Source organism: Meinhardsimonia xiamenensis (assembly GCF_900102905.1).
In the GTDB taxonomy this organism is placed as follows: Bacteria; Pseudomonadota; Alphaproteobacteria; order Rhodobacterales; family Rhodobacteraceae; genus Meinhardsimonia; species Meinhardsimonia xiamenensis.
Genome location: NZ_FNFV01000001.1, coordinates 390,778 through 445,923, shown reverse-complemented (window position 1 = coordinate 445,923; position 55,146 = coordinate 390,778). Strand labels below are relative to the sequence as shown.

51 protein-coding genes (1 of these 51 only partly in view) are annotated in these 55,146 nt (G+C 67.8%); 30 read left to right on the top strand and 21 right to left on the bottom strand.

All coding sequences use genetic code 11. The features are described 5' to 3' along the window. Positions 1–34: 34 nt before the first annotated feature. Positions 35–1,480, top strand: a complete 1,446-nt coding sequence (locus BLQ14_RS02150; protein ID WP_092497701.1) for an aldehyde dehydrogenase family protein — start codon at positions 35–37, stop codon at positions 1,478–1,480. A gap of 70 nt (positions 1,481–1,550) precedes the next feature. Here BLQ14_RS02150 and BLQ14_RS02145 read toward each other — a convergent pair whose 3' ends face one another. Next, the gene (locus BLQ14_RS02145) at positions 1,551–2,264 is read right to left on the bottom strand and encodes an arylesterase (protein ID WP_092498318.1); all 714 of its coding nucleotides are present in this window, start codon (positions 2,262–2,264) and stop codon (positions 1,551–1,553) included. On the opposite strand from BLQ14_RS02145, the gene BLQ14_RS02140 reads away from it, so the two are divergent. Together BLQ14_RS02140 and BLQ14_RS02135 are read left to right on the top strand one after the other, a co-directional pair. Next, positions 2,263–2,967 carry an ABC transporter ATP-binding protein gene (locus tag BLQ14_RS02140; RefSeq protein ID WP_092497699.1) on the top strand — a complete coding sequence of 235 codons (705 nt, stop codon included), beginning with the start codon at positions 2,263–2,265 and terminating at the stop codon, positions 2,965–2,967. The genes BLQ14_RS02145 and BLQ14_RS02140 overlap by 2 nt on opposite strands. Beyond that, positions 2,964–5,477 carry an ABC transporter permease gene (locus BLQ14_RS02135; RefSeq protein WP_092497697.1) on the top strand — a complete coding sequence of 838 codons (2,514 nt, stop codon included), beginning with the start codon at positions 2,964–2,966 and terminating at the stop codon, positions 5,475–5,477. The genes BLQ14_RS02140 and BLQ14_RS02135 overlap by 4 nt, the downstream gene beginning before the upstream one ends. Before the next feature lie 4 nt (positions 5,478–5,481). Here BLQ14_RS02135 and BLQ14_RS02130 read toward each other — a convergent pair whose 3' ends face one another. From BLQ14_RS02130 to BLQ14_RS02120, 3 genes are all read right to left on the bottom strand, one after another. Further along, positions 5,482–6,876: an aspartate aminotransferase family protein gene (locus tag BLQ14_RS02130; RefSeq protein WP_092497695.1), complete on the bottom strand. Its 1,395-nt coding sequence runs from the start codon at positions 6,874–6,876 to the stop codon at positions 5,482–5,484. A 13-nt stretch (positions 6,877–6,889) separates the two neighbouring features. After that, the gene (locus tag BLQ14_RS02125) at positions 6,890–8,281 is read right to left on the bottom strand and encodes a glutamine synthetase family protein (protein ID WP_092497693.1); all 1,392 of its coding nucleotides are present in this window, start codon (positions 8,279–8,281) and stop codon (positions 6,890–6,892) included. Between the two features lie 147 nt (positions 8,282–8,428). Next, the gene (locus BLQ14_RS02120) at positions 8,429–9,109 is read right to left on the bottom strand and encodes a GntR family transcriptional regulator (protein ID WP_245656851.1); all 681 of its coding nucleotides are present in this window, start codon (positions 9,107–9,109) and stop codon (positions 8,429–8,431) included. Between the two features lie 155 nt (positions 9,110–9,264). Between BLQ14_RS02120 and BLQ14_RS02115 the strand changes: the two genes are divergently transcribed. The 6 genes from BLQ14_RS02115 (at position 9,265) to BLQ14_RS02090 (ending at position 15,878) form a co-directional block, all read left to right on the top strand. Then, positions 9,265–10,365 carry a polyamine ABC transporter substrate-binding protein gene (locus tag BLQ14_RS02115; RefSeq protein ID WP_092497691.1) on the top strand — a complete coding sequence of 367 codons (1,101 nt, stop codon included), beginning with the start codon at positions 9,265–9,267 and terminating at the stop codon, positions 10,363–10,365. A gap of 56 nt (positions 10,366–10,421) precedes the next feature. After that, positions 10,422–11,570, top strand: a complete 1,149-nt coding sequence (locus BLQ14_RS02110; RefSeq protein ID WP_092498314.1) for an ABC transporter ATP-binding protein — start codon at positions 10,422–10,424, stop codon at positions 11,568–11,570. Between the two features lie 203 nt (positions 11,571–11,773). After that, positions 11,774–12,676, top strand: a complete 903-nt coding sequence (locus BLQ14_RS02105; RefSeq protein WP_425412078.1) for an ABC transporter permease subunit — start codon at positions 11,774–11,776, stop codon at positions 12,674–12,676. Next, positions 12,673–13,491 (top strand): ABC transporter permease, encoded by an 819-nt coding sequence (locus BLQ14_RS02100; protein WP_092497689.1) that lies wholly within the window; start codon positions 12,673–12,675, stop codon positions 13,489–13,491. Before BLQ14_RS02105 ends, BLQ14_RS02100 begins: the two co-directional genes overlap by 4 nt. A gap of 72 nt (positions 13,492–13,563) precedes the next feature. Then, on the top strand, positions 13,564–14,889 hold the full coding sequence (locus BLQ14_RS02095; RefSeq protein ID WP_092497687.1) for a UDP-glucose dehydrogenase family protein: 1,326 nt from the start codon (positions 13,564–13,566) through the stop codon (positions 14,887–14,889). A 5-nt stretch (positions 14,890–14,894) separates the two neighbouring features. Further along, positions 14,895–15,878 carry a quinone oxidoreductase family protein gene (locus BLQ14_RS02090; RefSeq protein ID WP_092497685.1) on the top strand — a complete coding sequence of 328 codons (984 nt, stop codon included), beginning with the start codon at positions 14,895–14,897 and terminating at the stop codon, positions 15,876–15,878. Between the two features lie 23 nt (positions 15,879–15,901). Here the strand turns inward: BLQ14_RS02090 and BLQ14_RS02085 are convergent, their stop codons facing one another. Together BLQ14_RS02085 and BLQ14_RS02080 are read right to left on the bottom strand one after the other, a co-directional pair. Then, entirely contained in the window at positions 15,902–16,774 is an 873-nt protein-coding gene (locus BLQ14_RS02085; protein ID WP_092497683.1) for a DUF2189 domain-containing protein, read from the bottom strand. A gap of 148 nt (positions 16,775–16,922) precedes the next feature. Then, positions 16,923–17,561: a ribonuclease T2 family protein gene (locus BLQ14_RS02080; protein ID WP_092497681.1), complete on the bottom strand. Its 639-nt coding sequence runs from the start codon at positions 17,559–17,561 to the stop codon at positions 16,923–16,925. Positions 17,562–17,682: 121 nt separating this feature from the next. On the opposite strand from BLQ14_RS02080, the gene BLQ14_RS02075 reads away from it, so the two are divergent. The 4 genes from BLQ14_RS02075 to BLQ14_RS02060 are packed head-to-tail and all read left to right on the top strand — an operon-like array spanning position 17,683 to position 19,877. After that, positions 17,683–18,441, top strand: a complete 759-nt coding sequence (locus BLQ14_RS02075; protein WP_092497679.1) for a DUF1013 domain-containing protein — start codon at positions 17,683–17,685, stop codon at positions 18,439–18,441. A 53-nt stretch (positions 18,442–18,494) separates the two neighbouring features. Continuing rightward, entirely contained in the window at positions 18,495–19,166 is a 672-nt protein-coding gene (gene pgsA, locus BLQ14_RS02070) for a CDP-diacylglycerol--glycerol-3-phosphate 3-phosphatidyltransferase (protein ID WP_092497677.1), read from the top strand. Beyond that, positions 19,163–19,411 carry a molybdopterin converting factor subunit 1 gene (moaD, locus tag BLQ14_RS02065; RefSeq protein WP_092497675.1) on the top strand — a complete coding sequence of 83 codons (249 nt, stop codon included), beginning with the start codon at positions 19,163–19,165 and terminating at the stop codon, positions 19,409–19,411. The genes pgsA and moaD overlap by 4 nt, the downstream gene beginning before the upstream one ends. Positions 19,412–19,424: 13 nt before the next feature. After that, positions 19,425–19,877, top strand: coding sequence for a molybdenum cofactor biosynthesis protein MoaE (locus BLQ14_RS02060; RefSeq protein WP_092497673.1), 453 nt, complete (start codon positions 19,425–19,427; stop codon positions 19,875–19,877). Here the strand turns inward: BLQ14_RS02060 and BLQ14_RS02055 are convergent. Then, the gene (locus tag BLQ14_RS02055; protein WP_245656849.1) at positions 19,858–22,800 is read right to left on the bottom strand and encodes an error-prone DNA polymerase; all 2,943 of its coding nucleotides are present in this window, start codon (positions 22,798–22,800) and stop codon (positions 19,858–19,860) included. The two genes, BLQ14_RS02060 and BLQ14_RS02055, sit on opposite strands and share 20 nt — an antisense overlap. Here BLQ14_RS02055 and BLQ14_RS02050 point away from each other — a divergent pair. Beyond that, positions 22,787–23,983, top strand: a complete 1,197-nt coding sequence (locus BLQ14_RS02050; protein ID WP_143004452.1) for an SPOR domain-containing protein — start codon at positions 22,787–22,789, stop codon at positions 23,981–23,983. The genes BLQ14_RS02055 and BLQ14_RS02050 overlap by 14 nt on opposite strands. Before the next feature lie 3 nt (positions 23,984–23,986). Here the strand turns inward: BLQ14_RS02050 and BLQ14_RS02045 are convergent, their stop codons facing one another. Both BLQ14_RS02045 and BLQ14_RS02040 read right to left on the bottom strand, forming a co-directional pair. Continuing rightward, on the bottom strand, positions 23,987–25,006 hold the full coding sequence (locus BLQ14_RS02045) for a hypothetical protein (RefSeq protein ID WP_092497669.1): 1,020 nt from the start codon (positions 25,004–25,006) through the stop codon (positions 23,987–23,989). Between the two features lie 166 nt (positions 25,007–25,172). After that, entirely contained in the window at positions 25,173–26,804 is a 1,632-nt protein-coding gene (locus BLQ14_RS02040; RefSeq protein WP_092497667.1) for an AMP-binding protein, read from the bottom strand. Positions 26,805–26,896: 92 nt separating this feature from the next. Here BLQ14_RS02040 and BLQ14_RS02035 point away from each other — a divergent pair, with 92 nt between their 5' ends. Next, the gene (locus tag BLQ14_RS02035) at positions 26,897–27,871 is read left to right on the top strand and encodes a DMT family transporter (RefSeq protein ID WP_143004451.1); all 975 of its coding nucleotides are present in this window, start codon (positions 26,897–26,899) and stop codon (positions 27,869–27,871) included. Next, the gene (locus BLQ14_RS02030) at positions 27,868–28,515 is read left to right on the top strand and encodes a sulfotransferase family 2 domain-containing protein (RefSeq protein WP_092497663.1); all 648 of its coding nucleotides are present in this window, start codon (positions 27,868–27,870) and stop codon (positions 28,513–28,515) included. Before BLQ14_RS02035 ends, BLQ14_RS02030 begins: the two co-directional genes overlap by 4 nt. 7 nt (positions 28,516–28,522) lie before the next feature. Here the strand turns inward: BLQ14_RS02030 and BLQ14_RS02025 are convergent, their stop codons facing one another. Further along, complete coding sequence (locus BLQ14_RS02025; protein WP_092497661.1) at positions 28,523–29,929, bottom strand: FAD-binding oxidoreductase; 1,407 nt, start codon at positions 29,927–29,929, stop codon at positions 28,523–28,525. Positions 29,930–30,010: 81 nt separating this feature from the next. Continuing rightward, positions 30,011–31,366: an oxygen-independent coproporphyrinogen III oxidase gene (hemN, locus tag BLQ14_RS02020; protein ID WP_092497659.1), complete on the bottom strand. Its 1,356-nt coding sequence runs from the start codon at positions 31,364–31,366 to the stop codon at positions 30,011–30,013. A 64-nt stretch (positions 31,367–31,430) separates the two neighbouring features. On the opposite strand from hemN, the gene fnrL reads away from it, so the two are divergent. Continuing rightward, entirely contained in the window at positions 31,431–32,177 is a 747-nt protein-coding gene (gene fnrL / locus BLQ14_RS02015) for a transcriptional regulator FnrL (protein WP_092497658.1), read from the top strand. Between the two features lie 160 nt (positions 32,178–32,337). Here the strand turns inward: fnrL and BLQ14_RS02010 are convergent, their stop codons facing one another. Beyond that, complete coding sequence (locus tag BLQ14_RS02010) at positions 32,338–33,177, bottom strand: universal stress protein (RefSeq protein ID WP_092497656.1); 840 nt, start codon at positions 33,175–33,177, stop codon at positions 32,338–32,340. A gap of 259 nt (positions 33,178–33,436) precedes the next feature. Here BLQ14_RS02010 and ccoN point away from each other — a divergent pair, with 259 nt between their 5' ends. Genes ccoN through ccoP form a run of 4 tightly spaced genes read left to right on the top strand, consistent with a single transcriptional unit; the run spans position 33,437 to position 36,892 of the window. Further along, positions 33,437–35,035, top strand: coding sequence for a cytochrome-c oxidase, cbb3-type subunit I (gene ccoN / locus BLQ14_RS02005; protein ID WP_092497654.1), 1,599 nt, complete (start codon positions 33,437–33,439; stop codon positions 35,033–35,035). Between the two features lie 14 nt (positions 35,036–35,049). After that, positions 35,050–35,781: a cytochrome-c oxidase, cbb3-type subunit II gene (gene ccoO / locus BLQ14_RS02000; RefSeq protein ID WP_092497652.1), complete on the top strand. Its 732-nt coding sequence runs from the start codon at positions 35,050–35,052 to the stop codon at positions 35,779–35,781. A 14-nt stretch (positions 35,782–35,795) separates the two neighbouring features. After that, positions 35,796–35,999: a cbb3-type cytochrome c oxidase subunit 3 gene (locus BLQ14_RS01995; protein WP_092497650.1), complete on the top strand. Its 204-nt coding sequence runs from the start codon at positions 35,796–35,798 to the stop codon at positions 35,997–35,999. Next, on the top strand, positions 35,999–36,892 hold the full coding sequence (ccoP, locus tag BLQ14_RS01990; protein ID WP_092497648.1) for a cytochrome-c oxidase, cbb3-type subunit III: 894 nt from the start codon (positions 35,999–36,001) through the stop codon (positions 36,890–36,892). Before BLQ14_RS01995 ends, ccoP begins: the two co-directional genes overlap by 1 nt. A 153-nt stretch (positions 36,893–37,045) precedes the next feature. Here the strand turns inward: ccoP and BLQ14_RS01985 are convergent, their stop codons facing one another. After that, positions 37,046–37,696 (bottom strand): hypothetical protein, encoded by a 651-nt coding sequence (locus BLQ14_RS01985; RefSeq protein ID WP_092497646.1) that lies wholly within the window; start codon positions 37,694–37,696, stop codon positions 37,046–37,048. Between the two features lie 336 nt (positions 37,697–38,032). Here BLQ14_RS01985 and ccoG point away from each other — a divergent pair, with 336 nt between their 5' ends. Genes ccoG through ccoS form a run of 4 tightly spaced genes read left to right on the top strand, consistent with a single transcriptional unit; the run spans position 38,033 to position 42,269 of the window. Further along, a complete protein-coding gene (gene ccoG / locus BLQ14_RS01980; RefSeq protein ID WP_092497644.1) occupies positions 38,033–39,448 on the top strand; it encodes a cytochrome c oxidase accessory protein CcoG in 1,416 nt (471 codons plus the stop codon). After that, positions 39,445–39,903 (top strand): FixH family protein, encoded by a 459-nt coding sequence (locus BLQ14_RS01975; RefSeq protein ID WP_092497642.1) that lies wholly within the window; start codon positions 39,445–39,447, stop codon positions 39,901–39,903. The genes ccoG and BLQ14_RS01975 overlap by 4 nt, the downstream gene beginning before the upstream one ends. 1 nt (position 39,904) lies before the next feature. Continuing rightward, entirely contained in the window at positions 39,905–42,103 is a 2,199-nt protein-coding gene (locus tag BLQ14_RS01970) for a heavy metal translocating P-type ATPase (protein ID WP_092497640.1), read from the top strand. Between the two features lie 4 nt (positions 42,104–42,107). Continuing rightward, on the top strand, positions 42,108–42,269 hold the full coding sequence (ccoS, locus tag BLQ14_RS01965; protein WP_092497639.1) for a cbb3-type cytochrome oxidase assembly protein CcoS: 162 nt from the start codon (positions 42,108–42,110) through the stop codon (positions 42,267–42,269). Between the two features lie 77 nt (positions 42,270–42,346). Here the strand turns inward: ccoS and BLQ14_RS01960 are convergent, their stop codons facing one another. The 6 genes from BLQ14_RS01960 to BLQ14_RS01935 form a co-directional block, all read right to left on the bottom strand. After that, complete coding sequence (locus tag BLQ14_RS01960) at positions 42,347–43,702, bottom strand: TRAP transporter large permease (RefSeq protein WP_092497638.1); 1,356 nt, start codon at positions 43,700–43,702, stop codon at positions 42,347–42,349. Positions 43,703–43,705: 3 nt separating this feature from the next. Beyond that, complete coding sequence (locus tag BLQ14_RS01955) at positions 43,706–45,028, bottom strand: TRAP transporter small permease subunit (protein WP_092497636.1); 1,323 nt, start codon at positions 45,026–45,028, stop codon at positions 43,706–43,708. A gap of 85 nt (positions 45,029–45,113) precedes the next feature. After that, a complete protein-coding gene (gene dctP / locus BLQ14_RS01950; protein ID WP_092497634.1) occupies positions 45,114–46,214 on the bottom strand; it encodes a TRAP transporter substrate-binding protein DctP in 1,101 nt (366 codons plus the stop codon). A gap of 191 nt (positions 46,215–46,405) precedes the next feature. After that, positions 46,406–47,077 (bottom strand): RluA family pseudouridine synthase, encoded by a 672-nt coding sequence (locus tag BLQ14_RS01945; RefSeq protein ID WP_092497632.1) that lies wholly within the window; start codon positions 47,075–47,077, stop codon positions 46,406–46,408. Then, positions 47,064–47,525, bottom strand: coding sequence for a GAF domain-containing protein (locus BLQ14_RS01940; protein WP_092497630.1), 462 nt, complete (start codon positions 47,523–47,525; stop codon positions 47,064–47,066). The genes BLQ14_RS01945 and BLQ14_RS01940 overlap by 14 nt, the downstream gene beginning before the upstream one ends. Positions 47,526–47,532: 7 nt before the next feature. Beyond that, complete coding sequence (locus BLQ14_RS01935) at positions 47,533–48,741, bottom strand: acetyl-CoA C-acyltransferase (RefSeq protein WP_092497628.1); 1,209 nt, start codon at positions 48,739–48,741, stop codon at positions 47,533–47,535. 85 nt (positions 48,742–48,826) lie between these two features. Between BLQ14_RS01935 and BLQ14_RS01930 the strand changes: the two genes are divergently transcribed. Both BLQ14_RS01930 and BLQ14_RS01925 read left to right on the top strand, forming a co-directional pair. Then, positions 48,827–49,168: an STAS domain-containing protein gene (locus BLQ14_RS01930; protein ID WP_092497626.1), complete on the top strand. Its 342-nt coding sequence runs from the start codon at positions 48,827–48,829 to the stop codon at positions 49,166–49,168. Further along, positions 49,131–49,730: an ATP-binding protein gene (locus tag BLQ14_RS01925; protein ID WP_092497624.1), complete on the top strand. Its 600-nt coding sequence runs from the start codon at positions 49,131–49,133 to the stop codon at positions 49,728–49,730. Before BLQ14_RS01930 ends, BLQ14_RS01925 begins: the two co-directional genes overlap by 38 nt. A gap of 158 nt (positions 49,731–49,888) precedes the next feature. Here the strand turns inward: BLQ14_RS01925 and BLQ14_RS01920 are convergent, their stop codons facing one another. Both BLQ14_RS01920 and BLQ14_RS01915 read right to left on the bottom strand, forming a co-directional pair. Beyond that, positions 49,889–50,800 carry a cation diffusion facilitator family transporter gene (locus BLQ14_RS01920; RefSeq protein ID WP_092497622.1) on the bottom strand — a complete coding sequence of 304 codons (912 nt, stop codon included), beginning with the start codon at positions 50,798–50,800 and terminating at the stop codon, positions 49,889–49,891. A 112-nt stretch (positions 50,801–50,912) separates the two neighbouring features. After that, positions 50,913–51,452: an SH3 domain-containing protein gene (locus BLQ14_RS01915; RefSeq protein ID WP_092497619.1), complete on the bottom strand. Its 540-nt coding sequence runs from the start codon at positions 51,450–51,452 to the stop codon at positions 50,913–50,915. Between the two features lie 125 nt (positions 51,453–51,577). Between BLQ14_RS01915 and BLQ14_RS01910 the strand changes: the two genes are divergently transcribed. From BLQ14_RS01910 to BLQ14_RS01900, 3 genes are all read left to right on the top strand, one after another. Beyond that, positions 51,578–52,564, top strand: a complete 987-nt coding sequence (locus BLQ14_RS01910) for a 2-hydroxyacid dehydrogenase (protein WP_092497617.1) — start codon at positions 51,578–51,580, stop codon at positions 52,562–52,564. A 2-nt stretch (positions 52,565–52,566) separates the two neighbouring features. Next, entirely contained in the window at positions 52,567–53,214 is a 648-nt protein-coding gene (locus BLQ14_RS01905) for a hypothetical protein (protein ID WP_092497615.1), read from the top strand. A 130-nt stretch (positions 53,215–53,344) separates the two neighbouring features. Next, on the top strand, positions 53,345–55,146 hold the 5' portion of the coding sequence (locus tag BLQ14_RS01900) for a GcvT family protein (protein ID WP_092497613.1). Its footprint extends 700 nt past the window's final position; the window shows 1,802 of its 2,502 coding nt (coding positions 1–1,802); its start codon is at positions 53,345–53,347; its stop codon lies beyond the right edge, outside the window.

Genomic DNA, 55,146 nt, shown 5'->3' with positions numbered 1-55,146 from the left:
GCGGACGACCATGCAACAGAGGGAAGGTGCGGTCATGCTCGACAGGCGCAAGTTCTACATCAACGGCGAGTGGGTCGACCCCAGCGCGCCCAATGAGTTCGAGGTCATCGACCCCTCCACCGAAGAGCCTTGCGCGGTGATTGCACTCGGCGGCCAGGCCGACACCGACGCCGCCGTCGCCGCCGCCCGCGCCGCCTTCGAGGGCTGGATGTTCACCCCGCGCGAAGAGCGCGTGGCGCTGGTCAGGAAGCTTCTCGACATCTACGAGGCGCGCGCCGAGGAGATGGCGCAGGCGATCTCGATGGAGATGGGCGCGCCCATCGACTTCTCGCGCAGCCAGCAGGTCACCGCCGGGAGCTGGCATATCCGCAATTTCCTCAAGGCCTACGAGGGCTTCGAACATGAGCGCCCCCTGGGACCGCACGCCCCCGAGGACCGCATCCTCTACGAGCCCATCGGCGTCGTCGGCATGATCACGCCCTGGAACTGGCCGATGAACCAGGTCACGCTGAAGGTGATCCCGGCCATGCTGGTGGGCGCGACCTGCGTGCTCAAGCCCTCCGAGATCGCGCCACTCTCGGCCCACCTCTTTGCCGAGATGATGGATGAGGCCGGATTCCCGAAAGGCGTGTTCAACATGGTCCATGGCGATGGCCCGGGCGTCGGCACGCAGCTCTCGGTGCATCCCGATGTCGAGATGATCTCCTTCACCGGCTCCACCCGCGCCGGGGCGCTGATCTCCAAGAACGCCGCCGACACCTTCAAGCGCGTGAGCCTCGAGCTTGGCGGCAAGGGCGCCAACATCATCTTCGCGGATGCCGACGAAAAGGCCGTGAAGCGCGGCACGCTGCACTGCTTCAGCAACTCCGGCCAGAGCTGCAACGCCCCCACCCGCATGCTGGTGGAACGCTCGCGCTACGACGAGGCGGTGGAGATCGCCCGCGAGACGGCCGAGAAGATGGCCGTGGGTTCGGCCCATGAGCCCGGCCGTCACATCGGCCCGGTCGTCAGCCAGGCGCAGTTCGACAAGATCCAGCGCCTGATCGAGAAGGGCATCGAGGAAGGCGCCCGCCTCGTCGCCGGCGGCCCCGGCCGGCCCGAACACCTCAATCGCGGCTATTTCGTGCGCCCCACGGTCTTTGCCGATGTCGACAACTCCATGACCATCGCGCAGGAGGAAATCTTCGGCCCGGTCCTGTCGATCATCCCCTTCGAGACCGAGGAAGAAGCGATCCGCATCGCCAACGACACCATCTACGGGCTCACCAACTACGTGCAGAGCCAGGACGGTGCCCGCCGCAACCGCGTTGCCCGCCGCCTGCGCTCGGGCATGGTGGAGATGAACGGCAAGCCGCGCGGCGCCGGCAGCCCCTTCGGCGGCTACAAGGCCTCGGGCAACGGGCGCGAGGGCGGCATCTGGGGCATCGAGGAGTTCTGCGAGGTCAAGGCCGTCTCCGGCTGGGATCCGAACGCGCCCTGAGCGCGCCCCTCCTGCCCATCATCCTGGGTCAAATACCCCGGGGAGCGCGAGGGGCAGCGCCCCTCGCTCCTCACTCCACGCGGGCGAGAAGCTCCAGCACCCTGGGGCCCACCGCTTCCACCATCAGCCGCACCCCTTCGGCCGAGGGGTGAATGCCGTCAGGCTGCATCAGCCGCGCCCTGTCGGCCCCTGCCGCGATCGCCGCGCGCAGGGGCGCGAGGAAGTCGGGGACGAGCAGCGCTCCATGCCGCGCGGCAAGCTCCGGCCAGATGGCATCGAAGGCGTCCTTGTAGTCGGGGCCGTAATTGACCGGCGCGGCAATGCCGATCAGCAACACCGGCACAGCCGCGCGCTCGGCTGCTGCAAGGATCTTCTCCAGATTTTCCCGAGCGTTCTCGGGGTCGAGCCCGCGCAGCATGTCGTTGCCGCCCAGCGCCACGATCAGCGCATCCGCTCCGCCGGCAAGCGTCCACTCCACTCGCGCCGCGCCGCCCGCGGTGGTGTCTCCCGACACGCCGGCATTGATCACCTCCGCCTCCGCGCCGCGCGCCGCAAGCCAGGCCTGGAGCTGCGGCACGAAGCCGTCTTCGGGCGCGAGCCCGTACCCTTGGGTGAGACTGTCGCCGAGCGCGACGATCCGCACGGGCTCCGCCGCCGCGTGACCAGCGAGGGCAAGGAAGAGCGCGATGAGAGCCGCGGCGGCCTTGCCCGCCCGCACTCCGGCGCCATATGGCAGGGAGCGCGCCAGCGCCCGGCGCAGCCGCGAGAGGAGCCACAGAACCATGCCCCAGACCCACGAGCCCGCCATTGAGCTTGAGGACGTTCGCTTCACTCTCGAGGGCAACGCCGGGCGCGTCGAGATCCTGCGCGGCATCACGCTCGCCGTCGCGCGCGGGGAGACGGTGGGGCTCATCGGGCCGTCGGGTTCGGGCAAGTCGTCGCTCCTCATGCTGCTCGGCGGGCTCGACCGCGCCACCGGCGGCAGGTTGCGGGTTCTGGGCCACGACCTGACGGCGATGGACGAGGACGCGCTCGCGCGCTTTCGCCGGGGCAATATGGGGGTGGTGTTCCAGTCCTTCCACCTCATACCGACGATGACCGCGCTCGAAAACGTCGCCACGCCGCTCGAGCTTGCGGGGGTGGCGGACGCCTTCGACCGCGCCGCCGAGGAGCTTGCCGCCGTGGGCCTTGCCGCGCGCGCCGATCACTATCCGGCCGAGCTTTCGGGCGGCGAGCAGCAGCGCGTGGCGCTCGCCCGCGCCGCCGCGCCGCGCCCCAAACTCCTGCTGGCCGACGAGCCGACCGGCAATCTCGACGAGGCGAACGGCCGCGCGATCATGGATCTTCTCTTCGGCCTGCGCGAGCGGCACGGGGCGACGCTGGTGCTCGTCACCCATGCCCGCGAGCTGGCCGAGCGCTGCGACCGGGTGGTGCGCCTGCGGGACGGGCGCATCGAGGGCGCCGCGCCGGCGAGGGCGGCCGAATGAGGCTGCCCATTGCCGCACGCATCGCGCTGCGCGAGCTGCGCGGCGGGATCAGGGGCTTTCGCGTCTTTCTTGCCTGCCTCGCACTCGGGGTGGCCGCCATCGCCGCCGTGGGCACGGTGCGCGAGAGCATCGAGGCGGGGCTGAGGCGCGAGGGCGCGGCGCTTCTGGGTGGCGATGCCGCGATCGAGCTGACCTACCGCTTCGCCACGCCCGAGGAGCGCGCGTTTCTGGAGTCGCGGGCCGAGGCCGTCTCGGAAATCGTCGATTTCCGCTCCATGGCCGTGGCGGGCGAAGGGGCTCGGGCGCGGCGGGCGCTTACGCAGGTGAAGGCGGTCGATGACGCCTACCCGCTCATCGGCACTGTCCGGCTCGACCCGCCGATGCCGCTTGCCGAAGCGCTCAGCGGCGATGGTGCGGTGATGGACACGGTGCTGATCGCCCGGCTCGGCCTTGCGCCCGGCGACAGCTTCCGCCTCGGGGCCAAGGCCTTCACCCTGCGCGCCGCGCTCCTGCGCGAGCCCGACGCGGCAGCGGGCGGCTTTGGCCTCGGCCCGCGCACGATCGTGCGCACGGCCGCGCTCGAGGGCGCGGGGCTCCTCGCCCCCGGCAGCCTCTTCGAGACCGAATACCGCCTGCGCCTTGCGCCCGGCACCGACCTTGCCGCACTGAGGGCCGAGGCCGAACAGCTGTTCGAGGGCGGCATGCGCTGGCGCGATGCGCGCAATGGCGCGCCCGGCATCGCCCGCTTCGTCGACCGTCTGGGCGCCTTCCTCGTGCTTGTCGGTCTGGCCGGCCTCGCTGTCGGCGGCGTCGGCGTCTCCTCGGCGGTGCGCGCCTATCTCGAGGCCAAGACCCCGGTGATCGCCACGCTCAAGGCGCTCGGCGCCACCTCGCGCGTCATCTTCACCGCCTATGCGCTGCAGATCGGCACGCTCACGGCGCTCGGCATTGCCATTGGCCTCGCGCTCGGCCTCGGTGCGCCGCTGGCGCTGGCCCCCATCATCGAAGCGCGCCTGCCGGTGCCCGCGGCCTTCGCGCCTTATCCCCGCCCCGCGCTCGAGGCCGCGCTCTACGGCGCGCTCGCCGCCGCCCTCTTCACCCTGTGGCCGCTGGCCCAGAGCGAGCGCGTGCGCCCCGCCGCACTCTGGCGCGAGGCGGCGGGCCATCGGCCCGGCCCGCCTGCCCCGCGCCATGTGCTGGCCACCCTCGCTCTCCTCGCCGCCCTCATCGGCGCGGCGGCAGCATTCTCGGGTCTCGTGCGCCTCACTCTCTGGTCGGCGCTGGGACTGGCGGGCGCCTTCGCGCTGCTCGTTGGCGTCGGCTGGGGGCTGAAGCGCCTCGCCCGGCGCCTGGCACGCGGGGTGCGGCGCCTCACCGTCGCGCGGCTTGCGCTCGGCTCGGTCGGGGGGCCCGGCAGCGAGGCCGGCGCGGTGGTGCTGTCGCTGGGGCTCGGCCTGAGCGTGCTGGCCGCCATCGGCCAGATCGACGCCAACCTGCGCGGCGCCATCGCCCGCGACCTGCCCAAGGTGGCGCCGGCCTTCTTCGCCGTGGATATCCAGAAGGACCAGCTCGAGCCGTTCCGTTCCATGGCGCTCGCCGATCCCGCCGTGAGCCGGGTGGAGACGGCGCCGATGCTGCGCGGCATCATCACCAGGATCAACGGCCGCCCCGCGCGCGAGGTCGCCGGCGATCACTGGGTGCTGCGCGGCGACCGGGGCGTGACCTACTCCGCCCGCCCGCGCGAGGGCACGGTGCTGACCGAAGGCGCGTGGTGGCCCGAGGACTACGCCGGCCCGCCGCTTCTCTCCTTCGCCGCCGAGGAAGCCGCCGAGCTGGGGCTCAGGCTCGGCGACAGGCTGACCGTCAACATCCTCGGCCGCGAGATCGAGGCCGAGATCGTCAACTTCCGCGAGGTGGATTTCTCGAACGCCGGGATCGGCTTCGTGATGGCGATGAACCCCGGCGCGCTTGCCGCTGCGCCCCATACCTCGATCGCCACCATCTATGCCGCGCCGGAAGCCGAGGCGCGGCTGATGGCGGCGCTGGGTGATGCGTTTCCGAACGTCACGCTGATCCGCGTGCGCGACGCCATCGAGCGGGTGACATCGGTGCTCGCGGGCATCGCGGCGGCGGTGACATGGGGCGCGCTGGCGACGCTGGTGACCGGGCTTGTGGTGCTGATTGGCGCCGCGGCGGCGGGCGAGCGGGCGCGGGCCTACGAGGCGGCGGTGCTCAAGACGCTGGGGGCGACGCGCGCCACGGTGCTTGCCAATTTCGCCCTGCGCTCGGCGATCTTCGGGCTGGCCGCGGGGGTTGTCGCGATTGTCGCCGGGGGGCTCGCCGGCTGGGCGGTGATGCACTTCGTGATGGAAGTGCGGTTCCGCTTCGAGCCTGTCTCGGCGATCGCCATCGTCGCCGGGGGCGCTGCGCTGACCACGCTGGCCGGGCTCGCCTTTGCATGGCGCCCCCTCTCGGTGCGGCCGGCGCGGGTGCTGCGCAGCGCCGAGTAGGGGCCTACGCCGCGCGCATCAGCCCCTCGGCGGTGATCTTCGCAAGCGTGAGGTCAAACACGCGCCACGCCCGCTCCACCAGCGTGTCGATCTCGTCGGGCGTGATGACGAGCGGCGGTGCGATGATCATGCGGTCACCGACGTGGCGCATCACGAGCCCCTCGGCAAAGGAGATCTCCCGGCAGATGTAGCCCACCGTGCCCTTCTCGGCAGCAAAGGGCGCGCGGCTGGCCTTGTCCGGGGTGAGCGCGACCGAGGCCATCAGCCCCACCGACTTCGCCTCACCCACCAGCGGATGCTCGGCAAGCTCCGCCCAGCGCCGGGCGAGATGCGGGCCGGCCACCTCGCGCACATGCTCGACGATGCCCTCCTCCTCCATGATGCGCAGGTTCTCGAGCGCCACCGCGGCGGCCACCGGATGGCCCGAGTAGGTGTAGCCATGCACGAACTCCGCCTGCCCGATCACCTCGGCCACCTCGTCGGAGACGATGGAGCCGCCGATCGGCGCGTAGCCCGACGACAGCCCCTTGGCCACGGTCATGATGTCGGGGCGGATGCCGAACGTCTGGCTGCCGAACCAGTTGCCGGTGCGGCCGAAGCCGGTGATGACCTCGTCGGCGATCAGCAGGATGTCATGCGCGTCGCAGATGCGCTGGATCTCGGGCCAGTAGCTTTCGGGCGGAATGATCACCCCGCCCGCCCCCTGCACCGGCTCGGCGATGAAGGCGGCGACGCGATCCTCACCGAGCTCGGCGATCTTCTCCTCAAGCTCGCGGGCACGGGCGCGGCCGAATTCATCGGGCGTCATGTCGCCACCCTCCGACCACCAGTCAGGCTGGCCGATGTGCACGACGCCGGGAATGGGCAGGCCGCCCTGCGCATGCATCGGCGCCATCCCGCCCAGCGAGGCCGCCCCCACCGTCGAGCCGTGGTAGGCGTTGCGCCGGCTGATGATCACCGTCTTTTCCGGCTTGCCCTTGAGCGCCCAGTAAAGACGGACAAGGCGGATGTTGGTGTCATTGGCCTCGGACCCGCCCGAGGCGAAGAAGACATGGTTGAGATCGCCCGGCGCCAGTTCGGCAAGCCGCGCGGCGAGGGCTGCCGCCGGCACATGGGTCGTCTGGAAGAAGGTGTTGTAGTAGGGCAGCTCCCGCATCTGCCGCGCGGCAACCTCCGCGAGCTCCTCGCGGCCATAGCCGATGTTGACGCACCAAAGCCCCGCCATGCCGTCGAGAATCCGGTTGCCGTCGCTGTCGGTCAGCCACACGCCACGCGCGCGGGTGATCACGCGCGCGCCCTTGGCCGCGAGCTCGGCATTGGCGGTGAAGGGGTGCATGTGATGGGCGGCGTCGAGCGCCTGGATGTCGGCCGTGGGGGGCTGGTTGAGAAGAATGTTCATGCGTCTTGCTCTTTCAGGCGTTCAGAAGCAGGTGCTCGCGCTCCCAGGGCGTGATCTCGCGCTGGTACTCCTCGTTCTCGGCGCGCTTGATGTTCTGGTAGAGGGTGCAGAACTCCTCGCCCAGAACCTCGCGCAGCGCTCCGCCCTCGGCGAAAAGATCAAGCGCGTCCGAAAGCGAGGTCGGCAGCGCGAATTCGCTTTCATCAACGAATTTCTGGGCAGCGGGCGAGGGTTCGATCTTCTCCACCATGCCGAGATAGCCACAGGCGAGGCTGGCGGCGATGGCGAGATAGGGGTTGCAGTCCGACCCGATGACGCGGTTCTCGAGCCGGCGCGACTCCGGCGGGCCGTTGGGAACGCGCAGGCCCGTCGAGCGGTTGTCGGCCGCCCATTCGAGGTTGGACGGAGCCGCCATGCCCACGGCGGTGATGCGGCGGTAGGAGTTGACGTAAGGCAGCAGCAGCGGCGCGGCGTGCAGAAGATAGCGCTGCGAGCCGCCGATGAAGTGCCTGAAGGCATCGGTCGGCTGGTCGCCCGGGCCGTTGAAGAGATTGCGGCCCGTGACGGCATCCACGACCGACTGGTGGATGTGCATCGCCGAGCCGGGTTCGTCGCGCATCGGCTTGGCCATGAAGGTGGCGAACACGCCTTTCTTCAGCGCCGCCTCGCGGATGGTTCGCTTGAAATAGAACACCTCGTCGGCGAGCTTCAGCGGATCGCCGTGCATCAGGTTGATCTCGATCTGCCCTGCGCCGCCTTCCTGAATGACCGTGTCGATCTGGAAGCCCTGCGCCTCGGCGAAGTCGTAGATGGTGTCGATCACCTCGCCGTATTCGTCCACAGCGACCATCGAGAAGGCCTGGCGCGCCGCGCCCTTGCGCCCGGTGCGGCCCGCCGGCGGCTCGATCGGCAGGTCGGGGTCGATGTTCGGCTCGGTGAGGTAGAATTCGAGCTCGGGCGCCACCACCGGCCGCCAGCCCCGCTCGGCATAGAGCCCCAGAACGCGCTTGAGCACGTTGCGCGGTGCGAAGGGAAGCACCTCGCCTTCGCGGGTCTCGGCATCGCAGATGACCTGCATCGTCGGCTCGTCGGCCCAAGGCACCGCGGTGGCGGTGTCCATGTCGGGGCGCAGGACGATGTCGCTCTCGAGCCACTGGTTCTCGATCTCGGGCATGTTCACCCATTCGCCCGAGATCGTCTGGTAGAAGATCGAGACCGGCAGGTAGATCGTGCCTTCCGGGCGGAACTTCTGGCTTGGCATCGCCTTGCCCCGCGACATGCCCGCGAGGTCGGGGATGATGCACTCCACCTCTTCCAGGCGGCGGTGGCCAAGATATCGGCCAAATGTCTCGGACAAGCTGGTGATCCAGTGATCGCCGCTCACAAACCCGGGCGCGCTCGACATGGGAGCCTCGTTGCTGCTGTTCAATTCCGGCACCGGCGGGCACCGGCCAAAGCCACCCCGCACCCCGCAAGGCATCACCGTAGGTTGGCGCGCGGAAGTCCCGCGGAGGGGTGATCGCGCGCAGACTAGGCAATCGCGCGGAGACGGTCAATTATTTTGATCAAATCTTGAGCCGAGCAGGGCGGCCACCCCGTCCATCCCCTGAGCGATGTCGCCCGCAACGGCCCCGGCCACTGCCTCCGCATCACCCGTGCGAACTCCCGCGATCACCTGTTCGTGCAGGTCGGGCAGATTGCCGGTGCCGTAACGGCCGCACATGATCCGCAGACTCGGCGCCACCTGAAGCCAGAGAGAGAGGGCGATGCGCTCCAGCACCTCGGCCTGGGCCACGGTGTAGAGATGGAAGTGGAACTTGAAATTGAACCGCAAATAGCCCCTGATGTCCCCCGACTCTATGGCGAGGTCGAGTTGACTGTCGATTCCCTTCAGCTCATCCGCCAGCTCGGCCTCGCGGCCTTCGGAACGCGCGAGGATGACTGCGCGGCGGGCCAGTTCCGGCTCGATCGCGGCGCGGGCAACGCGAATCTGCTCGAGCCGCGCGGAGGTCATTGGCGGCACGCGCACGCGCCGGTTGCCGGTGCGCTCGAGCGCGCCTTCCGAATCGAGCCGCCGTACCGCCTCGCGCACCGGCATGGTACCCGCGCCCGCCCGCGCGGCGAGCCCGGCAACCGTCACCGCCTCGCCCGGAGCGAGATCACCAAACAGGATCATCTCGCGCAGCGCGGCGTGGATGGCCTCATGCTCGGTCGTGGATGCGCCTCCGGTCACCTCACCTCTCTCAACCCTGGACGGACGCCACCGCACGACGCTCCCAAGCGCAGAAAGGGTTTTGACGGGAGCCTCGAATCGGATATTTGATCAAAAGTGTACATGGAAGATGGCGGTCGCGAAACAGCGGTCGCATCGATGGTGGGAGATGGAAGATGAAGCAGAGGAAGCTGATGCACACCGCCGCGGCGGCCGCGCTTGCGGTGGCCGGCACCGCGGTTGCCGCGGGGGCCGAGGAGGTTCGCGTCTACAACTGGTCGGACTACATCGACGAAAGCCTTCTGGAGAAATTCGAGGCCGAAACCGGCTATGACCTGATTTACGATGTCTTCGACTCCAACGAGGTGCTGGAGACGAAGCTTCTCGCCGGCGGCTCGGGCTATGACGTGGTCGTGCCCTCGGGCACCTTCCTGCAACGCCAGATCAAGGCCGGCGCCTTCCAGAAGCTCGACAAGTCGAAGCTGCCCAATCTCGTCCACATGTGGGACGTGATCATGGAGCGCACCGCCAAGTATGACCCGGGCAACGAATACTCGGTCAACTACATGTGGGGCACCACCGGCATCGGCGTGAACGTGGGCAAGGTGCGCGAGGTGCTGGGCGAGGACGCGCCGATCGACAGCCTCTCGCTCGTCTTCGATCCGGCCAACATGGAGAAGCTCGCCAGCTGCGGCGTGCATTTCCTCGACGCGCCCTCGGAGATGATCCCCATGGCGCTGAAATACCTCGGCGAGAATCCCGACAGCCATGACCCGGACGTGATCGCCAAGGTCGAGCCGGTCTATGCAGCGATCCGCCCCTACATCCAGAAGTTCCACAATTCCGAATACATCAACGCACTGGCCAATGGCGAAATCTGCGTGGCCGTGGGCTGGTCGGGCGACGTGCTGCAGGCCCGCGACCGCGCCGACGAGGCCGACAACGGCGTGGAGATCGCCTATCACGCGCCGAAGGAAGGGGCGCAGATGTGGTTTGACCAGATGGCGATCCCGGTCGATGCGCCGAACCCAGAAGGCGCGCATGCCTTCATCAACTTCATGATGGAACCCGAGAACATCGCCGCGGCGACGAACTATGTCTACTACGCCAACGGCAACAAGGGCAGCTGGCCCTACATCCTGCCCGAGATTCTCGAGGATCCGGCCATCTACCCCGACGAGGAGACGATGAAGAACCTCTTCACCACCACGCCCTACGAGCCGCGGGTGCAGAGGTTCGTCACCCGCCTGTGGACCAAGATCAAGTCAGGCACCTGAAGCCGAAGGCGCCCGCGGGCCCCGGCTCGCGGGCGCCGATGCGCCGCTTTCCCGCGATGCCACAAACCGTTTCCTCCGCTCCGGCCGTGTTCGCGCCCTGGGCCGACCCCCAGGCCAGGCCGCTCATCGAGTTTCGCGGCGTGACCAAGAGGTTCGGCTCCTTCACCGCCGTCGACGGGCTCGACCTGAAGATCTATGAACGGGAGTTCTTCGCCCTTCTCGGCCCCTCGGGCTGCGGCAAGACCACCTTGATGCGCATGCTCGCCGGTTTCGAGGAGGTGACCGAGGGGCAGATCCTGCTTGAGGGGCGCGATCTGGCCGGCGTGCCGCCCAACCGCCGGCCGGTGAACATGATGTTCCAGTCCTACGCCCTGTTTCCGCATCTGAGCGTGTGGGACAACATCGCCTTCGGCCTCAGGCGCGACAGGCTGCCGCGCGATGTGATCGCCGAGCGTGTGGAGGAGATGCTCAAGCTCGTGCAGCTCACGCGTTTCGCGCGGCGCAAGCCGCATCAGATCTCGGGCGGGCAGAAGCAGCGCGTGGCTCTGGCGCGGGCGCTCGCGAAGGCCCCGAAGCTGCTGTTGCTCGACGAGCCACTCGGCGCGCTCGACAAGAAGCTCAGGCAGGAAACCCAGTTCGAGCTGATGGGGATTCAGGAAAAGACCGGCACCACATTCGTCATCGTCACCCACGACCAGGAGGAAGCGATGACCGTGGCAAGCCGCGTGGCAGTGATGCGCGACGGCCGGCTTGAGCAGGTGGACACGCCCGACCGGATCTACGAGTTTCCGGCCAACGCCTACGTGGCCGATTTCATTGGTGAAATCAACCTCATCGAGGGCCGGCTGGCAGCGGTGGAGGGTGAAACCGCGCGTCTTCACTGGGCCGAGGGGCAGACGCCCCTTGGCGGGCTCGCCCCGAAGCCCGCACCGGCGGCGGGCGAGAAGGTCACGCTTGCCATCCGCCCGGAAAAGGTGCGGATTTCGAGTGAACGGCCGGCGGGCGCGGCCAACGCGGTGCGCGGGCGCATCGAGGACATCGCCTATCTGGGCAATATCTCCACCTACCACGTCGTGCTTTCCACCGGGCACGTGCTGCGCGCCCAGACCGTGAACACGGACCGCTTCCACGCCCGCGAACACACCTGGGGCGAGGACGTGTGGCTTTCGTGGTCAGACAGCGCGGGATTGGTCCTGAAAGGTTAGGCGATGCGACGCGCGGCAATCAGAAATCCATCGCCACCGCACGCTCCGACGGTTTGCCAGGTTGCGGCGCACAAGCCGGGTGACAGCGCCCGGCCCGACGGGGCGGGTCGGGCGCTGCCCGGCGCGTCGCGCCGGGCAAGAACCAGCCGGAGATCGCGCGGTATCAACGCCGTTGGCGAAAGGCTCTTGCGGGAGCATCACGCATGACCGGCAAGTTGCGGCGCTGGCTGGTGATCGGGGTGCCCTATCTGTGGCTTCTGGCGCTGTTTCTGGTGCCCTTTCTCATCGTTCTGAAAATCTCGCTTTCCGACCCCGCGCTTTCGATTCCTCCCTACACGCCCACGCTTGACCTCTCCCGCGGCTGGGAGGGCGTGCGCGAATTCGTCGCCGGGCTCGACTTTGAAAACTACGTCTTCCTCACGACGGACGACCTCTATTGGAAGGCATATCTCTCGAGTCTCTGGATCGCCGCCTTCGCCACCTTTCTCACCCTTCTCGTGGGCTTTCCCATCGCCTACGGCATGGCCTGCGCTCCAGTGCACTGGCGCCCGACCCTGCTGATGGGGGTCATCCTCCCCTTCTGGACCTCTTTCCTCATCCGCGTCTATTCGTGGATGGGCATTCTCGCCCAGGAAGGCGTGCTGAACCGTGCGCTCATGTGGCTTGGGCTGATCGACGAGCCGCTGATGATCCTCAACACGCCCACGGCCGTCTACATCGGCATCGTGTACACCTATCTGCCGTTCATGGTGCTGCCGATCTACGCCACCCTCGACAAGCTCGACGTCTCGCTCATTGAGGCGGCCGAGGATCTCGGCTGCAGCCGGACGCAGAGCTTCTGGCTCGTCACCGTGCCGCTTGCCCGCCCCGGGATCATCGCCGGCTGCTTTCTGGTCTTCATCCCCGCCCTTGGCGAGTTCGTCATCCCTTCGCTTCTGGGCGGCTCGCGCACGCTCATGGTGGGCAAGGTGCTGTGGGAGGAGTTCTTCTCCAACCGCGACTGGCCGGTGGCCTCGGCGGTGGCGGTGGTGCTGCTTCTCATCCTGATCGTGCCGATCATCCTCTTCCAGCGCAACGAGCAGAAGGCACGGGAGGCGGAACAGTGAGGCGGTTTTCCTGGTTCAACCTCACCTCGCTGACGCTGGGCTTTGCCTTTCTCTACCTGCCGATGCTCATCCTCATCGTCTACAGCTTCAACGCCTCGAAGCTGGTAACGGTCTGGGCCGGCTTCTCGACCCGCTGGTATGGCGAGCTCATCCGCAACGAGGCGTTCCTCGATGCCGCCTGGGTGACACTGCGCGTGGCCGTCGTCTCCTCGACTCTGGCCACCGTGCTGGGGACGATGGCCGCCCATGCGCTGGTGCGCGGGGGACGTTTTCTGGGGCGCACGCTGTTCTCGGGCATGATCTATGCGCCGCTCGTGATGCCCGAGGTGATCACGGGCCTGTCGCTCCTGCTCCTGTTTATCGCCATCGACCTTGACCGCGGCATCACCACGATCGTGCTCGCGCACACCACCTTCTCGATGTGCTACGTCTCGGTCGTGGTCTCCTCCCGCCTCGTCAGCTTCGACCGCTCGATCGAGGAAGCGGCGCTGGATCTCGGCTGCACGCCCTTCGAGGCCTTTCGTCTCGTCACGCTGCCGATCATTGCGCCGGCGGTAATCGCGGGCTGGCTTCTGGCCTTCACCCTGTCGCTTGATGATCTGGTCATCGCCTCCTTCACCGCCGGCCCCTCGGCGACGACGCTGCCCATCAAGATCTTCTCCTCGGTGCGCCTCGGCGTCAGTCCCGAGATCAACGCGCTTTCGACCATCCTGATCGCCATTGTCGCCGTCGGGGTCATCACTGCTTCGCTCATCTCCAAGCGCTCGATCGCCCGGCAGATGCAGGATACGCGCGCCGCAATCGCCGGCGCCTGACACGGTCACGCGGTTGACCGCCGCGCGCTTTGGGTTACCAAGGCGCATGTACTGCCGAACGGAGCATTTCTCATGCGCATTGCAATGGTCGGGACAGGTTATGTGGGCCTCGTCTCGGGAACGTGTTTTTCGGACTTCGGCCATGAGGTCGTCTGCGTTGACCGCGACCCGGCCAAGATCGACATGCTGCGGGCGGGCAAGGTGCCGATCTACGAGCCCGGCCTTGACGAACTGCTTGCACGCAACAGCCGCGAGGGGCGCCTTTCCTTCACCACCGATCTTGCGTCGGCGGTGGACGGGGCCGATGCCGTCTTCATCGCGGTCGGTACGCCCACGCGGCGCGGCGACGGGCACGCGGACCTGAGCTATGTGATGGCTGCGGCCGAGGAGATTGCCCGCGCGCTCACCGGCTATACCGTGGTGGTCACCAAGTCCACCGTGCCGGTCGGCACCAACCGCAAGGTGGCCGAGGCGATTGCCCGCGCCAACCCCGAGGCCGAGTTCGACGTGGCATCGAACCCCGAATTCCTGCGCGAGGGCGCGGCGATCGACGACTTCATGCGCCCCGACCGGGTGGTGGTCGGCGTCGAATCCGACCGCGCCGCGAAGGTGATGGCCGAGATCTACCGGCCGCTCTATCTGCGCGACTTCCCCATCGTCACCACCGATCTCGAATCGGCGGAGATGATCAAGTACGCCGCCAACGCCTTTCTGGCCACCAAGATCACCTTCATCAACGAGATCGCCGCGCTGTGCGAGCGGGTCGGCGCGGATGCGAAGGAGGTCGCCCGCGGCATCGGACTCGACAACCGGATCGGCCCCAAGTTCCTGCACGCAGGTCCGGGCTTCGGCGGCTCGTGCTTTCCGAAGGACACGCGCGCGCTCGCCCGCATCGGGCAGGAGCATGCTGTGCCCATGCAGATCGTCGAGACGGTCATCAAGGTCAATGACGAGGTCAAGCGGCGCATGATCGACAAGATCGTCGATCTCTGCGACGGCTCGGTGAACGGGCGCCGCGTGGCCGTGCTCGGCGTCACCTTCAAGCCCAACACCGACGACATGCGCGAGGCGCCATCTCTCACCATCGTGCCCGCGCTGGTGGGCGGCGGGGCCAAGGTGCGCGTGGTCGACCCCCAGGGTCGGCGCGAGGGGGAGGCGCTCCTGCCCGGCGTGGAGTGGCTCGACGACCCCTACACCGCGGCCGAGGGCGCCGATGCGCTGGTGATCCTGACCGAGTGGAACGCCTTCCGCGCGCTTGACCTCAGGCGGCTCGCCCAGGCGATGGCGCATCCGCGCATGGCCGATCTGCGCAACATCTACGACCCCGAAGACGCGCGCGCGGCAGGCTTTGAGGCCTATGTCGCCGTGGGCCGGGGGACAGCACCGAAGCAGGAGTGACAGGGATGGCCGAGACAGCGAAGACCGTCATCATCGAGGAATTCGGCGGGCCGGAGGTGCTCAGGATCGTCGAGCGCGAGGTGGGCGAGCCCGGCCCCGGCGAGGTGCGCATCCGCCACAAGGCCATCGGGCTCAACTTCATCGACATCTACCAGCGCACCGGCCTTTACCCCCTGAAGCTCCCTGCCGCACTCGGCATGGAGGGCGCGGGCGTGATCGAGGCGGTGGGCGAGGGCGTGACGCACCTCAGACCGGGCGATCGCGCCGCCTATGCCTCGGCCGTGCCGGGCGCCTATGCGGAGGCGCGCGTGCTGCCCGCCGCGCAAGTCTGCCCGCTTCCCGAGGGCATCAGCTTCGAGGAAGGGGCGGCGATGATGCTCAAGGGGCTGACGGTGCAGTATCTCTTCGAGCGCACCCACCCCATTTCGAAGGGCGACTTCGTGCTCTTCCATGCTGCCGCCGGGGGCGTGGGGCTCATCGCCTGCCAGTGGGCGAAGTCCGAGGGCATCCGGCTGATCGGCACCGCCGGCTCGGCCGAGAAGTGCCGCCTCGCGCTCGAGCATGGCGCCGAGCACTGCATCAACTACCGCGAAGAAGATTTCGTCGCCCGCACCCGCGAGATCACCGGCGGCCGCGGCGTGCCCGTGGTGATGGATTCGGTCGGCAAGGACACCTTCGACGGCTCGCTGGACTGCCTCGAGCCGCTTGGCATGATGATCAGCTTCGGGAATGCCTCGGGGCCCGTGCCGCCCTTCAACATCGGAATGCTTGCTCAGAAGGGCTCGCTGAAGCTGACGCGGCCGACGCTCTTTACCCATATCGGTGACTTCGAGACCTGCCAGGCGATGGCGCGGCGGCTCTTTGACAAGGTGCTGAAGGGCGAGGTGAAGATCGACATCGCCCAGCGGTTCCCGCTCGAGAAGGTGGCCGATGCCCACCGCGCCCTGGAAGCGCGGCAGACGGTCGGCCAGACGATCATCACCGTGTGAGGTGTCCCGCGTGAGCGGCGGGCTCAGGTCGGCCGTACCGCCCGGCGGTAGAGGTGCCAGGTGGCATGCCCGAGGATCGGCAGCACGACAATCAGGCCGATCAGTGCCGGCAGCGCGCCGAGCGCGAGGGCAAGCGAAACGATGAGGCCCCAGGTGGCAATCACGCGCGGGTTCTCGCGCGTCACGCGCAGCGAAACGGCCACCGCCGCCGGAACGCCGACAGGGCGATCGACCAGCAGCGGGAAGGAAACCACGCCGACGGCCAGCGCGATGGCGGCGAAGACGAAGCCAACCGCGAATCCGATGACGATCATCGCCCAGCCGGCCGGCGTGGTGAAGACCTCGCGCACGAAGCTCTCGAGCGATGCCGGGGGCTCGGGACCGAGCGTGAGCGCGTAGATCGCCGCCGCGGCGAGCATCCATGCCAGGAACAAGGCGAAAAGACCCAGTCCCAGAACGAGCACTGCAATAAAGCCGGGGCGCGTCACGACAGCGAGGGCGGTTGCCCAATTGACGGGCTCGCCGGCCTCGGCGCGCCGGCTCATCTCATAAACTCCCACAGCCGCCGCAGGGCCGAGCAGGGCGAAACCGGCCAGCATAGGAAAGATCAGCGGCATCAGCTCCAGGCGCAGGCCGAAGCCCACCAGAAGAAGCCCGATGACCGGGTAGAGTGCGACGACAAACATCACGTCGCTGCGGAACCTAGCGAAATCGCGCGCGCCTGCCCGCAGAGCGGCGCGCAGATCGGCCATGGTCAGCCTGCATGTGCGGATGGAATCCGCGGCGCCCGCGGGGCTACCGATGCTGGCGATCGCCTCGCTCACCCATTTCGCGCCGCGCTCCAGCGCCTGCGCGGCCACCGAGCCGGGGTTTCCGATCGCGTGACGTTTGGACATGGCATCTCCTCCTCACGGCCGGACTTCCGGACGGCCCGGGAGCAGACGCCGGCCCGTGTCCCGGGCCTGTGGCGCTAGAATACCACGGCCGGGCAGAGCGCGTGATCAAATCGCAGCGAGCCCGGACGGCAGGAGACGGCTCGCCGCTTCACTCGATCGGCTCGAGAAGGGCATCCTGAAGCGGGCAGTCGCGCGCCACATCGGCACTGCAGGCGCGCGGCTCGAGCTCGCGCGTGAGGCAGATGCGCACCTCATGGATGCGCCCCGCCTTGCAGGTGACGGTGACCATGTCAGGCGAGAGCGCGGGATTGGCCTTCAGGAAGGCCTCCTCCACCACCGCCGCCGGCAGCTTGACCGGCCGGTCGAGGCGGCGAAAGACCTCGGGCTTCCCGATCCTCTCCCACGCATGCCGCGCAAGGGCGAAATAGTCGGCCGGGTCCAGCCCCGTGCAACGGCCGTGCTTCTTCCACTGGTGCCAGGCGGAGCCCGGGCTGCCCATGATGTCGGCCATGCCGGCGGTCTCGCCGCGGGAGGGGTTGCGCGCGCTCGTGCGACACCACGCGGGCCAGCCCTCCTCGTATTGCGGCCAGAGCCCGTGCAGAACCCAGCCGAAATCGGCGTTCTCCTTGCACTGGGGCGAGCCGCGCGCGTCGCCCTCGAGCGCACACCATGTGGGCGACCAGCTCAGCGCCAGCACGTAGTAGTCGAAATCCCCTGCCCGCTCGCCATCGGCGCGGGCCGGCAGCGCGGCGGCGAGGATGATCCAGAGTGCCAGGATCCAGCGCATTTGCCCTTTTCTCCCTCCCGTCGCGCGACTATATAGGCGGCAATCCCCGAAAGCGAGGATGAGGCCCGAAGCGGCCGGCCGTTTCCACGGCACAGGAGAATTGCATTTCAGGAGCCCTGACATGGCGAAACCGATCATGGCAAAGGCGACGGCCGTCTGGCTGATCGACAACACCACGCTGACCTTCAAGCAGATTGCCGATTTCTGCGGCCTGCACGAGCTTGAGGTGCAGGGCATCGCCGACGGCGACGTGGCCCAGGGCGTCAAGGGTTTCGACCCGATCGCCAACAACCAGCTCGATGCCGAGGAAATCCGCAAGGGCGAGGCCGACCCCACCTATCGGCTGAAGCTCAAGTACAACCCCGCCGCCGTTGGCGAGGAAAAACGCCGCGGCCCGCGCTACACGCCGCTTTCCAAGCGGCAGGACCGCCCGGCGGCGATCCTGTGGCTGGTGAAGTTCCACCCCGAGCTTTCGGACGCGCAGATTGCCAAGCTCATTGGCACGACCAAACCCACGATCCAGTCGATCCGCGACCGCACCCACTGGAACATTGCCAACATCCAGCCCATCGACCCGGTGGCGCTGGGTCTGTGCAAGCAGTCCGAGCTTGACGCGGCGGTGCAGAAGGCGGCGGCGAAGAAGGCCAGGGAAGGCGGCGTTCTCTCGGACGAGGAGCGGCGCAAGCTCGTCTCCACCGAGCAGTCGCTCAGCATGGAGCCGGAACCGCGCATTCCCTCGGCAATCTCCGGGCTCGAGACATTCTCGCTCTCCGACCCGCGCGACGAGTCCGAAGCGGACGATGGCGAGGCACTGCCCGACGCCGACAGCCTGTTCAACCTCCCGGACTCGGCCCCGGACGAAGACGACGAGCAGCGCTGAGTTCCGCCGCGCGCCCCCTTTCCGCCGGCGGCGACGCGGGTTAGGAAGGCGCCATGCGCTGGACCCTGCCCAATACCCTCACCGTGCTGAGGCTGGCCTCGGCTCCCGTCATCGGGCTGTCGTTCCTGTTTCTCGCCCGCCCCTGGGCCGACTGGCTGGCGGTGATCCTTTTTGTCGCTGCCGCCGTGACCGACTACATCGACGGCCGGCTTGCGCGGCTGTGGGGGCAGGTCTCGGCCTTCGGCGCCATGCTCGACCCGATCGCCGACAAGGCGATCGTGGCGATCTCGCTGATGATTCTCGCCGGTCTCACCGGCCTCAACCCGTGGATCGTGGTTCCGGCCGTGGTGATCCTGTTCCGCGAGGTCTTCGTCTCGGGGCTGCGCGAGTATCTCGGCGACCGCGCCCATCATGTGAAGGTCACCAACCTCGCCAAGTGGAAGACCACCGTGCAGATGGTGGCGATCACCGTGCTTTTCGCACAGGGGCTCTTCGTCCACTATTTCGGAATGCACAGCTTCGGCATGGATGCGGAGATGGTCGAGCGCATCCTTGCCGGAGAAGAGCGTGACGTGATGGGGCTGCGCTGGAAACATGAAGGCGCGATGGTGAGCTACTACGGCGGCACCGCGCTTCTGTGGCTGGCGGCGGGTCTGACGGCGATCACCGGGTGGGATTACTGGCGCAAGTCGGTGCCGCTTCTGAGAGAGGCAGACGCGGAATGATCGAGGTTCTCTATTTCGCCTGGGTGCGCGAGCGCATCGGCATCCCCCGCGAAAAGGTGGAGACGGAGGCCGAGACGGTGGCCGAGCTCGTGGGTGAGCTCGCCGCGCGCGAGGCGCGCTATGCAGCGGCATTTGCCGACCTCTCCGCGCTTCGGGTGGCGGTGGATCAGGAGCTTGCCGACTTCGACGCGCCGCTCAAGGGCGCGCGCGAGGTCGCCTTCTTCCCGCCCATGACGGGCGGCTGACCGGGGGCGGAGCATGGCCGAGATCCGCATCCAGACCGAGCCGTTCGCGCAGGGTGCCGAGCTTGAGCGCTTCACCGAAGCTGTGACAGGCGCGGGGGCGGTGGTGAGCTTCACCGGCATCGTGCGTGACGAGGGCGGGACGCTTGCCGCCATGGAGATCGAGCACTACCCCGGCATGACCGAGCGCGCCATCGGCAGGATCGCGGCCGAGGCCGAGGAGCGCTGGCACCTTTCGGGCTGTCTCGTCATCCATCGCCACGGGCCCATGCGGCCGGGCGAAGCGATCATGATGGTCGCCACTGCCGCGCCGCACCGGGCCGATGCCTTCGCCGCGGCCGAGTTCCTGATGGATTACCTCAAGTCGCGCGCGCCGTTCTGGAAGCGCGAGATCACCGCCGAGGGCGAAGCCGCCTGGGTGGCCGCGAAGGAAGAGGACGAGGACGCGCTCAGCCGCTGGCAGCCGTGAGGCGCCCGCGCGCGGGTTCGGCGCCAACGGGCGGGCTTCCATCGGGCGGGGTGAGCAGATGGCGCAACAGCGCCATCGGATGCGCCCTCAGCGTCAGCCGCAGGGCAACGTAATCCTCCACCACCTCCTCGGCGAGGCTCATCGCGGGCAGATGCGCGGCGGGCTCCATGATCCCCTCGCCATCGAGGTCGCCGGCAAAGAGCGGCAGCTCGCCCCCCTTCGCCAGCGCCTTTGCCGCCCAGAGCGCCTCGCGCCGGCTCACCCCCAGAGAGGCGAAGGCGTCGGCCTCGGCCAGCACGCGCAGCGTGGCCGGCCCCACCCCCGCGCGGCGCCAGACATCCTCCACGGCCGTGTAGCCGTTGCCGCGCGCGGCCACGATCCAGCGCGCGTCCTCCTCCCGCAGGGCGCGGATCTGGCGAAAGCCGAGGCGCAGCGCGAGCCCTCCGCGCCCGTCGGGCTCCATCACATTGTCCCAGTAGCTGGCGTTGATGCAGACGGGGCGCACCTCCACCCCGTGCTCGCGCGCATCGCGCACGATCTGGGCAGGCGCGTAAAACCCCATCGGCTGGGAGTTGAGAAGCGCGCAGGCGAAGATGCCGGGGTGATGGCACTTGAGCCAGGCGCTGGCATAGACGAGCAGCGCGAAGCTCGCCGCATGGCTTTCGGGAAAGCCGTAGGAGCCGAAGCCCTCGATCTGCGAAAAGCAGCGCTCGGCGAATTCGGCATCATAGCCGTTCGCCGCCATGCCGCGCATGAAGCGGCCCCGGAACTCGCTGACCGAGCCATGCTTCTTGAAGGTGGCGAGCGAGCGGCGCAGCCGGTCGGCCTCTTCCGGCGTGAAGCCCGCGCCGATGATGGCGATCTGCATCGCCTGTTCCTGAAACAAGGGCACGCCCAGCGTCTTGCCCAGCACCTCGCCCAGCGCGTCGGACGGAAAGCGCACCTCCTCCTCGCCGTTCCTGCGCCGCAGATAGGGGTGCACCATGTCGCCCTGAATGGGGCCGGGGCGGATGATCGCCACCTCGATGACGAGATCATAGAAGCAGCGTGGCCGCATCCGCGGCAGGAAGTTCATCTGCGCCCGGCTCTCCACCTGAAAGACGCCAAGCGAATCGGCCCGGCAGAGCATGTCGTAGACGGCCGGATCCTCGGGCGGCAGCGTCGCGAGCGTGTAGTCGATGCGGTGATGCTGGCGGATCAGCTCGAAGGCCTTGCGGATGCAGGTGAGCATGCCGAGCGCGAGGATGTCCACCTTGAGGATGCCGAGCGCGTCGATGTCGTCCTTGTCCCATGAGATGACGGTGCGGTCCTCCATCGCCGCATTCTCCACCGGGCAGAGCTCGTCAAGCCGGCCCTCGGTGATGACGAAGCCGCCCACATGCTGCGACAGGTGGCGCGGAAAGCCGATGATCTCGCGCACGAGCGCCAGCGTCTGTGAAAGCCGCCGGTCGGCGGGGTCGAGCCCGATCTCGCGCAGCCGCGCCGCCTCGAGGCCTTCCGAGGAGGAAAACCCCCAGAGCTGAGAGGAAAGCGCGGCGATGGTGTCCTCCGAAAGCCCCATCGCGCGGCCGACCTCGCGCACCGCGCGCTTGCCCCGGTAGTGAATGACGGTCGCGCACAGCCCCGCCCGGTGCCGGCCGTAGCGCTCATAGATGTGCTGGATCACCTCCTCGCGGCGCTCATGCTCGAAATCCACGTCGATGTCGGGCGGCTCGTCGCGCGCCTCGGAGACGAAGCGCTCGAACACCATCGAGCCGATCTCGGGGCTGACGGCGGTGATGCCAAGGCAGTAGCAGACCACCGAATTGGCCGCCGAGCCCCGCCCCTGGCAGAGGATGCCGCGCGAGCGGGCGAAGGCGACGATGTCGCGCACGGTGAGGAAATAGGGCTCGTAGCCGAGCTTGCCGATCAGCGCGAGCTCGTGCTCGAGCATCGCCCGCACCCGCTCGGGCGCGCCCTCGGGGTAGCGCCAGGCAAGCCCCTCGCGGGCGAGCCGGGCCAGCCGCGCCGCCGGGCTCTCGCTCCCGGCGATCTCGGAAGGATACTCGTAGCGCAGATCGTCGAGCGCGAAGCCGCAGCGCGCGGCGATCTCGGCCGAGCGCTCCACCGCCGCCTCGTGACCGGCGAAGATGCGCCGCATCTCCGCCTCCGAGCGCAGCCGCTCCTCGGCATTGGCGCGCGCGGCGCGGCCGAGCTCATCCACCCGGCAGCCAAGCCGGATCGCGGTGAGCACATCGACAAGCCGCCGCCGGCTGGCGCGGTGCATGATCGGCGCGGCACTGGCCACGGTGGGCACGCCAAGCTCGGCCGCAAGCGCGGCGTGGGCGGCGAAACGCGCGCGATCCTGCCCGTCATAGCGCGGCGCCATCCGCAGCGTCACCGCCGCCCCGAAGCGCCGCACCAGCCGCCGCGCCCCGGCCCGCCAGTGAGGCGTGACCTCCGCCGGGGGGTGGAGGAGAAGCTCCATCCCCGCGCCCCATTCCAGCAGATCATCGAGGGTGAGCCGGCAGGCGCCCTTGGGCGCGCGCAGCCGCCCGCGCGAGATCAGCCGGCAGAGCCGCCCCCAGCCCCCCCGGTCGCGCGGCAGGGCGGTGACGGAAAAGCCATCCTCCATGACGATGCGCGCGCCTGGAATGACCCGCGGCACCGTCTCGACATCCGCCGAAGGGGGCTTCGGGATATGCGCCGGTCGTGGCGGGCCGATCAGCGGCGCCGCCCGCCGCGCGGCAACCTCACGGGCGATCTCGCGCGCGGCCACATGCGCCCGCACCACGCCCGCGACCGAGTTCACATCCGCCACCGCCAGCGCCCCGATGCCCAGCTCCGCGGCGCGCGCGACGAATTCCTCGGGGTGCGAGCCCCCCGTGAGAAAGGTGAAATTGGTGGTCACATCGAGCTCGGCAAAGCCCATGGCGACTCGCATGTTCCTTTTTTGTTCTCTCTGCGACTCTGCCGCCCCCGCCGCCCGAGTCAAGCGCACCCGGCCATTCAGGCGCCCAGCCCGACACAATCCCCTTTACTGGCTGGGGTTTGTCGGGCATCCTTCCACAAGATCTGGTGGGGGCCACATCATGCGGACGATTTGGACGGCTTTATTGCCAATAATTGCGGTCATTCTCGGCAGCGCGCCGGCGATGGCTCAAACCCTGCGCAATGACGACGGGCCGGCCGAATACCCGCCGGCGAGCTACACCGGCCGGCAGTACGTGGACAGCCGCGGCTGTGTCTATGTGCGCGCAGGCTTCGACGGCGCGGTGACCTGGGTGCCGCGCGTCGACCGCCAGCGCAGGCTCATCTGCGGCCAGACGCCCACCTTCGCCACCGCCAGACCGGCCGAGCCCCCCGCCCCCACGCCACCGCGCGTGACCGAACCGCCGCGCCGGACCGCAACGGTCACAACCGCGCCCGCCCCGAAAACCGCAACGCGTCCGCGCCCAACGACGAGCGCAAAAGTGCAACCCGCGCCCGTCAAGATGGCACCAGCACCGGTGAAGCCGAAGTCTGCCGCCCCGGCGAAGGCGCCCACCGCCACCACTGCCTGCCCCAACGTCTCACCCGCGGCCCAACCCTATCTCAAACCCAATCCGCGCTATCCGGTCCGTTGCGGGCCGCAGGCCGAAGACCCTTACGGCGGCATCCAGCACATTCAGGGAAGCGCCGTGCCCATCGCCCCGCCGCCGGGCTACCGCAGCGCCTTCAAGGATGACCGCCTGAACCCCAACCGCGGCCGGGGAACGCCGGAAGGCGAGGCGCAGATGGCGCAGATCTGGACGAACACCGTCCCCCGTCGCCTCGTCACCCAATCCGCCTCTCGAGGCACAAAGGTGGTCATCGCCGGAAAGACACCCACGCCCGCCACAACGGCTCCCGCAGCCCAAGGCGCCGCCTATGTTCAGGTCGGAACCTTCGCCGTTCCCGCCAATGCGCGAAACGCCGCGCGGGCGCTGCAGGCGAATGGGCTGCCCGTTCGCGTCGGCAAGACGCGGCTGCGCGGCAAGCCGGTGCAGATCGTGATGGCCGGCCCCTTCGCCTCCGACGCCGAAATTGCCGCCGCGCTGAAGCTGGCGCGCCGGGCCGGCTTCGCCGATGCCTTCGCGCGGCGCTGAACCTCAGCCGCCGCAGATGCCTTGCAGGGCGACCCACTGGAAGTCGCTGAGCACGGGGCGGGCGTCAGCCGGCGCCACCGGATCGGCCTCGATCAGCGCAAGCGTGCTCTCTCCGGTAATGTCGAGCGCCAGGGCGTAAGGCGTCGCCGGCACGCCGGCAGCGGCGAAACCCGCAAGAAGCGCTTCGGGCGCCACCGGCAGCGGCGCGGAACGCGCAACGGTTTCGGCGTGATGCGCCAGATCGGCCGTTGAAAGGTCGCCCGTGACCATCAGCCGCAACGCGGCAAAGGCGCCCAGATCCTCCAGAAGCCATTGCAGCGGATCGCGCATGTCGCGCCGCACGTCCTCCGCAAGCACGAAACCCGCCAGCACCGCCGGATCATCGTGATCCTCGACCACCGACCGATCGAGAACCATGATCCCCCCGGGCAGCGACGCGCTCTGCACCACACCGCCCGGCAGGATCACGATCCGTCCGGGCCGGCCTGCCCGCAGACGCCGCTGCACCGCGTCGAGGGCACGCAATCCCTCGGCGGTGCGGCAAGGTGGCCCGCCGACCCGCGCCAGAGCGGCAAGCATCCTCTCGCCGAACTCGGCGCGCCTTGCATCGGGCAACGCCGCCACCGCCCGGGCGATCATGGCGTCGGGCAGCCAGAAGACAGCGCCAAGGCTGATCACCGCCAGAAACGCGCCGAGCACCACGCGCCGCAACCGCCCGGGGCGCGGCCGCGTGCGGGCCACCGCCCGCCGCACGCGTTCGAGCGCGGCAATCATCTGGTCGTCATCTATCTCGAGCGTGTCCGGCGCGTCACCGCCCGGCCCGAACAGGGCCTGCGGGCCGCCGCGATCAAGCCGCCGTATCGCCGCCAGCGACCAGTGCGCCAGGGCGCGTCCGGCGGTATCGCTCAGCGTGAGGCTGGAACTTCCCAGCGAAACGATCACTTCCCGCCGCTGCTCACCCGGCGCAGGCCGCCAAAGCCCGGTTGCCTCAAGCCTCTGATATTTCTTCAGCGCCGTCGCCATGTCGGCATCCGTCCTGCCCGAACGTCACGCTTCCTGCCCGGCTCAGCCTACCGCAGCCCCGCCGCGGGCGGAACGGCTGCGAAGCCTTTGCCCCCAGCCTCTCTCACCCTGGGCCAAATACCCTCGCCGAAGGCACCGCGCGCCAGCGCGGTTCGCCTCGCGCCGCTCAAAGCTCCGCCGCGATCTTCCTCAGCTCGAACTTCTGGATCTTGCCCGTGGATGTCTTGGGCAGCTCCCGGAAGACCACGCGCTTGGGCGTCTTGAAGCCCGCAAGCCGCGCGCGGGCGAAGGCGATCAGCTCCTCCTCGGTCGCGCTTGCACCCGGCTTGAGCTCGACGAAGGCACAGGGCACCTCGCCCCATTTCTCGTCGGGCTTCGCCACCACCGCGCACAGCAGCACCGCCGGGTGCCGCATGAGCGTGTCCTCCACCTCGACCGACGAGACGTTCTCGCCACCCGAGATGATGATGTCCTTCGCGCGATCGCGGATCTTCATGTAACCGTCGGGATACTGCACCGCGATGTCGCCGGAGTGGAAGTATCCACCCGCAAATGCCTCCTCGGTGGCTTTCGGATTCTTCAGATACCCCTTCATCACGCAGTTGCCGCGGATCATGATCTCGCCCTGCGCCTCGCCATCCATGGGAATCTGGGTCATGGTCTCGGGATCCATGACCGTAATGTCCTCCATCATCGGCATGGCGACCCCGGTGCGCCCCTTGATGGTGTAGCGCTCCTCGCGGGGCAGATCGTCCCACAGGTCGGGGCGCCAGAGGCATTCGGTGACATGGCCGTAGGTTTCGGTGAGGCCGTAGACCTGGGTGACGTTGAAGCCCAGCGGCTCGATCGCCTCGAGGGTGGCCACCGGCGGCGGGGCGCCGGCGGTGAAGACCTCGACCACATGATCGAAGGGCCGGCGCTCCTCCTCGCTTGCATTGATGATCATGTTGAGCACGATTGGCGCGCCGCCGAAATGGGTCACGCCCTCGTCGGCGATGGCATCATAGATGCCCTTTGCCGTGACGTTGCGCAGGCAAATCTCGGTGCCGCCCACCAGCGGCATCATCCAGGTGTGGTTCCAGCCGTTGCAGTGAAAGAGCGGCACGATGGTCAGATAGCGCGGGAAAAGCCGCATCTGCCAGCTCACCACCGTGCCCATGGTCATCAGATACGCCCCGCGGTGGTGATAGACCACGCCCTTCGGCCGGCCAGTGGTGCCGGAGGTGTAGTTGAGCGCAAGGCTCTCCCACTCGTCCTCGGGCATCACCCACGCAAACGCCGGATCACCGGAAGCCAGGAAGTCCTCGTATTCGGTGTAGCGCCCCGTGGCGGGGAATCCCGCCTGCTCGTCAGCCACCTCGATGATGAGCGGCCCCTCGCCTTCCATCGCCTCCTTCGCCGCTTCGGCGAGCGGCAGGTACTGGGTGTCGCACAGCACCACCCGCGCCCCGCCGTGGGAGAAGATGTAGGCCACCGTATCCACATCGAGGCGGATGTTGATGGTGTTCAGCACGCCGCCCATGGCCGGCACGCCGAAATGCGCCTCGGCATGGGCGGGCACGTTCGGCAGGAGTGTCGCCACCACCTCGCCGGGTTTCACGCCGAGCTTCGTCAGCGCCGAGGCAAGCCGCGTGCAGCGCTCATGATACTGTGCATAGGTCCAGCGCCGTGCACCATAGACAAGCGCCTCGCGGTCGGGAAACAGCCGCGCAGCACGGTTCAGATGCGACAACGGCGTAAGGGGCACAAAATTCGCCCTGCGCTTGTCAAGCCCGGTTTCGTCCGCCATCCAGCCCATGCAATCCTCCCCTCGCAGCGTGAGCGCGGCAGATATCGCGCGCAAGACAGACTTTCACCATGCTGACACGCGTTTGAAAAGGGAAGCAATGCATGCATCCTGAGGCTGGGACAACACACATGGTCTCGCAAGGCAGCCCGATCGAGGCGAGCGGCGCCGTTCTGGCGGCGATGGCGGTGATCTCCCTGACCGACTCGCTCGTCGTGACGATCACGGGCCATGCGGGTCTTTGGCAGTTTCATCTGCTGCGCGCGCTGTGCGCCCTGCCGCTGATCGCGCTTGCCGCCCGTCTCGCGCGACTACGTCTCAGGCCCCTCGCACCGGCCGCCGTGGCGCTGCGGTCGCTTCTGCTCTCGGGCGCGATGCTCTTCTATTTCGGCGCCCTCGCCTTCATGCCGGTGGCGGAGGCCGCGGCCGGGCTCTTCACCGCGCCGATCTTCGTGGTGGTGATTTCCGCGTTCGCCTTCGGCGTCCGTCCCGGCTGGCGGCGCATCGGCGCCATCGTCCTCGGATTTTCCGGCGTTCTCCTGGTTCTGCGTCCCGAGCTGGGCGGCGGCAGCGCAGCCAGATTCATGCCACTGGCCGCGGCGCTGCTCTACGCGCTTTCGGCCATTGTCACGCGCCGGCTCTGCCACCGGGAGAGCACGCCAGCTCTTCTGGCGGGCTTCTTCGCCGCCATGGCGGCATGGGGCGCGCTCGGCTGCGGGCTTCTCGCCCTGCTTGCCCCGCCCGTGCCTGAAGGTCCGGCGGGCTTCCTGCTGCGCGCCTGGGGCCCGACCGATGCCGGCCTCCTTCTCCGCATCGCCGGGCTTGCGCTCGGCGCGGTCATTGGCGTTGGCCTCATCACCCGTGCCTATCTTCTGGCGGAAACGTCCCTCGTCGCGGGCCTTGAATACTCCATGCTGGTCTTCGCCGCCTTCTGGGGCTGGCTCCTCTGGGGGCAGGTTCCGGGCCTCCTTGAAGCGGCAGGAATGACACTCATCCTCTGCTCGGGCGCGCTGCTCACGCTCTCGGCGCGGCGGGCCGAGTTGCGCGACGCCGCGGTGCCGGCGGAGGCCGCGCCATGATCATCTCGCGCGGGCGGCGCTACATCTTCGTGCATATCCCCAAGACGGGCGGCACGGCGCTGAGCCTCGCGCTCGAGGCGCGCGCCATGGCCGACGACATCCTCATCGGCGACACGCCGAAGGCGCGGCGGCGGCGCCGGCGGCTTCGGGGCTTGAAAACGGCCGGCCGGCTCTGGAAGCACTCTCGCCTCGCCGACATCCGCGGCCTTGTCAGCGACGAGGAGATCGCCTCCTTCTTCGTCTTCACGCTGGTGCGCAACCCGTGGGACAGACTGGTGAGCTACTACCACTGGCTGCGCGAACAGAGCTTCGACCACCCCGCCGTGACCACCGCCAGGCGCCTCGACTTCGCCGCCTTCCTGCGCGATCCGGCCATGCAAAGGGCAATCCGCAATTCGCCCTACGCCGCCTACGTCACGGACGCCTCGGGGCGCGAGCGTTGCGACCTCTGGCTTCGGCTCGAACACCTCGCGGAGGATGTGAAGAGCCTCGAGGCCCGGCTCGGCCTGCGGCTCGGCGAGATCCCGCATGTCAACCGCTCGAAACGCGCCGCGGACCATCGCGGCTACTACGACGCGGCCACGCGCGATCTCGTCGCCGAGCTCTGCGCCGAGGACATCGCGCGTTTCGGCTACCGCTTCTGAGCGTGCCTCACGGCAGCACCTTGCCGGGGTTCAGAATGCCCCTGGGGTCGAGCGCGGCCTTCACCGCCCGCATCACCTCAAGCGCCACCCTGTCCTTGCGCCGCGCCATCGAGGGCTTCTTCGTCAGCCCGATCCCGTGCTCGGCCGAGAAGCTGCCGCCGAGCGCGAGCGCCACATCCTCCACCGCCTCCATGATGGCGTCGAGATGGGCAGGCTCGTCGCGCCCCGGCCAGACGGTATAGTGAATGTTGCCGTCGCCCAGATGTGCCACGGTGATCGCCTCGGCCTGCGGATCAATCTGCGGTAGCACCTCTTCCATGCGCTCAAGGAAGGTCTCCACCTTGTCGAGCGGCACCGCGACATCGTTGTTGACGAGCGGCAGCCTCGTCAGCGCCACCTCCGCCGCCGCCTCGCGCCGCGCCCACATCTCCGCCCGCTGCGCCTCGTTCTGCGCGATCACCGCGTCAAGAACCTCGCCTTCGGCCATCGCCTCGCCGAGCTCATGCTCGAGCAGCGCGGCAAGCGGCACCGTGCCGTCGGGCAGGCGCGTGGCGTCGCGTTCCGCGGCACTGGCAAGCTCGACGAGAATGTTCACCTCGTGCGGCTCGGCGAACGGTGGACGCGCATCGGGGAATTTCTCCAGATGATGGCGGATGTAATTGCCCGGCATGTATTCGAAGGCCTCCACCGCCCCGCCCGAGGCCGACTGCAGCCGGTTCAGGAGCCTCAGCGCGGCCGAAAGCGAGGGCACCGCCACCATCGCCGTGGCCCGCGCGCGCGGCGCCTCGACGAGCTTCAGAACCGCACGCGTGATGACCGCAAGCGTGCCTTCGGAGCCGATGATGAGGTCGCGCAGGTCATAGCCCGAGTTGTCCTTGTGCAGCTCGGTCATCAGGTTGAGCACCCGCCCGTCGGCAAGCACCGCCTCAAGCCCGAGGCACTGCGCGCGCGTGTTGCCGTAGCGCAGCACGTTCGAGCCCCCGGCGTTGGTGGAGAGAATGCCGCCGATCATCGCACTGCCGCGCGCCCCGAAGAAGACGGGAAACGCCAACCCATGCGTGGCCGCCGCCTCATGCAGCGCCGAGAGCACCACCCCCGCCTCCACGATCGCAAGCCGCGCCTCGTCGCGAATCTCGAGGATGCGGTTCATGCGCGCGAGCGACAGCATGATCGCGCCTTCCGCATGCGTGCCGCCCGAAAGCCCGGTATTGCCCGACACCGGCACCACCGGCACCCCTTCGGCCGAGGCCAGCCGCATCACCGCCGAAACCTCCGCGGTGGAAGCCGGGCGCACGACCGCCAGCGGATGCGAGTGGTACCGCCGCGTCCAGTCCTCGATGAAAGGCGCCATGTCGGCGCCGGTCAGCACCGCCGCCTCGCCAAGTTCCGCGCGCAAACGGCTGACGATGTCCATGCCCGTTCCTCCCCGCTGCAACTGCGGCATCCGTCATAACCGCCTGCAGGAAGGGCGCAAGCCACCCCGCAGCGGCGGGCCTCAGATCGCCGGGCTGTGGCCCGAGGCGGCCATCTCGTAGGCATCGAAGTGGCGCGCTACCATCCGCGCAAGCGGCCGCGCCTGCGGCTCGATCCACAGCCGCCCGCCGTCGAGATGCACAAGCCCCTCGAAGGCTTCCTCTATCCCGCTCGCCATGGCGCGCGCCTGTGCCGGCGCCGCACCATTGGCACGCGCCAGCGCGTCGAGATTGGCCTCGAAGTCGCACATCAGCCGCTCGATGATCGCCGCGCGCAACAGATCCTCGCCCTCAAAGCGGTGCCCGCGCGCCGTCGCCAGCCGCCCCCCGCGCACGGCGGCCTGGTAGCGCGAGGTGACCGCATCATTCTGTGCATAACCCTGCGGGTAGCGCGAGATCGCCGAGGCGCCGAGTCCGATCAGCGTGTCGGAGGTGTCCTCGGTATAGCCTTGGAAGTTGCGCCGCATCCGGCCCTCGCGTGCCGCCACGGCAAGCGAATCGCCGGGCCGCGCGAAATGGTCGATGCCGATCTCCTGATAGCCATCCCACAGGAAGAGCTGGCGCGCGGTCTCGAAAAGCTCGAGCCGCTCCTCGGGCGAAGGCAGCGCTTCGGTGGGGATGAGCGTCTGGCGCTTGGCCATCCACGGCACATGGGCATAGCCGAAGAGCGCCACCCGGTCGGGCGAGAGCGACAGAAGCAGCTGCACGCTTTCGGAGATGCGCTCCACCGTCTGGTGCGGCAGCCCGTAGAGGATGTCGACATTGAGGCTGTCGATGCCGGCGGCGCGCAAGCGTTTAACCGTGTCGCGGGTGATCTCGTAGCCCTGCGGCCGGCCGATCGTTTCCTGAATCTCCGGGTGAAAGTCCTGCACCCCGATGGAGGCGCGGTTCATGCCCGCCGCCGCGAGGGCATCGATGCGCGCCTGATCCACCTCGCACGGGTCGATCTCCACCGAGAATCGCGCCCCGGGCGCGAGCGGCGCCATCTCGAAGATCGCACCGGCAAGATCGGCGATCATGTCGGGCTCGAGCAGCGTCGGCGTCCCCCCGCCCCAGTGCAGATGCTCGATCCTCACCCCCTCGGGCAGCATCGCGGCGACGAGCGCGATCTCCTTCTTCACCGTCTCGAGATAGGCGCGCACCGGGCTCGATGTCGCCGTGCCCTGGGTGCGGCAGGCGCAGAACCAGCACAGCCGCCGACAGAACGGCACATGCACATAGACCGACACCGACCCACCGGCCGGAATCGCGCGGACCCAGCCTTCGGTATCGGCCGGGCCCACCGCATCGGAGAAATGCGGTGCCGTGGGATAGCTCGTGTAGCGGGGCACCCGCGCGTCAAAGAGACCGAGGCGCCTGAGTTGCGAGTGGCTTGTCATTGGAATAGCCTTGCCGGAGTCAGGCGGGATCTTCCTTGATCCTGATCAAACCGGGAGCCGGACCATGGGCATCGCGAACCTCGCCTTTGATCGCAAGAGTTGCGGCTCCTGCCCCATCCGCCACCGCGCGGTGTGCGCCCGCTGCAATGACGAAGAGCTCGCCGAGCTCGAGACGATGAAGACCTACCGCAGCTACGAGGCGGGCCAGCCCGTGGCCTGGGCGGGAGATCCGCTCGAGTTCGTCGCTTCGGTCGTGGTCGGCGTCGCCACGCTCAGCCAGACCATGGAGGACGGGCGCACCCAGATGGTCGGGCTCCTGCTGCCCTCAGACTTTCTCGGCCGTCCCGGGCGGGATCGTGTCGCCTTCGACGTCACCGCGGTGACCGACCTGACGCTCTGCTGCTTCCGCCGCAAGCCCTTCGAGGAGTTCATGGCGCGCACGCCGCATGTCTCGCAGCGACTTCTTGAAATGACGCTCGACGAACTCGACGCGGCCCGCGAGTGGATGCTGATCCTCGGCCGCAAGACGGCGCGCGAGAAGATCGCCAGCATGATTTCCATCATTGCGCGGCGTGAAGCGGCAATGCAGAAGAAGGCCGCCACCGACGGCTTCGGCTTCGAGCTGCCGCTCACGCGCGAGGCGATGGCCAACTATCTGGGCCTGACGCTCGAGACGGTCAGCCGCCAGATCTCGGCCCTGCGCCGGGACGGGGTCATCGCCCTCGAAGGCAATCGCCGGGTACACATCCCGTCCTTCGAGGCGCTCCTGCATGAGACCGGAGACGACTCCGACGGAGGCATGCCGGCCTGAACGCCTGTTCCATCATCCTGGTGGAAATACCCCGGGGGTGCGGGGGCAGCGCCCCCGCTCCGCCCCCTGCGCGAGCTTGGTTCCGCCCGGTCGGCGCGACGGGTCGGCTTCGTCGTTCCCGCCCGCGCGCGTCAGCGCGCCCGAGCGCGCCCGATGGCGCTCAGTGCGCCATGAGCACCGGAATGTCCGCATTCTCGAGCACGTTGCGGGTGGCACCGCCGAGAATCGACTCGCGAAAGCGCGAATGGCCATAGGCGCCCATCACCAGAAGCTGCGCGCCAACGTCGTCGCAGTGGCGCAAGAGCACGTCGGACACCCGCGGCAGCGTCTTGGCCAGCACCGCCACCTCGGGCTTCACCCCATGGCGTGACAGCATCAGCGAAAGCATCCCGCCGGGGTCGGAACGATCCGGCCCGTGAGCCGGAGGCTCGACGATGGCGATGGACACGTTCTCGGCCGCCTGCAACAGCGGCAGCGCGGCCCGCACCGCCGTCAGGGCCTCGCTCGACTCGTTCCAGCCGATCACCACCGTCCCGAGCTCATCGGGGAATTCCTGCCCGTCCGGCATCACCAGAACCGGGACATGCCCATTGAACAGGGCTGCCTCGATGATCGCCTCGTTCTCGTGGCCCCGCTTCTCCCCGTAGGGCTTGGGCAGCACCACCAGATCGGCAAACCGCACCGCGTGAGCGATGAAGGGAGTAAGGCTCGCGAGCTGGGCCGTTACGGTCTGAAGGCCCCAGAGAATGTCGGTGCCGTCAAGTTCACGCCGCACCCGTTCCTCGATCGCCTCGGCATCCTTCTGCGCCTGCGCCAGATTGTCCTGAATGATCATCGCCTCGGCGGCGCTGAAATAGAAACCGGGCTGGGTGCGGTCGAGACCGAGGCAGATCACCTCAAGATGCCCCTCCTCCCGCCGCGCCAACTTCTCGCCGGCACGCAGCGCGGCGACGTCCGCGTCAAAGTCCGTGATCACCGTCACGATCGTCTTGTAGGCCATCGTGCCTGCTCCTTCCGCGTTCAACTCCCCCTTGCCCCGGTTGCCGCATCCTGCCGCCGGGCACATGGCGTGACTGTTCACTTTCGATCTGGGGGCGTCATTGACCTCGATCAAGGGGACCGGGCGCGCCGCCAGACGCGGGATCCCCCGCTTGACATGGATCAATGCGCCGCCCCGCCCTGCGCGGGCAATTGGGCCTGCCAACAGCCTCCGGGAACCGGTGCGCCGGCGATTCGGGGCGTCAGGAAGGAACGTGACGATGTGGGACTACATCAAGCTGGCATTGCTGGGGGTGATCGCCATCCTCGCGGCGATCGCCACGAATTTCGCGCGCGACCTGGCCTATCAGGTTCACGCCATCATCGTGCTCGCCGTCGCGGGCGGGCTTTTCGTCTGGTATCTGCGCCGGATCGGCGAGCCGAAGCCCGCCCCCGAGACGGGCTACATGGACGGCCCCGTCCGCGCCGCGGTGATCGCCACGGCGTTCTGGGGCGTGGTCGGCTTTCTGGCCGGCACCTTCATCGCCTTTCAGCTCGCCTTTCCGCAGCTGAACTTCGAGTGGGCGCAGGGCTATCTGAATTTCGGCCGGCTGCGTCCGCTACACACCTCGGCGGTGATCTTCGCCTTCGGCGGCAGCGCGCTTCTCGCCACATCCTTCTATGTGGTGCAGCGCACCTCGGCGGCGCGGCTGTGGGGCGGCAACGCGGCTTGGTTCGTGTTCTGGGGCTACCAGCTCTTCATCGTGCTGGCGGCGACCGGCTATCTGCTCGGCTCGACCCAGTCCAAGGAGTACGCCGAGCCCGAGTGGTACGTCGACTGGTGGCTCACCATCGTCTGGGTGGTGTATCTGGCCGTCTTCCTCGGGACGATCATGAAGCGCAAGGAACCCCACATCTACGTGGCCAACTGGTTCTATCTAAGCTTCATCGTCACCGTGGCGATGCTGCATGTGGTCAACAACCTGTCGATTCCGGTGTCGATCTGGGGCTCGAAATCCGTGCAGGTCTTCGCCGGGGTGCAGGACGCCATGACCCAGTGGTGGTACGGCCACAACGCCGTGGGCTTCTTCCTGACCGCCGGCTTCCTCGGCATGATGTATTACTTCGTGCCGAAACAGGCCGAGCGCCCCGTCTACAGCTACAAGCTGTCGATCGTGCACTTCTGGGCGCTGATCTTTCTCTACATCTGGGCCGGCCCGCACCACCTGCACTACACCGCGCTGCCCGAATGGGCCTCCACCTTGGGCATGGTGTTCTCGGTGATCCTGTGGATGCCGAGCTGGGGCGGCATGATCAACGGCCTGATGACCCTCTCGGGCGCCTGGGACAAGATCCGTACCGACCCGATCATCCGCATGATGGTGATCTCGATCGGCTTCTACGGCATGTCCACCTTTGAGGGCCCGATGATGTCGATCAAGGCGGTCAACTCGCTCAGCCACTACACCGACTGGACGATCGGGCACGTGCACTCCGGCGCGCTCGGCTGGAACGGCATGATCACCTTCGGCGCGCTCTACTTCCTCGTGCCGCGGCTGTGGAACCGCGAGCGGCTCTACTCCATGAGCCTCGTCAACTGGCACTTCTGGCTCGCCACCATCGGCATCGTGCTCTACGCCGCCTCGATGTGGGTCACGGGCATCATGGAAGGGCTGATGTGGCGCGAGGTGGATGCGCAAGGGTTCCTCGTGAACTCCTTCGCCGACACGGTGGCCGCCAAGTTCCCGATGTACGTGGTCCGCGGTCTTGGGGGGGTGCTCTACCTCACCGGCGCGCTGATCATGGCCTACAACCTCTGGATGACCGTGCGCAGATCCCCGGCGAAGGCCGAGGCTCCTGCCATGGCACCGGCTGAATAAGGAGGGCCGGAGACATGGCCTTGCTCGACAAGCACAAGATCCTCGAGAAGAACGCGACGCTTCTTCTGATCTTCTCCTTCCTCGTTGTCACCGTCGGCGGCATCGTGGAGATCGCCCCCCTGTTCTATCTCGAGAACACCATCGAGAAGGTGAAGGGGGTCCGGCCCTACTCGCCCTTGGAGATGGCGGGGCGGGAAATCTACATCCGCGAGGGCTGCTACGTCTGCCACAGCCAGATGGTGCGCCCCATGCGGGACGAGGTGGAGCGCTACGGCCACTACAGCCTCGCCGCGGAGTCGATGTATGATCATCCCTTCCTGTGGGGCTCGAAGCGCACCGGGCCGGATCTCGCCCGGGTCGGCGGGCGCTATTCGGACGAATGGCACCGCGACCACCTCTACGACCCGCAGTCGGTGGTGCCCGAGTCGGTGATGCCGAAATACGGCTATCTCGAGCACCGCATGCTGGATCCCGAAAAGATCCACATCGCGGATCTGATGCGCACCAACCGGCTCGTGGGCGTGCCCTACACCGACGAGATGATCGAGATGGCAGAGGAGGACTTCCGCGCCCAGGCTGACCCCGACGCCGACCATGACGGGCTTCTCGAGCGCTACCCCGGCGCCCAGACCCGCAACTTCGACGGCCGGCCGGGCATCTCGGAGACGGATGCGCTGATCGCCTATCTTCAGGTGCTGGGCACCATGGTGGACTTCTCCACCTTCCAGCCTGATCCGACGCGCTGAGGAGGGAGGAAAGCATGGAAACCTATTCCCTTCTGCGTGAATTCGCCGACAGCTGGTTCCTGCTGGTGCTGTTCGCCTTCTTCATCGGCACCGTGATCTGGGCCTTCCGGCCCGGCTCCGGCCCGATCCACCGTGACAGCGCCGAGATCCCCTTCCGGCACGAGGACAGACCCGCCTCCGATCTGGAGGACGGCGCCGCAGCAAAGGAGGCGCGGTGATGAGCGACAAGACGACAGAAAAGAAGAGCGAACAGGGCTACGGCACCACCGGCCATTCCTGGGACGGCATCGAGGAGTGGAACAACCCGCTGCCGCGCTGGTGGCTGTGGACCTTCTACGCCACGGTCATCTGGGGGCTGATCTACACCATCCTCTACCCCGCATGGCCGCTCATCGACCGGGCGACGCCGGGACTCCTCGGCTACAACAGCCGGCTCGAGGTGCAGGAGCAGATCGAGGCCTTCAAGCGCAAGAATGCGGCACTTGAGGAGAAGCTCGCCTCCATCGATCTCAACGAGATCAGGAGCGACGCCGACCTCTACAACTACGCCATCCGCAGCGGGGCGGCGGTCTTCCGCACCAACTGCGCGCAGTGCCACGGCTCCGGCGGGGCGGGGGCGAAGGGCTACCCGAACCTGCTCGATGACGAATGGTTGTGGGGCGGCACCATCGAGGAAATCGCCTATACGGTCCACCACGGTATCCGCAACGAGCAGTCGCCTGACGCGCGCTGGTCGGAAATGCCGGCTTTCGGACGCGATGAGATCCTCGACGAAGAGCAGATCGCGAATGTTGTCCACTACGTGCTGAAGATCTCCGGCCAGAACCATGACGCGGCCATGGCGGCGGGAGGCGAGCAGGTCTTCCTCGACAACTGTACTTCATGCCACGGCGAGGACGGCAAGGGCGATCCGTCCGTGGGGGCGCCCGACCTGACCAACGCCATCTGGCTCTACGGCGGCGACGAGGCAACTCTGACCGAAACCGTGACCAATGGTCGTTTCGGCGTAATGCCCGCGTGGCACGAGGAGTTCCGCCCCGCGGGCGGCCTCACCGACAGCCAGGTCAACGCCGTCGCGGCCTACGTCCACCAGCTCGGCGGCGGTCAGTAACACAAGAGCTTCCGGCGGCGTCCCCGCCGCCGGATCGGGCGCCGGCTCCGGATCCTGTTCGCGCGTTTTTCCGGGGCCGGCGCTTTTCCTGTGCCAAAGGGGGAAGGCTTCTCACCTCAGCCGCGGCACGGCGGGCAAAGAAGACAAACTGCGCTAATTCGTCGCCTTCTTGAGAACGAGCGCAGCCATCGGCCTTATTAACTTTTCACCGTGGTAGTCCTCATAGACCAAATCCCCTCGTTTGAGGTCGGGCGCAAAAACGGCAAAGGCGTCAAAATTCTCGTTGCAGTGCCGAACCAACCTGTCGAACAGTTCTTCCGCGCGGGTCCGGTAAAAACGATTTGGAGGCATCAGCTCCTCCGTACAGGTCGGCACAATAAAACCGCCAAACAACGGGGTTACACTTTGAGGATCCTCGAAAATATCATCAAGATTTATGCTCTCGACCTGCTCCCTCGCCCGAGCAAACTTGCCAGATTCTACATTCGGAAAAGTGCGTGTTTGTGGGGTTACCTTTTTGTAGATCTGCTTCATCTCAATTACGTAATCATGATCATCGGACGCAATATATACATCGAACCTTCCACGCCTTTCTGAGGCCATTCTTTTTACGTTATGCTCAGCAACAGAAATCCACTCATCAATCATGTTTACAGCAGAAATGAAAAGCGACGTGTTCGCCCCCTCGGAAAAGTCGAAAGCCCCCTCGTCTACAATTCTCGAGTACCTCTCATGAAGGATGCACCAATTCTTCATGACTTTGTCCATCCCGGGAAGCTCCGGGCTTGCGAATGCCTCTCTCATATCTCCCTCCGCGCCAATTAAACCTTGACGATAAAGCGCGTACACCACTGCGCGCATTGATGGCAAGAAGCCCGGACTGAACGCGGCAAGCGATCCAAAGCCGAACGAGCGAGCTGAAGCCCTGGCGAAAGGGGACGGCCCGAGGGCTCAATGCCGCCGTATTGTGACAGGCGCCGGCCCGATCCGAAATGCCTGCGCGATCATGCCTTTCTCCCCCAACGAAAAGCTGCGGCAGAGATGCTTGATTCAGGTCAAAGACCCTTGCCCCCGTGAGTGCCAGAAGCACGGCAACAACGGTTCAGCCGTCCGTGGCGCAACCCGCAGAAGGTTCACGACATGGCCAAGCAAGATGCCCCCTCACTCTACGCCGCGCGCGAGCCGATCTTTCCGCGCCGGGTGAAGGGCCGCTTTCGAACGCTCAAGTGGTGGATCATGGCCATCACGCTCGGCATCTACTACATCACGCCATGGATCCGCTGGGACCGGGGGCCGAACCTGCCCGATCAGGCCGTGTTGGTGGACCTCGCCGGCCGGCGCTTCTTCTTCTTCTGGATCGAGATCTGGCCTCACGAATTCTACTTCATCGCCGGGCTCCTCATCATGGCGGGGCTCGGGCTGTTTCTCTTCACCTCGGCGCTGGGGCGGGTGTGGTGCGGCTATGCCTGCCCGCAGACCGTGTGGACCGATCTCTTCATCCTCGTCGAGCGCTGGATCGAGGGTGATCGCAACGCGCGTGTGCGGCTGTGGAAATCGCCTTGGACGCTCAGAAAGATCCGTCTGCGCCTGTTCAAGTGGTCGGTGTGGCTGCTGATCGGCCTCGCAACCGGCGGGGCCTGGATCTTCTATTTCGCTGACGCGCCGACGCTTGCGCGCGATCTTGTCCACCTCTCCGCGCCCCCGGTGGCCTACACCACCATGGGCATCCTGACCGCCACCACCTTCATCTTCGGCGGTTTCATGCGCGAGCAGGTCTGCATCTACATGTGCCCCTGGCCGCGCATCCAGGCGGCAATGATGGACGAGGACACGCTCACCGTCGCCTATCGCTGGTGGCGCGGAGAACCCCGCGGCAAGGGCAAGAACCGCGAGGGGCTAGGCGACTGCATCGACTGCTACGCCTGCGTCAACGTCTGCCCCATGGGCATCGACATCCGCGACGGCCAGCAGATGGCCTGCATCACCTGCGCGCTGTGCATCGACGCCTGCGACGAGGTGATGGAGCGGATCGGCAAGCCCCGCGGGCTCATCGACTACATGGCGCTCTCGGACGAGAAGCGCGAGCTGCAGGGCCTGCCGCCCAAGCCGATCTGGCAGCACGTCTTCCGCCCCCGGACCATCCTCTACACCACGCTGTGGTCGCTCGTCGGCGTCGGGCTGCTCGTGGCGCTGTTCATCCGCTCGCCGATCGACGTGACGGTGGCACCAGTGCGCAACCCGCTCTATGTGACATTGTCAGACGGGTCGATCCGCAACACCTACGACATGCGGATCCGCAACATGCATGGCGAGGCGCACCCCTTCAACATTTCGCTGCGCGGTCACCCCTCGTTGCGGCTCGAGCTCGAGGGCACGCCCTACACCACCGTCACGGTGCCCGCCGACCAGACCTATCTGCAGCGCGTCTATGTGATCGCCCCCAAGGGATCGGAGCCGGCGCAATCCGAACGCACGGCCGTGCGCTTCTGGATCGAGGATACAATCACCGGCGATCGCGACTATCGTGACTCCACCTTCTTCGGAGCGAACCAATGAGCGGCAAACCCATCACCGGACGTCACGTTCTATTCGGCACCATGGCCGCCTTCGGCGTCATCATCGCCGTCAATGTCTACATGGCCGTGCAGGCGGTCGAGACCTTCCCTGGTCTTGAAGTGCGAAACGGCTATGTGGCGAGCCAGAGCTTCGAGGCGGAGCGGCAGGCACAGGAGGCGCTGGGCTGGAGCACTGCTCTCGCCTACGAGAACGGCGAGCTGCGGCTTTCCATCACCGGGCGCGACGGCCTGCCCGCCTGGCCCGCCGTGATAGAAGCCACGCTTGCCCGCCCGACCACCACCCGCGACGACCGCGAGGTGCAGTTCATCGCGCGCGGCAGCGAACTCGTCGCGCCAATGCAAATCGCGCCTGGCAACTGGAACCTGTGGCTGCGCGCCGTGGCCGAGGACGGCACGCCGTTTCGCCAGCGGCTGGTTCTGCACGTGAGGGGTTAGGATGACCGCCGAGCCGCGCCCCTCGCTCGCCGCCTGCCCGGCCTGCGCGGCCGCGCCCGCGGCCGAGGAGCTGGCCGCACCGGAAAGGGCCGCAGCCGCGGGGGGCGCGGAGATCGTGCTCTCCCTCCCCGAGATCCACTGCGCCGCCTGCATCACGGGGGTGGAGAAGATCCTGCGCGCGACACCGGGCGTGCGCAGCGCGCGGGTGAACCTCACGCTCAAGCGTGCCACCGTGACCGCCGGGCCGGAGGTGGAGGCTTCCGCGCTGGCCGAGCGGCTGACCCGAGCCGGCTTCCGCGCGCACGAGCTTGATGCGGGCATGATCTCGGCGGCGGGCAGCGACCGGGCCGGGCGCGATCTTCTCATGCGCCTTGGCGTGGCGGGCTTTGCGATGATGAACGTGATGCTCCTGTCGGTCGCCGTCTGGTCGGGCGCGACGGATGCCACGCGCGACCTCTTTCACTGGATCTCTGCCGCCATCGCCCTGCCCACGGTGGCCTTCTCGGCGCAGCCCTTCTTCCGCAATGCGCTGGCCGCGCTCTCGGCGCGCCGTCTCAACATGGACGTGCCGATTTCGCTCGCCATCCTTCTCGCCGCGGGCATGTCGCTCTACGAGACCAGCCAGCACGGGGAGCATGCCTATTTCGACGCCGCCCTGTCGCTGACCTTCTTCCTGCTTGCCGGGCGGTATCTCGACCAGCGCACACGCTCGGTGGCGCGCTCGGCCGCGCAGGAGCTCGCCGCGCTCGAAGTGCCGCGGGCGCTCAGGATCGAGGCCGACGGCAGCGAGCGCCTGACCCCGGTCGCCGAGCTGAATTTCGGCGATCTCGTGCGCGTGCCGCCCGGTGCCCGCGTGCCGGTGGACGGCGTGATTGAAGACGGCGAGAGCGAGCTCGACCGATCGGCGCTGACCGGAGAAAGCCTGCCCGTCTTCGCCGGCGCGGGCGCGGCCGTAAGTGCGGGCGAGGTCAACCTCACCGGCCCGCTGGCCGTGCGGGTCACGGCTGCGGGGCGCGAGACGAAGCTCGGCCGTCTCGCCGACCTCGTCGCCATGGCCGAGACGGCGCGCAACCGCTACACCTCGCTGGCCGACCGCGCCGCGGCCATCTATGCACCGGCCGTGCATCTTCTCGCGCTGGCCGCATTTGCGGGCTGGTTCTGGGCCTCGGGCGATGCGCGGCTGTCGCTCAACATTGCCGTGGCCACCCTCATCATCACCTGCCCCTGCGCGCTCGGCCTTGCGGTACCAGCGGTGACCACCGCCGCCTCCGGGCGGCTCTACCGGCGCGGAGTGCTGATCAAGTCCGCCACCGCCCTCGAGCGTCTGGCCGAGGTCGACACCGTCGTCTTCGACAAGACCGGCACGCTCACCGAGGGCCGGCCCGAGCCGGTGAACCTCGGCGACTTCTCCCGCCGCGAACTCGAGATTGCGCTCGCGCTCGCCGAAGGCTCGGCCCACCCGCTCGCACGGGCGCTGGCGCAGGCGATCCGCGCCGCGCGCATCCGTCCCGCCCATGTGAGCGGGCTGAAGGAGCGGCCGGGGCACGGGGTCGAGGGTGTGTGGGCCGGCCAGCGCGTGCGGCTCGGCCGCGCGGCTTGGGTCGGGGCCGGGGAAGCCAATGGCACGGCCACCTGGCTCGCGATCGGCTCCGAGACGCCGCGCGCCTTCCGCTTTGTCGATGGGCTCAGGGAGGGCGCGCCAGAGGCGGTGGCCGGGCTCAGGGCACAGGGTCTGCGGGTTCTGCTCATCTCCGGCGACAGCCGCGCGGCGGTGGAGGCAACCGCACAGCGCGCCGGGATAAGAGAATGGCACGCCGAGGCGATGCCCGAAGACAAGATCGCTCTTCTCGCGGCGCTCGCCGGTGAGGGCCGCCGTGTGCTCATGGTCGGCGACGGGCTCAACGACACCGGTGCGCTGGCCGCGGCGCATGTCTCGATCTCGCCTGCGTCGGCGCTCGATGCCGCACGCACCGTCTCCGACATGGTGCTGACGGCGCGCTCGCTCGCGGTGTTGCCCGAGATCGCCGCCACCGCGCGCGCGGCGCGGCGCCGGGTGCTCGAGAACTTCGCCATCGCCGCGCTTTACAACATGATCTCGATTCCGCTGGCGCTGGCGGGGCTGGCTTCGCCTCTGGCGGCGGCGCTGGCGATGTCGGGCTCGTCGATCATGGTCACGGTCAATGCGCTGCGGGTGAGGTGAAGCGATGGAAGTTCTGGTCTATCTCATCCCCGCCTCGCTGTTTCTCGGCGGTCTCGGGCTCGCGGCCTTCATCTGGACATTGAAGAACCGCCAGTACGACGACCCCGAAGGCGACGCCTGGCGCATCCTCTCGGACGAATACGACGACGCACCGCCCGAGGGCTGACCAGCAGGCAGGAAATCCTGCAAGGCAAATAAAAAGGGGGCGCGACGCGCCCCCTTTTTTCGGTTGCGACCGGCGCCTCAGCCATAGACCAGCCGCGGCAGCCAGGTGATGACCTCTGGAAACACCATGCAGATCACCAGCCCCAGAACCTGCAGGAACAGGAACGGGAGCGCCGACTTGAAGATATCGGTCATCGGGATCGAGTCCGGCGCCACGCCGCGCAGGTAGAAAAGCGCGTAGCCGAAGGGCGGCGACAGGAAGCTCATCTGCATGTTGACGAGATAGAGCACGCCGAACCACAGCACGAGATCGTCGGGGTCCGAGAAGCCGAAGGCCGCCGCCCCGAGCGTCTTGATGATCGGCACGAAGATCGGGACGCACAGCAGCAGGATGCCCACCCAGTCGAGGAACATGCCGAGGATGATCAGGATCACCTGCATCACGATCAGGATGCCCCAGGGGCCAAGCCCCGCACCCTGCATCGTCTCCTGCACGAACTGCTGGCCGCCCTCGAGCACATAGAGCCCGACGAAGATCGTCGCGCCGAACATGATCCAGATCACCATGGCCGAGGCCTTGAGCGTGGTCAGGCAGGCCTCGCGGATCGTCGGCCAGTCGAGCTTGCGGTGAATGGCGGCGACCATGAAGGCGCCGAAGGTGCCGATGCCGGCGGCCTCCACGGGCGTGGCGACGCCGGTGAAGATCACCCCCAGCACGACGACGATCAGAGTGATCGGCGCGCTCATCCTGCTCAGGAGCCGTATCTTCTCGAGCGTCGAGATGCGCTCGGCCACCGGGATCGGCGGGCCGAGATCGGGGTTGAGATAGCAGCGCACCGTGACATAGGCCACGTAGAGCCCTGACAGGAGAAGGCCGGGGATGACCGCGCCGATGAAGAGCTCGCCCACCGACTGCTCGGCAACGACGGCGTAGATGATGGCAAGGATCGAGGGCGGGATCAGGATGCCCAGCGTGCCGCCGGCCATGATCGAGCCCATGGCGATCTTCGGGTCATAGTTGCGCTTGAGCATTGCCGGCAGCGCGATGATGCCCATCGTCACCACCGCCGCGCCGATCACCCCCACCATCGCGGCGAGCACCGTCGAGGCGATGATGGTGGCCGAGGCGAGCCCGCCCTTCAGCCCCCCGAGCACCTTGTAGATGACATCGAACATGTCGTTGATGATGCCCGCCCTCTCGAGCATCGCCGCCATGAATATGAACAGCGGGATCGCCGAGAGCTGGTAGTTGGTCATCAACGGGAAGATGCGGCTTGGCACGATGTTCAGCGCCCGCGCATCGCCGAGGATGTAGAGAAACACCACCGCCAGACCGCCGGTGACGAAGGCGAGCGGCAGCCCCGCCATCAGGAGCACGACGAGCGAGCCGAACATGATGAGCGTCAGCCACTCGATTCCGATCTCAAGTCCCATGGCTCAGGCCCCTTCCCGAATGGCGCGGATGTCCTTGGCGAGCTTGGAGATGCCCTGAAGGATCAACAGAAGCGCGCCGATCACCATCACCCATTTCATCGGCCAGAGCGGGATTTCCCACTCGTTGAAGCTGATCTCGCCCCAGCGGATGTTCGGGTCGGTCCATTGCTCGAGCGAGAGCTGCGAGAGCATCTCGCCAAAGCCGATCTCGCCCCGCGCCCAGTCGGAGATCACCGCGTTGCCTGAGGGCACCGCGATAGCGTCCATGGCGAAGGTGTAGGAGGTGACCAGAAGCGTTCCGGCGAAGATGAAGAAGAAGATCGAGGTGAAGAGATCCGCCCAGGCCTTCTTCGGGCGCGAGAGCGGGGCGTAGAAGACATCCACCCGCACATGCGCCTCGGTCAACATCGCGTAGGCGCCGGCGATCAGATACTGCATGCCGAACATCAGGTACATCGACTCGTGTGCCCAGCTGGTGGGCGAGTTGAACAGGTAGCGGGAGATGACCTCGAAGTAGTAGACGAAGACCGCGATCACCGCCCAGTAGCTGACGAATTCGCCGGCGTAGAGCGACAGCTTGTCGATCCAGTTCTCGGCAAACTCGTGATCGGCCCGCCGGCTCTCCACGGCCTCTTGCGCCTCTACAGCGGCGCGGATCGCGGCATTCTCGGCCGCTTCCGCCTCGCGGTCGATCGAGGCATTGGCCCGGCGCACAAGGCCGGGGATCAGCACAGCGTCCACCGCCATGAGCGCGAGAATTAGGTAGAAGGTGTAGCGCGCGGCGCTGTTCCAGAAGGCGCGGCGCTCGGCTGCGGCCTCCTCGGCAGGGAGGGCCGCGGCAAGGTCAGCCTCGGCCTGGGCAATGCGCTCCTGCCCGGTTTTCAGGCGCTCTTCCGCGCGCTCCAGCTTGCGCTGAGCCGAGCGCAGGGCAAAGGAGCCCTCCTCGAGCTCGCCGATCTCGGCCTTGAGGCGCTCGATCTCCTGGCGCGCGCTCTCGAGCCTCGGGCGCTCGCGCTCGAGCGTGCGTTCGGCCACGCGCACCACGTTCAGCGCGTCGCTGTAGGCGCTGCGGGCCTCGCGCTCATTGGCGTTGGCGATCAGCACGAACACCAGCAGAGGCACATAGACGAGCCCCCAGAGATTGCGCAGGTAGAAGCGGTGCAGCCCCATCATCCCGCCAGTGATCAGGATGAAATAGGCAAGCACCGGGGAGTAGGAACTGACCTCCGGGCGCGGGCGCCTGGCCATCACCATCGCGATCAGCGGAAAGACGATCAGGCCCACCCAGTAGGCCCAGTGCGGCAGGGTGAAGTCGATATGCGGCATGAGAGACGTTCCGGCCTTTATGCAGCCTGAGCGAGCCGGGCCCGCGCTGAGGCGCGGACCCGACCCCGTTGACGTAAAGCCCGGCTCAGAGCTTGAGCTCGAGCCCCTCGATCATGTCGGGCGTCACGTAGCCGAGCGAGCCGGACATCATGTAGTCGAGCTGGATCTTGAAGATGCGCGCCGCGTTGGGGTCGCGGTTGGCGTACTTGAACCAGATCGGCACGGCGATCTCGGTCATCAGCTCCACGTCGTCCTGGCTGAGGCGGGTGACTTCCACGCCATCGGCCTCGAACTTCTTCCAGGCTTCCTGGTCGGCCTTCTGGATCGCGGCGTGGTGCATGTCGGAGTAGACGTGCACCTCCATCTCCACGAACTGCTTCATCTGCGGGCTCAGCGCATCCCACGCCGCCTGACCCACGGTGAGATCCATGAGGTCCACCGGCTGGTAGAGCGACATGAAACCCGGCGGGCCCATGGAGATGTACTTGGTCACCTGGCTGAAGCCGAGGGCGTAGTTGACGGCCGGCCCCACATAATCGGCCACGTCGATGGTGCCCTTCTCGAGCGCGGGGAAGATCTCCGACCCCGGCAGCACCGTGGTCTCGGCGCCAAGCTCGGTAAAAACCTCGGCCACCATGCCGCCCGGCAGGCGCATCTTGCGGCCGCGGAAGTCGTCGAGCGAGCGGATCGGCACCTTGGAGTGGATGATGTTCGGCCCGTGGTGGATCGGCCCGACGAAATACATGCCCTGCTTGGCGTAGAGCTCGCGCGCGATCTCGAGCCCCCCGAGCGCGTAGTAGAACACGTCCCACTCATGCGGGTAGCGCAGACCGAGCGGGTAGGAGGTCAGGAATGTCGCGGCCGGAATGATGCCCTGGGCGTAGATGGTGAAGGGGTTCACGGCGTCGAGCACGCCGTTCTTCACCGCGTCGTAGAGCTGGAAGTCGCCGACCACGTCATTGGCGCCGAAGGGCTGGAAGGCGAGCTCGCCGCCGGTCTTCTCGATGATGCTGGCGCACCAGTCCTTGAAGATCTGCAGGCCGATGCCGCCCGGCCAGCTGGTCTGGACCTTCCATGTCGTGGTCTGGCCCTGTGCGGTTGCGATATGGGGCGCGGCAAGCGTGGCGGCCCCGGCCGTGGCCAGGGTGCGCAGCGCGCCGCGACGGGTGGTCTGTTTCTCTGTCATCGTTTCCTCCCGAGTCTGTCGGCCGCCCGTGTCTCGGCGGAGTGCCATCTCCCGCCGCGTTCCGGCGACAGGATGAATTGGTAAGGAAATCTTGCCAACGCCTCAACCACAATCAGCACGACCGACGCCAATTCAGCATGTTAGCGCATGACATGCGCACAGGTTCCCGCGTTCGCCCGCATTCGGAAGGTCTAGAAGGGGCAGGGCGCCGAAAACCGCACGCCGGCGCCGCCGTCCGGGTGGCGGAATCTCAGTTCCTCGGCGTGCAGCATCAGCCGCTCGGCATCCCGCGCCGTGCCCTCGGCATAGAGCGGATCGCCGAGAATCGGGTGCCCCAGCTCGGCCATGTGGACCCTGAGCTGATGGCTGCGCCCGGTCCTGGGAAACAGCCGCACGCGCGTCGTGTCGCCCTCGTGGCGGACCACCCGCCACGCCGTCTCCGCCGGACGTCCGTTCTCGTGGTCAACCTTCTGGCGGGGACGATTCGGCCAGTCCACCGCAAGCGGCAGCTCGATGGTTCCCGTCCGCGGCTCCAGTCGCCCCCAGACCCGCGCGACATAGCTCTTGCGCACCTGCCGCTTCTCGAACTGCAGCCCAAGATGCCGCTGCGCGTGCGGCGTCAACGCAAAGACCATCACGCCGGAGGTGTCACGGTCGAGCCGGTGGACCAGCAGGACATCCGGGAACGCCGCGCGGAGCCGGGCGATGAGGCAGTCCGCAAGCTCCGGCCCCTTGCCGGGAACCGAGAGCAATCCCGCCGGCTTGTTGACGACGAGGATCTCGTGATCGGCATGAATGATGTCGAGCGGCACATCGGGCGGCGCGTAGGCCGCTGCCTGCGCCCCCGTGTCAGGCCGAGACATCGCGAAACGCCTGCGCAAGGATTTCGTCGAGTGCCCGCGCATCCCCTTCGTCAAAGGCGTCCGGCTGGTCGCTGTCGATGTCGAGCACGCCAAGGAGCGCGCCGGCGCCGTTGAACACCGGAATCACAAGCTCCGAGCGGGTCGAGGCGGAGCAGGCGATATGGCCGGGGAAGGCATCGACATCGGGCACGATCTGCGTCTGGCCGGTGCGCGCCGCCGCACCGCAGACACCTCGCCCGAACGGGATGGTCAGGCAGCCGTGACCGCCCTGATAGGGCCCGATCTTGAGCAGCCCCGGCGCGACCACGCGGTAAAAGCCCGTCCAGTCGAAGCGTGCGTCGGCATGGTGGATCTCGCAGGCGAGCGTCGCCATCAGCGCGATCATGTCGCGCTCGCCCGCGGTCAGTCCGGAAATGCGTCGGGCAAGTTCGCCATAATCCGCGCGCATGACCTGCTCACACCCGCTCGATGGCAATCGCCGTGCCCTCGCCCCCGCCGATGCAGATGGCGGCGACACCGCGGCGCAGGTTGCGCTTCTCCAGCGCATTGAGCAGCGTCACGATGATACGCGCCCCGGAGGCGCCGATGGGATGGCCCAGCGCGCAGGCCCCGCCGTTGACGTTCACGATGGCATGATCAAGCCCCATCTCGCGCATGAACGCCATAGGCACCACCGCGAAGGCCTCGTTCACCTCCCACAGGTCGACATCTTCCGCCTTCCAGCCCAGCCGGTCGAGCAGCTTTCGTGCCGCCGGCACCGGCGCAGTGGTGAACCAACCGGGTGCCTGGGCATGGGTGGCATGGCCGAGAATGCGCGCGCGCACCTTCAGCCCCCTTGCCTCGGCCGTGGCTGCATCGGCCAGCACCAGCGCGGCGGCGCCATCGGAGATCGACGACGAATTGGCCGGGGTGACCGTGCCGTTCTCCCGGAAGGCGGGCTTCAGATGCGGGATCTTATCCGGCTTCGCCCGCGCCGGCTGCTCGTCGGCCTCCACCACCGTCGCTCCCTCCCGGCGGCCGCGCTCGAGCTTCGCGCCCGCCCGCCCGCTGACCGAGACGGGCACGATCTCGCCCGCAAAGGCGCCGGTCTTCTGCGCCTCGAGCGCACGGCTGAGCGAAGCGAGCGCATATTCGTCCTGCGCCTCGCGGGTAAACTGGAACGCCTCGGCGCAATCCTCCGCGAAGGTGCCCATCAACCGCCCCTTCTCGTAGGCGTCCTCGAGCCCGTCGAGAAACATGTGGTCAATGGCCTGCGAATGGCCCAGCCGCGCACCGGCGCGCATCTTGGGCAGCAGGTAGGGCGCGTTGGTCATGCTTTCCATGCCGCCCGCCACAATCACGTTGGCGCCGCCCAGCGCGATCTGGTCGGCCGCCACCATCGCCGCCTTCATGCCCGAACCGCACATCTTGTTGAGCGTCGTGGCCGGAACCTCTTCGCCGAGCCCGGCCAGAAATCCGGCCTGCCGCGCCGGCGCCTGCCCCTGTCCCGCCGGCAGGACGCAGCCCATCACGACCTCGTCCACGAGTTCCGGGGCGGCTCCGGCATCGACCAGCGCCGCCTCGATGGCAATGCCGCCCAGCTGGGGCGCGGTCGCGCCGGCAAAAACCCCCTGAAAACCGCCCATCGGCGTGCGGGCCGCCCCCGCGATGACCACGTCGCGCATCGATTCCTCCTTGCCATGACGAACCCTGCTTACCGAATGGCAACAAATGGCGTCTAGCCTGCCCGCGGCCAGAAGGGAGGAGCGGATGCGGCTTCAGACATCTGATGTGGGCAACGCCCGCGTGGTGGCGGTGAAGGAACCGAGGCTCGACGCGGCCGTCGCCATCGCCTTCAAGGACCGGATGCGCGAGCTGGCCGAAGACTCTCCCGAACGGGTGATCCTCGATCTTGCCGCCGTCGAGTTTCTCGACAGCAGCGGCCTTGGCGCCCTTGTCTCGGTGATGAAGTTTCTTGCTCCGGCAAGACGGCTCGAGCTTGCCGGGGTGCACGGCGCGGTGGCAAAGGTTCTGCGGCTCACGCGGATGGATCGGGTCTTCACCATCCACGGCAATGCCGACAGTGCCACAGGGCCGCAGCATGCCTCATGACGGGGCAAGATCACCTGCCTGTCCACCCGACAGCATCCGCAGGCGCCGTTTCCGCCTGATGGCGCCGGCCAGCCAAGGGTCGGTGCGCGAGCTCGTGACAAAGGCCGCTTGCCACTGCCTTGAGGCGCGCGTGCCGGCCGGCACGCGAAACGATCTGCAGATCGTGCTCGCCGAGCTGCTCAACAACATCGTCGAGCATGGCATTGCCGGGCATCAGGGCGGCATCCTCGATCTTGCCATCACTGTCGAGCCCGGCGGCATCCGATGCGAGCTGCGCGACGACGGCGCGCCGCTTCCCGGGCATCGCCTGCCCGAGGGGCGGATGCCCCGCTCCGACGTGCCGCTTGGCAGCCTGCCAGAGGGCGGCTTCGGCGTCGGCCTGGTGCGAGCGCTGGCGCGCGAGCTGGTCTATCTGCGCGCGGGCCGGGAAAACCGGACATCCTTTCTGCTGCCCATGCGCGGCTCCTGCGCTCCTTGCCGGGACGAAATGAGGCCCCGCCGCTGCCGGCCGGTCGCAAAGCGCTCCGGAGCCGGTCCTTCGCGACATCGCGGCGGAGGGTGACAGCCGATCGCGCCGCCCCCCGGCACACCTGTCCGGCGCCCGCATCCCGCGCCCGGACGGGGCCCGTTATCGCACCTTCACCTTGGGCGAATACACCCCGGGCTGAATGCCGCCCGCGGCCAGCTCGGGCGGCAGAGGGGGCGGCGCCCCTTCGCTCCTCACCCGCGCGCGGGGTCGTCGGGGTGCGGCGTCACTCCCACGGGATCCTTGTGAATGATGACATCGGCTTGCGGATACGCCTTCAGGATTGCCCGCCGCAGCGCCGCGCCGATCGCATGCGCCTCCTCGAGGCTCTGGTCGCCGTCAAGCTCGATGTGGATGTTGACGAAGACTCGGCTGCCGGCGGTGCGCGTCTTGAGGTCGTGCCAGCCTCGCACGCCGGGAAATCCCGCCACGATGCGCTCGATCCCGGCAATCACCTCAGGCGGTGCGGCGCGATCCATGAGCGCATCCCACGCCCCCTTGCCGATGCCGATCGCCCCCACGGCCAGCATCATCGCCGCACCAAGCGCCACCACGCTGTCGACATGCTTGAGCCCCAGCGTCGCCGACGCCCAGAGCGAAACCAGCGCCCCCACATTGGGCAGCAGATCGCCGGCATAGTGCAGCATGTCGGCCCGCACGACGCGACTTCCGGTCCGCCGCGCCACATGCCGCTGCCACGCAATGAGCGCCAGCGTCAGCAAGATCGAGAGGGCCATCACCGCCATGCCGCGCCCCTCTGCCGTGATCGGCGGCGGCTCCGGCGACAGGAGCCGCTCCACCGCCGCCCAGCCGATCACCCCGGAGGCGGCGAGGATGAAAAGTGCCTGGCCCAGAGCCGCAAGATCCTCGGCCGAGCTGTGACCGAAGGCGTGGTCCTCGTCCGGCGGGCGGGTTGCATAGGCCATCGCCGCGAGCCCGCCGAGCGAAACCATCAGGTCGAGCGCGCTGTCGGCAAGGCTCGCAGCCACGGACAGGGCCTGCGTCTGCCCCAGCGCCCACAGCTTGGCGAGCACCAGCACCAGTGCCACCGCGACCGAGAATGCCCCGGCCGAGAGATTGAGCCGGTTGCGTTCAGCGTCCTGCATTGCCAGCCTCCAGCCGCCACCCGCCCCGCCTAGCGGAACCGGCCGCCAGGAGGCAAGCGCAAGCCACCCGGCTGGCCTCTGCCCGGCCCCCGAGACCCCGCCGCGCCGGCGCTCAGTCGCGAATCTCGTCAGGGTCAACACCCCAGAGCGCCTCTTTCGGCGCCCAGCCCTTCACGCCGTCGGCAGTCAGACGACACCAGCGCGGCCCGCAGGCGCCCAGCCGGGCGATGGCCCCCGCCTCGGCGCGGGCGACAACCTGCGACGCGGCATCGGGCCTGAGGTGCAATTCGAGCATGTCCTGCTCGACGATCACCGTCCGCGTGCCCGACAGGAGCGAATAGTGCATCCAGCCGCCGGCCCCATCCTTGTCGCGCACCCGCCGCCAGTGGCCGAATTCGTCCACCACCTGCAGCGGCATGTTGCGCCATTTGTAGACCCAGTCGATGCGGTGGGTCAGCGACGGGCCACGCCGCACATTGCCCTCGGCGGCCTTCAGCGACACGTAGCGGGGAATCGGCAGGTTGGTAACCGGGCCGCGCGCGCCCGCCACCTGCGGCGCCGGGTCGGCACCCCCGAGAGCTGCCGAAAACAGCACCAAGCCCACGGCGCCCAAGGCACGCCGGAGCGTTCCACCGTTCCACCTTCCGATCATGCTGCCCGCCTCGTCAGCTGCGCGCCCGTGCCGCTCCAAAGACCGGCCGAAGCGCTTGTGCCGTGCCTCGTTTGCTGCAACCTTGCCACCGGAAAGGCGCGGGGAAAAGCACGGGGAGTCAGGGAATGCCCTCGAAACGTCTGAGTGTTGTCGTCACGCGACGCCTGCCCGAGACGGTGGAGACGCGCATGAAGGAGCTCTTCGACGTCGAGCTCAGGGATGACGACCGCCCCTGGAGCCGCGAGGAGCTCGCCGCCGCCATGCAGCGCGCCGACGTGCTCGTGCCCACCATCACCGACCGGATCGACCAGGCGCTTCTCGCCGGCGCCGGCGAGCGGCTGAAGCTCATCGCCAACTACGGCGCCGGCATCGACCACATCGACGTGGCCACCGCGCGTCAGCGCGGCATTCTGGTCACGAACACCCCCGGCGTGGTCACCGAGGACACCGCCGACATGACCATCGCGCTGATGCTCGCCGTCATCCGCCGCATTCCCGAGGGTCTCGCGGTGATGCAGGCGGGCGAGTGGCAGGGCTGGGCGCCCACGGCCTTTCTCGGCGGGCGCGTGGGCGGCAAGCGGCTTGGCATTCTCGGCATGGGCAGGATCGGCCAGGCGGTGGCGCGGCGGGCGCGCGCCTTCGGCATGCAGATCCACTACCACAACCGCCACCGCCTGCGCCCCGAGATAGAGGAGGCGCTCGAGGCCACCTACTGGGAAAGCCTCGACCAGATGCTCAGCCGGATGGACGTGATCAGCGTCAACTGCCCACATACGCCGGCGACCTTCCATCTCATCAACGCCCGACGGCTGAAGCTGATGAAGCCGAGCGCCATCATCGTGAACACCTCCCGCGGCGAGGTGATCGACGAGAACGCGCTGACGCGCGCGCTGCGGGCAGGCGAGATTGCCGGGGCGGGACTTGACGTCTTCGAGCAACGCTCGTCGATCAACCCGCGGCTGCGCGAGCTGCCCAATGTGGTGCTGCTGCCGCACATGGGCTCGGCCACGCGCGAGGGGCGCATCGAGATGGGCGAGAAGGTCATCATCAACATCAAGACCTTCGCCGACAGCCACCGCCCGCCCGATCTGGTGCTGCCGTCCATGCTCTGAGCATGGGGCGCGCGGCGGCCCTTCTTGTCCTTGTCATCCTGACCGCCTGCGCGCGGCCGCTGAGCGAGGGCGAGGCCGGTTTCGCCCGGGCACTCTTCGGCGAGAGCATCGACACCGCGCGCATGGGCGTGGCGCGCGACATCGGCCTGTTGCCGCCGCCTCCGCCACCGCCCGCGTGGGAGCTGCGCCGCGCGCGCGTCAGCCCCGACGCCTGCCGCCGCGACCGGCCGCGCAAGGGGCGGCGTCCGCCCGCGGCCTTCGTGCTGGGCTCGCGCATCCATTACCTCGGCGAGGACTACACCGCCGATTCGCTGCCGCTCTGGCCGCGCTACTGGCGGCTGCCGCACGCGCTGCTTCTCGCCCATGAACTCACCCATGTCTGGCAGTGGCAGAACCGCCGGATCACGGGCTACGCACCGTGGAAGGCCGCGCTCGAATCCTGGCGCAAGGTCGACCCCTACCATTACGAGATCGCGCCGGGCCGGCCGTTTCTCTCCTACGGCTTTGAGCAGCAGGCGGCGATGGTGCAGGACTATGTCTGCCTTCGGCTCCTGCGCCCGGCCGACCCGAAACTGGATGAGTTGCGGGCGGTGCTGGCGCCGGCCCTGCCGCTTCAACGATTCGAGGCGCTGTTCCCGCGCGGCCGCTGAGGGGCGGCATCTCTCGCGCGCGGCGCGATCAGGTCGCATTTCGGCGCGATTGCGTCGGCTGGCCTTTGCCGCCGCGGCCCGAAATCGGCATGTTGGCGGCGATCCGTTTTCTCTGCTGGAGCGTCATCCCATGAAGACCTCGGTCAAGGCCCTCGTCGTCGGTGGCGGCGCCATCGGCACCTCCATCGCCTACCACCTCGCCCGCGCGGGCTGGTCGGATGTGATGCTTCTGGAACGCGACGAGCTCACCGCCGGCTCCACATGGCACGCCGCCGGGCTCCTGCCGCTCTTCAACATGAGCTACGCCACCAGCCACATTCACGACTACAGCGTGAAGTTCTACAAGACGCTGGAGGAGGAGACGGGGCTGAACCCCGGCTTCTCGGTGGTCGGCAACCTGCGCATGGCCCAGACGCGCGAGCGGATGGACGAATACATGCTCTACGCCACCACGGCCGAGACGGTGGGCATCCCCTACGAGTGGCTGAGCCCGAAAGAGATCAAGGAACGTTGGCCGCTGGTGCGCACCGAGGATCTCGTCGGCGCGCTCTACCACCCCACCGACGGCTACATAAACCCCGCCGACGTGACGCAAGCGATGGCCAAGGGCGCGCGCCAGCGCGGCGTGACCATCGAGCGGCGCTGGCAGGTGGACGGCTACGAGTGGGCCGGCGACCACTGGCGCGTGACGGCGACGAAGATGGTGGAGAAGGGCGGCAACCTGCTGCCCTCCGACGAGCAGGTGGTGATCGAGGCCGAGCATGTGGTCACCGCCACCGGCAACCACGCCCAGCGCACCGCGCGGCTTCTGGGGCTGAAGATCCCGGCCATCCCGGTCGAGCATCAGTATATCGTGACCGAGCCTGACCCCGCGCTTGTCGAGTTCCGCAAGGATCACCCCGAGCACCCGGTGCTGCGCGACGCCGACGCCAAGTGGTATGTGCGCGAGGAGCGCGGCGGCTGGATCCTGGGGCCCTACGAGAAGGGCGCGCCCGCGCGCTTTCTCTACGGCGTGCCCGACAGCTTCCGCGCCGATCTCTTCCCGCTCGATCTGGAGCGGATCGAGGAGGAATACATGTCCTTCATCCACCGCATCCCCTCGGCCGAGACGGTGGGGCTGAAGGACGATTTCAACGGCCCGATCTGCTACACGCCCGACGGCAACCCGCTTCTGGGCCCCGCACCGGGCCTGCGCAACCTGTGGCTGGCCGAGGGCTTTTCGTTCGGCATCACCGCCGCCGGCGGCACCGGCTATTATCTGGCGCAGATGATGGTCGAGGGCGAGGCCGAGATCGACATGGCCAGCCTCGACCCGAAGCGTTACGGCAACTGGATGACCACTGAATACGCCGCGCGCAAGAACGAGGAGGCGTACGAGCACGTCTACATCCTCCATCATCCCGACGAGGAGCGCCCCGCCTGCCGGCCGCTGCGCACCGCCCCGGCCTACGATCGGCAGAAGGCCATGGGCGCGCAGTTCGGGCAGGTGAACGCCTGGGAACGGCCCAACTACTACGGGCCCAAGGATGCGCCGGCCGATTTCGACGAGAAGGCGCGCTCCTTCCGCCGGGGCGCCTGGTGGCCCTATGCCGAGGCCGAGGCGCGGGCGATCCGCGAGAATGTTGGGCTGATCGATGCGACCGCCTTCACGAAGCATCTGGTGCGCGGGCCGGGGGCGGCGGCGTTTCTCGATCGCTTCACCTGCAACCGCCTGCCCAAGGTGGGGCGCATCAACCTGACCTACGCGCTGACCGAAGCGGGCACCACGCGCACCGAGTACACCATGGTGCGCTTCGCCGAGAACGAATTCGTGCTCATCTCCGCCGGCGCATGGACGGCCTATGACGGCGACTACCTGCGCAAGGCGGCGGAGGATTTCATCGCCGCCGGTGGCGGCTGGGTGGACATTCACGACATCTCCACCCAGTGGGG

Excerpts from the sequence above, each read along its gene's own strand:
- BLQ14_RS02150 (WP_092497701.1), top strand. The coding sequence starts at position 35 with ATGCTCGACAGGCGCAAGTTCTACATCAACGGCGAGTGGGTCGACCCC.
- BLQ14_RS02140 (WP_092497699.1), top strand. The coding sequence starts at position 2,263 with ATGCCCCAGACCCACGAGCCCGCCATTGAGCTTGAGGACGTTCGCTTC.
- BLQ14_RS02145 (WP_092498318.1), bottom strand. The coding sequence starts at position 2,264 with ATGGTTCTGTGGCTCCTCTCGCGGCTGCGCCGGGCGCTGGCGCGCTCC.
- BLQ14_RS02135 (WP_092497697.1), top strand. The coding sequence starts at position 2,964 with ATGAGGCTGCCCATTGCCGCACGCATCGCGCTGCGCGAGCTGCGCGGC.
- BLQ14_RS02130 (WP_092497695.1), bottom strand. The coding sequence starts at position 6,876 with ATGAACATTCTTCTCAACCAGCCCCCCACGGCCGACATCCAGGCGCTC.
- BLQ14_RS02125 (WP_092497693.1), bottom strand. The coding sequence starts at position 8,281 with ATGTCGAGCGCGCCCGGGTTTGTGAGCGGCGATCACTGGATCACCAGC.
- BLQ14_RS02115 (WP_092497691.1), top strand. The coding sequence starts at position 9,265 with ATGAAGCAGAGGAAGCTGATGCACACCGCCGCGGCGGCCGCGCTTGCG.
- BLQ14_RS02110 (WP_092498314.1), top strand. The coding sequence starts at position 10,422 with ATGCCACAAACCGTTTCCTCCGCTCCGGCCGTGTTCGCGCCCTGGGCC.
- BLQ14_RS02105 (WP_425412078.1), top strand. The coding sequence starts at position 11,774 with ATGACCGGCAAGTTGCGGCGCTGGCTGGTGATCGGGGTGCCCTATCTG.
- BLQ14_RS02095 (WP_092497687.1), top strand. The coding sequence starts at position 13,564 with ATGCGCATTGCAATGGTCGGGACAGGTTATGTGGGCCTCGTCTCGGGA.
- BLQ14_RS02090 (WP_092497685.1), top strand. The coding sequence starts at position 14,895 with ATGGCCGAGACAGCGAAGACCGTCATCATCGAGGAATTCGGCGGGCCG.
- BLQ14_RS02085 (WP_092497683.1), bottom strand. The coding sequence starts at position 16,774 with ATGTCCAAACGTCACGCGATCGGAAACCCCGGCTCGGTGGCCGCGCAG.
- BLQ14_RS02080 (WP_092497681.1), bottom strand. The coding sequence starts at position 17,561 with ATGCGCTGGATCCTGGCACTCTGGATCATCCTCGCCGCCGCGCTGCCG.
- BLQ14_RS02075 (WP_092497679.1), top strand. The coding sequence starts at position 17,683 with ATGGCGAAACCGATCATGGCAAAGGCGACGGCCGTCTGGCTGATCGAC.
- pgsA (WP_092497677.1), top strand. The coding sequence starts at position 18,495 with ATGCGCTGGACCCTGCCCAATACCCTCACCGTGCTGAGGCTGGCCTCG.
- moaD (WP_092497675.1), top strand. The coding sequence starts at position 19,163 with ATGATCGAGGTTCTCTATTTCGCCTGGGTGCGCGAGCGCATCGGCATC.
- BLQ14_RS02060 (WP_092497673.1), top strand. The coding sequence starts at position 19,425 with ATGGCCGAGATCCGCATCCAGACCGAGCCGTTCGCGCAGGGTGCCGAG.
- BLQ14_RS02050 (WP_143004452.1), top strand. The coding sequence starts at position 22,787 with ATGGCGACTCGCATGTTCCTTTTTTGTTCTCTCTGCGACTCTGCCGCC.
- BLQ14_RS02055 (WP_245656849.1), bottom strand. The coding sequence starts at position 22,800 with ATGCGAGTCGCCATGGGCTTTGCCGAGCTCGATGTGACCACCAATTTC.
- BLQ14_RS02045 (WP_092497669.1), bottom strand. The coding sequence starts at position 25,006 with ATGGCGACGGCGCTGAAGAAATATCAGAGGCTTGAGGCAACCGGGCTT.
- BLQ14_RS02040 (WP_092497667.1), bottom strand. The coding sequence starts at position 26,804 with ATGGGCTGGATGGCGGACGAAACCGGGCTTGACAAGCGCAGGGCGAAT.
- BLQ14_RS02035 (WP_143004451.1), top strand. The coding sequence starts at position 26,897 with ATGCATCCTGAGGCTGGGACAACACACATGGTCTCGCAAGGCAGCCCG.
- BLQ14_RS02030 (WP_092497663.1), top strand. The coding sequence starts at position 27,868 with ATGATCATCTCGCGCGGGCGGCGCTACATCTTCGTGCATATCCCCAAG.
- BLQ14_RS02025 (WP_092497661.1), bottom strand. The coding sequence starts at position 29,929 with ATGGACATCGTCAGCCGTTTGCGCGCGGAACTTGGCGAGGCGGCGGTG.
- hemN (WP_092497659.1), bottom strand. The coding sequence starts at position 31,366 with ATGACAAGCCACTCGCAACTCAGGCGCCTCGGTCTCTTTGACGCGCGG.
- fnrL (WP_092497658.1), top strand. The coding sequence starts at position 31,431 with ATGGGCATCGCGAACCTCGCCTTTGATCGCAAGAGTTGCGGCTCCTGC.
- BLQ14_RS02010 (WP_092497656.1), bottom strand. The coding sequence starts at position 33,177 with ATGGCCTACAAGACGATCGTGACGGTGATCACGGACTTTGACGCGGAC.
- ccoN (WP_092497654.1), top strand. The coding sequence starts at position 33,437 with ATGTGGGACTACATCAAGCTGGCATTGCTGGGGGTGATCGCCATCCTC.
- ccoO (WP_092497652.1), top strand. The coding sequence starts at position 35,050 with ATGGCCTTGCTCGACAAGCACAAGATCCTCGAGAAGAACGCGACGCTT.
- BLQ14_RS01995 (WP_092497650.1), top strand. The coding sequence starts at position 35,796 with ATGGAAACCTATTCCCTTCTGCGTGAATTCGCCGACAGCTGGTTCCTG.
- ccoP (WP_092497648.1), top strand. The coding sequence starts at position 35,999 with ATGAGCGACAAGACGACAGAAAAGAAGAGCGAACAGGGCTACGGCACC.
- BLQ14_RS01985 (WP_092497646.1), bottom strand. The coding sequence starts at position 37,696 with ATGAGAGAGGCATTCGCAAGCCCGGAGCTTCCCGGGATGGACAAAGTC.
- ccoG (WP_092497644.1), top strand. The coding sequence starts at position 38,033 with ATGGCCAAGCAAGATGCCCCCTCACTCTACGCCGCGCGCGAGCCGATC.
- BLQ14_RS01975 (WP_092497642.1), top strand. The coding sequence starts at position 39,445 with ATGAGCGGCAAACCCATCACCGGACGTCACGTTCTATTCGGCACCATG.
- BLQ14_RS01970 (WP_092497640.1), top strand. The coding sequence starts at position 39,905 with ATGACCGCCGAGCCGCGCCCCTCGCTCGCCGCCTGCCCGGCCTGCGCG.
- ccoS (WP_092497639.1), top strand. The coding sequence starts at position 42,108 with ATGGAAGTTCTGGTCTATCTCATCCCCGCCTCGCTGTTTCTCGGCGGT.
- BLQ14_RS01960 (WP_092497638.1), bottom strand. The coding sequence starts at position 43,702 with ATGGGACTTGAGATCGGAATCGAGTGGCTGACGCTCATCATGTTCGGC.
- BLQ14_RS01955 (WP_092497636.1), bottom strand. The coding sequence starts at position 45,028 with ATGCCGCATATCGACTTCACCCTGCCGCACTGGGCCTACTGGGTGGGC.
- dctP (WP_092497634.1), bottom strand. The coding sequence starts at position 46,214 with ATGACAGAGAAACAGACCACCCGTCGCGGCGCGCTGCGCACCCTGGCC.
- BLQ14_RS01945 (WP_092497632.1), bottom strand. The coding sequence starts at position 47,077 with ATGTCTCGGCCTGACACGGGGGCGCAGGCAGCGGCCTACGCGCCGCCC.
- BLQ14_RS01940 (WP_092497630.1), bottom strand. The coding sequence starts at position 47,525 with ATGCGCGCGGATTATGGCGAACTTGCCCGACGCATTTCCGGACTGACC.
- BLQ14_RS01935 (WP_092497628.1), bottom strand. The coding sequence starts at position 48,741 with ATGCGCGACGTGGTCATCGCGGGGGCGGCCCGCACGCCGATGGGCGGT.
- BLQ14_RS01930 (WP_092497626.1), top strand. The coding sequence starts at position 48,827 with ATGCGGCTTCAGACATCTGATGTGGGCAACGCCCGCGTGGTGGCGGTG.
- BLQ14_RS01925 (WP_092497624.1), top strand. The coding sequence starts at position 49,131 with ATGCCGACAGTGCCACAGGGCCGCAGCATGCCTCATGACGGGGCAAGA.
- BLQ14_RS01920 (WP_092497622.1), bottom strand. The coding sequence starts at position 50,800 with ATGCAGGACGCTGAACGCAACCGGCTCAATCTCTCGGCCGGGGCATTC.
- BLQ14_RS01915 (WP_092497619.1), bottom strand. The coding sequence starts at position 51,452 with ATGATCGGAAGGTGGAACGGTGGAACGCTCCGGCGTGCCTTGGGCGCC.
- BLQ14_RS01910 (WP_092497617.1), top strand. The coding sequence starts at position 51,578 with ATGCCCTCGAAACGTCTGAGTGTTGTCGTCACGCGACGCCTGCCCGAG.
- BLQ14_RS01905 (WP_092497615.1), top strand. The coding sequence starts at position 52,567 with ATGGGGCGCGCGGCGGCCCTTCTTGTCCTTGTCATCCTGACCGCCTGC.